Origin of the sequence: Arcticibacter sp. (genome assembly GCF_045629565.1) — a bacterium.
Classification (GTDB): Bacteria; Bacteroidota; Bacteroidia; order Sphingobacteriales; family Sphingobacteriaceae; genus Arcticibacter.
In genome coordinates this window covers 1-57671 of sequence record NZ_JAZQRL010000034.1, presented here as the reverse complement: position 1 = coordinate 57671, position 57671 = coordinate 1, and the positions used below count along the sequence as shown (strand labels likewise).

At 42.8% G+C, this 57671-nt stretch carries 49 protein-coding genes and 1 pseudogene (1 of these 50 running past the window's edge); 35 read left to right on the top strand and 15 right to left on the bottom strand.

Annotated features, from left to right (window positions below; all coding sequences use genetic code 11):
* Positions 1–179, bottom strand: partial view of a glutamate--tRNA ligase gene (gene gltX, locus ACKI5J_RS04610; RefSeq protein WP_407426986.1) — the 5' end (the start) only. It extends 1336 nt beyond the left edge of the window; the window shows 179 of its 1515 coding nt (coding positions 1–179); the start codon lies at positions 177–179; the stop codon falls past the left edge of the window.
* A 196-nt stretch (positions 180–375) separates the two neighbouring features.
* On the opposite strand from gltX, the gene ACKI5J_RS04605 reads away from it, so the two are divergent.
* The 10 genes from ACKI5J_RS04605 (at position 376) to ACKI5J_RS04560 (ending at position 13881) form a co-directional block, all read left to right on the top strand.
* Positions 376–1092 (top strand): phosphoadenylyl-sulfate reductase, encoded by a 717-nt coding sequence (locus ACKI5J_RS04605; RefSeq protein WP_407426984.1) that lies wholly within the window; start codon positions 376–378, stop codon positions 1090–1092.
* Between the two features lie 18 nt (positions 1093–1110).
* On the top strand, positions 1111–2019 hold the full coding sequence (cysD, locus tag ACKI5J_RS04600; RefSeq protein ID WP_407426982.1) for a sulfate adenylyltransferase subunit CysD: 909 nt from the start codon (positions 1111–1113) through the stop codon (positions 2017–2019).
* A gap of 94 nt (positions 2020–2113) precedes the next feature.
* Positions 2114–3355 carry a sulfate adenylyltransferase subunit 1 gene (locus tag ACKI5J_RS04595; RefSeq protein WP_407426980.1) on the top strand — a complete coding sequence of 414 codons (1242 nt, stop codon included), beginning with the start codon at positions 2114–2116 and terminating at the stop codon, positions 3353–3355.
* A gap of 46 nt (positions 3356–3401) precedes the next feature.
* Positions 3402–6734, top strand: a complete 3333-nt coding sequence (locus ACKI5J_RS04590) for a DUF4175 family protein (RefSeq protein WP_407426978.1) — start codon at positions 3402–3404, stop codon at positions 6732–6734.
* Positions 6735–6736: 2 nt separating this feature from the next.
* Positions 6737–7171 carry an ATP-binding protein gene (locus ACKI5J_RS04585; protein ID WP_407426976.1) on the top strand — a complete coding sequence of 145 codons (435 nt, stop codon included), beginning with the start codon at positions 6737–6739 and terminating at the stop codon, positions 7169–7171.
* Positions 7171–7602 carry an rRNA maturation RNase YbeY gene (gene ybeY / locus ACKI5J_RS04580; protein WP_407426974.1) on the top strand — a complete coding sequence of 144 codons (432 nt, stop codon included), beginning with the start codon at positions 7171–7173 and terminating at the stop codon, positions 7600–7602. The genes ACKI5J_RS04585 and ybeY overlap by 1 nt, the downstream gene beginning before the upstream one ends.
* A 76-nt stretch (positions 7603–7678) precedes the next feature.
* On the top strand, positions 7679–8332 hold the full coding sequence (locus tag ACKI5J_RS04575; protein WP_407426972.1) for an NAD(P)H-binding protein: 654 nt from the start codon (positions 7679–7681) through the stop codon (positions 8330–8332).
* A complete protein-coding gene (locus ACKI5J_RS04570) occupies positions 8329–10188 on the top strand; it encodes an ABC-F family ATP-binding cassette domain-containing protein (RefSeq protein WP_407426970.1) in 1860 nt (619 codons plus the stop codon). Before ACKI5J_RS04575 ends, ACKI5J_RS04570 begins: the two co-directional genes overlap by 4 nt.
* Before the next feature lie 65 nt (positions 10189–10253).
* Positions 10254–12113, top strand: a complete 1860-nt coding sequence (mnmG, locus tag ACKI5J_RS04565) for a tRNA uridine-5-carboxymethylaminomethyl(34) synthesis enzyme MnmG (protein WP_407426968.1) — start codon at positions 10254–10256, stop codon at positions 12111–12113.
* A 136-nt stretch (positions 12114–12249) separates the two neighbouring features.
* Entirely contained in the window at positions 12250–13881 is a 1632-nt protein-coding gene (locus ACKI5J_RS04560; protein WP_407426966.1) for an Ig-like domain-containing protein, read from the top strand.
* On the opposite strand, the gene ACKI5J_RS04555 is transcribed toward ACKI5J_RS04560, so the two are convergent.
* Both ACKI5J_RS04555 and nadB read right to left on the bottom strand, forming a co-directional pair.
* Complete coding sequence (locus ACKI5J_RS04555) at positions 13862–14383, bottom strand: gamma carbonic anhydrase family protein (RefSeq protein WP_407426964.1); 522 nt, start codon at positions 14381–14383, stop codon at positions 13862–13864. The two genes, ACKI5J_RS04560 and ACKI5J_RS04555, sit on opposite strands and share 20 nt — an antisense overlap.
* Positions 14384–14391: 8 nt before the next feature.
* Positions 14392–15978 carry an L-aspartate oxidase gene (gene nadB / locus ACKI5J_RS04550; protein ID WP_407426962.1) on the bottom strand — a complete coding sequence of 529 codons (1587 nt, stop codon included), beginning with the start codon at positions 15976–15978 and terminating at the stop codon, positions 14392–14394.
* Positions 15979–16698: 720 nt separating this feature from the next.
* On the opposite strand from nadB, the gene nadA reads away from it, so the two are divergent.
* Both nadA and thiL read left to right on the top strand, forming a co-directional pair.
* Complete coding sequence (nadA, locus tag ACKI5J_RS04545; protein WP_407426960.1) at positions 16699–17691, top strand: quinolinate synthase NadA; 993 nt, start codon at positions 16699–16701, stop codon at positions 17689–17691.
* 10 nt (positions 17692–17701) lie between these two features.
* Positions 17702–18739 carry a thiamine-phosphate kinase gene (gene thiL / locus ACKI5J_RS04540; protein WP_407426958.1) on the top strand — a complete coding sequence of 346 codons (1038 nt, stop codon included), beginning with the start codon at positions 17702–17704 and terminating at the stop codon, positions 18737–18739.
* Between the two features lie 18 nt (positions 18740–18757).
* Here the strand turns inward: thiL and rmuC are convergent, their stop codons facing one another.
* On the bottom strand, positions 18758–20116 hold the full coding sequence (gene rmuC / locus ACKI5J_RS04535) for a DNA recombination protein RmuC (RefSeq protein ID WP_407426956.1): 1359 nt from the start codon (positions 20114–20116) through the stop codon (positions 18758–18760).
* A 157-nt stretch (positions 20117–20273) separates the two neighbouring features.
* On the opposite strand from rmuC, the gene ACKI5J_RS04530 reads away from it, so the two are divergent.
* Positions 20274–20963 carry a zinc metallopeptidase gene (locus ACKI5J_RS04530; protein ID WP_407426954.1) on the top strand — a complete coding sequence of 230 codons (690 nt, stop codon included), beginning with the start codon at positions 20274–20276 and terminating at the stop codon, positions 20961–20963.
* A gap of 123 nt (positions 20964–21086) precedes the next feature.
* Here ACKI5J_RS04530 and ACKI5J_RS04525 read toward each other — a convergent pair whose 3' ends face one another.
* From ACKI5J_RS04525 to dusB, 3 genes are all read right to left on the bottom strand, one after another.
* Complete coding sequence (locus ACKI5J_RS04525) at positions 21087–22400, bottom strand: NCS2 family permease (protein ID WP_407426952.1); 1314 nt, start codon at positions 22398–22400, stop codon at positions 21087–21089.
* A 93-nt stretch (positions 22401–22493) separates the two neighbouring features.
* On the bottom strand, positions 22494–22880 hold the full coding sequence (apaG, locus tag ACKI5J_RS04520) for a Co2+/Mg2+ efflux protein ApaG (protein ID WP_407426950.1): 387 nt from the start codon (positions 22878–22880) through the stop codon (positions 22494–22496).
* A 46-nt stretch (positions 22881–22926) separates the two neighbouring features.
* On the bottom strand, positions 22927–23919 hold the full coding sequence (dusB, locus tag ACKI5J_RS04515; RefSeq protein WP_407426948.1) for a tRNA dihydrouridine synthase DusB: 993 nt from the start codon (positions 23917–23919) through the stop codon (positions 22927–22929).
* A 199-nt stretch (positions 23920–24118) separates the two neighbouring features.
* Here dusB and ACKI5J_RS04510 point away from each other — a divergent pair, with 199 nt between their 5' ends.
* Genes ACKI5J_RS04510 through ACKI5J_RS04495 form a run of 4 tightly spaced genes read left to right on the top strand, consistent with a single transcriptional unit; the run spans position 24119 to position 26904 of the window.
* Positions 24119–24895 carry a CPBP family intramembrane glutamic endopeptidase gene (locus tag ACKI5J_RS04510; protein ID WP_407426946.1) on the top strand — a complete coding sequence of 259 codons (777 nt, stop codon included), beginning with the start codon at positions 24119–24121 and terminating at the stop codon, positions 24893–24895.
* The gene (locus ACKI5J_RS04505; protein ID WP_407426944.1) at positions 24888–25091 is read left to right on the top strand and encodes a putative signal transducing protein; all 204 of its coding nucleotides are present in this window, start codon (positions 24888–24890) and stop codon (positions 25089–25091) included. The genes ACKI5J_RS04510 and ACKI5J_RS04505 overlap by 8 nt, the downstream gene beginning before the upstream one ends.
* Complete coding sequence (locus ACKI5J_RS04500; protein ID WP_407426942.1) at positions 25088–25888, top strand: phosphatidate cytidylyltransferase; 801 nt, start codon at positions 25088–25090, stop codon at positions 25886–25888. The genes ACKI5J_RS04505 and ACKI5J_RS04500 overlap by 4 nt, the downstream gene beginning before the upstream one ends.
* Before the next feature lie 5 nt (positions 25889–25893).
* Entirely contained in the window at positions 25894–26904 is a 1011-nt protein-coding gene (locus ACKI5J_RS04495; protein ID WP_407426940.1) for an energy transducer TonB, read from the top strand.
* 46 nt (positions 26905–26950) lie between these two features.
* On the opposite strand, the gene mfd is transcribed toward ACKI5J_RS04495, so the two are convergent.
* Positions 26951–30295, bottom strand: a complete 3345-nt coding sequence (gene mfd / locus ACKI5J_RS04490) for a transcription-repair coupling factor (RefSeq protein ID WP_407426938.1) — start codon at positions 30293–30295, stop codon at positions 26951–26953.
* Between the two features lie 184 nt (positions 30296–30479).
* Between mfd and ACKI5J_RS04485 the strand changes: the two genes are divergently transcribed.
* From ACKI5J_RS04485 to ACKI5J_RS04460, 6 genes are all read left to right on the top strand, one after another.
* Entirely contained in the window at positions 30480–30893 is a 414-nt protein-coding gene (locus ACKI5J_RS04485) for a DUF4199 domain-containing protein (RefSeq protein WP_407426936.1), read from the top strand.
* A 1-nt stretch (position 30894) separates the two neighbouring features.
* Positions 30895–31194, top strand: a complete 300-nt coding sequence (locus ACKI5J_RS04480; RefSeq protein ID WP_407426934.1) for a DUF2752 domain-containing protein — start codon at positions 30895–30897, stop codon at positions 31192–31194.
* Positions 31191–31556, top strand: coding sequence for a TM2 domain-containing protein (locus tag ACKI5J_RS04475; RefSeq protein ID WP_407426932.1), 366 nt, complete (start codon positions 31191–31193; stop codon positions 31554–31556). The genes ACKI5J_RS04480 and ACKI5J_RS04475 overlap by 4 nt, the downstream gene beginning before the upstream one ends.
* A gap of 71 nt (positions 31557–31627) precedes the next feature.
* Entirely contained in the window at positions 31628–32119 is a 492-nt protein-coding gene (locus ACKI5J_RS04470) for a hypothetical protein (RefSeq protein ID WP_407426930.1), read from the top strand.
* Complete coding sequence (locus ACKI5J_RS04465) at positions 32106–33203, top strand: Nif3-like dinuclear metal center hexameric protein (RefSeq protein ID WP_407426928.1); 1098 nt, start codon at positions 32106–32108, stop codon at positions 33201–33203. Before ACKI5J_RS04470 ends, ACKI5J_RS04465 begins: the two co-directional genes overlap by 14 nt.
* Complete coding sequence (locus ACKI5J_RS04460) at positions 33203–33955, top strand: zinc ribbon domain-containing protein (RefSeq protein ID WP_407426926.1); 753 nt, start codon at positions 33203–33205, stop codon at positions 33953–33955. The genes ACKI5J_RS04465 and ACKI5J_RS04460 overlap by 1 nt, the downstream gene beginning before the upstream one ends.
* An 89-nt stretch (positions 33956–34044) precedes the next feature.
* Here ACKI5J_RS04460 and ACKI5J_RS04455 read toward each other — a convergent pair whose 3' ends face one another.
* The gene (locus tag ACKI5J_RS04455; RefSeq protein ID WP_407426924.1) at positions 34045–35130 is read right to left on the bottom strand and encodes a PA0069 family radical SAM protein; all 1086 of its coding nucleotides are present in this window, start codon (positions 35128–35130) and stop codon (positions 34045–34047) included.
* 271 nt (positions 35131–35401) lie between these two features.
* Here ACKI5J_RS04455 and ACKI5J_RS04450 point away from each other — a divergent pair, with 271 nt between their 5' ends.
* Genes ACKI5J_RS04450 through ACKI5J_RS04440 form a run of 3 tightly spaced genes read left to right on the top strand, consistent with a single transcriptional unit; the run spans position 35402 to position 37934 of the window.
* The gene (locus ACKI5J_RS04450) at positions 35402–36184 is read left to right on the top strand and encodes an MlaE family ABC transporter permease (RefSeq protein WP_407426922.1); all 783 of its coding nucleotides are present in this window, start codon (positions 35402–35404) and stop codon (positions 36182–36184) included.
* The gene (locus ACKI5J_RS04445; protein ID WP_407426920.1) at positions 36184–36957 is read left to right on the top strand and encodes an ABC transporter ATP-binding protein; all 774 of its coding nucleotides are present in this window, start codon (positions 36184–36186) and stop codon (positions 36955–36957) included. The genes ACKI5J_RS04450 and ACKI5J_RS04445 overlap by 1 nt, the downstream gene beginning before the upstream one ends.
* Positions 36957–37934: an MlaD family protein gene (locus tag ACKI5J_RS04440; RefSeq protein ID WP_407426918.1), complete on the top strand. Its 978-nt coding sequence runs from the start codon at positions 36957–36959 to the stop codon at positions 37932–37934. Before ACKI5J_RS04445 ends, ACKI5J_RS04440 begins: the two co-directional genes overlap by 1 nt.
* A gap of 34 nt (positions 37935–37968) precedes the next feature.
* Here the strand turns inward: ACKI5J_RS04440 and rnc are convergent, their stop codons facing one another.
* From rnc to ACKI5J_RS04425, 3 genes are all read right to left on the bottom strand, one after another.
* On the bottom strand, positions 37969–38697 hold the full coding sequence (gene rnc, locus ACKI5J_RS04435) for a ribonuclease III (protein ID WP_407426916.1): 729 nt from the start codon (positions 38695–38697) through the stop codon (positions 37969–37971).
* 142 nt (positions 38698–38839) lie between these two features.
* On the bottom strand, positions 38840–40093 hold the full coding sequence (gene fabF, locus ACKI5J_RS04430; RefSeq protein WP_407426914.1) for a beta-ketoacyl-ACP synthase II: 1254 nt from the start codon (positions 40091–40093) through the stop codon (positions 38840–38842).
* A gap of 19 nt (positions 40094–40112) precedes the next feature.
* Complete coding sequence (locus tag ACKI5J_RS04425; RefSeq protein WP_016194153.1) at positions 40113–40349, bottom strand: acyl carrier protein; 237 nt, start codon at positions 40347–40349, stop codon at positions 40113–40115.
* Between the two features lie 129 nt (positions 40350–40478).
* On the opposite strand from ACKI5J_RS04425, the gene ACKI5J_RS04420 reads away from it, so the two are divergent.
* Both ACKI5J_RS04420 and pyk read left to right on the top strand, forming a co-directional pair.
* Positions 40479–40916 (top strand): IPExxxVDY family protein, encoded by a 438-nt coding sequence (locus ACKI5J_RS04420; RefSeq protein WP_407426912.1) that lies wholly within the window; start codon positions 40479–40481, stop codon positions 40914–40916.
* Positions 40917–40972: 56 nt separating this feature from the next.
* Complete coding sequence (gene pyk / locus ACKI5J_RS04415; RefSeq protein ID WP_407426910.1) at positions 40973–42403, top strand: pyruvate kinase; 1431 nt, start codon at positions 40973–40975, stop codon at positions 42401–42403.
* A gap of 376 nt (positions 42404–42779) precedes the next feature.
* Here the strand turns inward: pyk and ACKI5J_RS04410 are convergent, their stop codons facing one another.
* On the bottom strand, positions 42780–44357 hold the full coding sequence (locus ACKI5J_RS04410; protein ID WP_407426908.1) for a PspC domain-containing protein: 1578 nt from the start codon (positions 44355–44357) through the stop codon (positions 42780–42782).
* Between the two features lie 4 nt (positions 44358–44361).
* The gene (locus ACKI5J_RS04405; protein ID WP_407426906.1) at positions 44362–44721 is read right to left on the bottom strand and encodes a PadR family transcriptional regulator; all 360 of its coding nucleotides are present in this window, start codon (positions 44719–44721) and stop codon (positions 44362–44364) included.
* Positions 44722–44995: 274 nt separating this feature from the next.
* Between ACKI5J_RS04405 and ACKI5J_RS04400 the strand changes: the two genes are divergently transcribed.
* From ACKI5J_RS04400 to ACKI5J_RS04370, 7 genes are all read left to right on the top strand, one after another.
* Positions 44996–48205: a SusC/RagA family TonB-linked outer membrane protein gene (locus ACKI5J_RS04400; RefSeq protein WP_407426904.1), complete on the top strand. Its 3210-nt coding sequence runs from the start codon at positions 44996–44998 to the stop codon at positions 48203–48205.
* An 18-nt stretch (positions 48206–48223) separates the two neighbouring features.
* Complete coding sequence (locus ACKI5J_RS04395; protein WP_407426902.1) at positions 48224–49711, top strand: SusD/RagB family nutrient-binding outer membrane lipoprotein; 1488 nt, start codon at positions 48224–48226, stop codon at positions 49709–49711.
* Between the two features lie 20 nt (positions 49712–49731).
* Entirely contained in the window at positions 49732–50220 is a 489-nt protein-coding gene (locus tag ACKI5J_RS04390) for a lipid-binding protein (protein ID WP_407426900.1), read from the top strand.
* A gap of 190 nt (positions 50221–50410) precedes the next feature.
* Positions 50411–51133 (top strand): hypothetical protein, encoded by a 723-nt coding sequence (locus ACKI5J_RS04385; RefSeq protein WP_407426898.1) that lies wholly within the window; start codon positions 50411–50413, stop codon positions 51131–51133.
* A gap of 3 nt (positions 51134–51136) precedes the next feature.
* Positions 51137–53926, top strand: a complete 2790-nt coding sequence (locus ACKI5J_RS04380) for a carboxypeptidase-like regulatory domain-containing protein (RefSeq protein ID WP_407426896.1) — start codon at positions 51137–51139, stop codon at positions 53924–53926.
* Complete coding sequence (locus ACKI5J_RS04375; RefSeq protein ID WP_407426894.1) at positions 53926–55074, top strand: DUF4249 domain-containing protein; 1149 nt, start codon at positions 53926–53928, stop codon at positions 55072–55074. The genes ACKI5J_RS04380 and ACKI5J_RS04375 overlap by 1 nt, the downstream gene beginning before the upstream one ends.
* Positions 55075–55457: 383 nt before the next feature.
* Positions 55458–57455, top strand: a complete 1998-nt coding sequence (locus ACKI5J_RS04370; RefSeq protein WP_407426892.1) for a hypothetical protein — start codon at positions 55458–55460, stop codon at positions 57453–57455.
* 2 nt (positions 57456–57457) lie between these two features.
* Here ACKI5J_RS04370 and ACKI5J_RS04365 read toward each other — a convergent pair.
* A pseudogene (locus tag ACKI5J_RS04365) lies at positions 57458–57671 on the bottom strand (LD-carboxypeptidase); the annotation flags it as partial.

The window sequence follows — 57671 nt, the reverse complement described above, 5'->3', positions numbered from 1 at the left end:
GCGATGTATTGTTCGGCTCCTTCTACGTATCTGCTCTGGTCGGTATCTTCAATTCTCAGAATGAATTTACCGCCATACCTTTTAGCAAAAAGATAGTTAAATAAAACTGTACGTACACCTCCGAGGTGCAAACCTCCAGTTGGGCTGGGAGCAAAACGTACCCTTACGTTATCCGTCATAACTTATAAATGAAAGGTAAAGATACGCTTCCTTCGCTTCATTACAAACAGGACAAGCCCTGCACGGAGCCCACGGTCATGTAAGTGCCTTATTTTAAATTTCATGGTACTTTAATAAGCAAATGTTTCTATTTTTGCCTACCTTTTCTATAGATTTACCGATTGTTAGTAAATTGAAGAGGCAATAGAATAGAAAATGTCAGAGATTCTGGAAAATAAAGTACAAGAGCTAGCAGCGGTTGCATCAAAATTGTCGCCGCAGGAAGGCTTGGCTTTGCTAGCTAAACAGTTTGAGGGAAAGATCATTTTTTCTACCAGTTTCAGCTGGGAGGATCAGGCTATCGCTCATATGATCCTGAGCCAGTCGCTGCCTGTTAAGATATTTACACTGGACACGGGCCGCATGTTTAATGAGACCTACTATGTATGGAGCCGTACCAATGAGCAGTACAACACCAAGATTGAAGCATACTACCCTAATCAGGAAGCTATTCAAACCTTCGTAAGCCTGAAAGGTCCGAACTCTTTTTATGAATCGGTAGATAACCGGAAATCTTGCTGCTTTATCAGGAAGGTTGAACCCCTCAGAAGAGCTCTTGCGGGGCATTCGCTCTGGATTACAGGTTTGCGAGCCGAACATTCACCCGACCGTGGCGACCTCCCCGAAATAGAATGGGATGAGACCAATAAGATCATCAAGTACCACCCGTTGCTTCATTGGACAACAGATGAAGTCCGTGCTTTCATTAATCAGCACGGTATTCCCTATAATACTCTTCATGACAAAGGTTTTGTCAGCATTGGATGTGCTCCATGTACCCGGGCTATACAGCCTGGAGATGACTTTAGAGCTGGCAGATGGTGGTGGGAAGACAGAACGAATAAAGAATGCGGCCTTCATGCCCATTCATAATATAAAAATATAGTTTTTATGCCGCAACATACATTGGATTATCTTGACCTGCTGGAAGCGGAGTCTATACACATTATGCGCGAGGTAGCGGGTCAGTTTGAACGCCCTGCGCTTTTATTTTCTGGTGGTAAAGATTCTATTACCCTTGTACAATTAGCTCTTAAAGCTTTCAAGCCGGGCAAAATTCCTTTTCCGTTGGTTCACATAGACACGGGTCATAATTTCCCGGAAGCACTGGAATACCGTGACAGGATTGCGGAGCAATATGGAGCTAAGCTCATTGTGAGAAAAGTGGAAGATACGATCAAAGCAAGAGGTCTTAAAGAGCCTTCAGGCAAGTTCGCGTCCCGTAATGCACTGCAATCATACACCCTGCTGGATACCATCGAAGAGTTCGGCTTTGACGCCTGTATAGGCGGCGCACGCAGGGATGAAGAAAAAGCCCGGGCTAAGGAACGTATCTTTTCGGTAAGAGACGAATTCGGCCAGTGGGACCCTAAAAAACAGCGCCCTGAGTTATGGAACCTGTACAATGGTAAAATTGCACTTGGAGAGAACGTTCGGGTATTTCCGATCAGTAACTGGGTTGAGCTTGACGTTTGGAACTATATCAAGCGTGAAGGAATTGAGCTTCCCTCCATCTACTTTACGCATGAGCGCGAAGTGATTGTCCATAATGAGCATCTGGTTGCTATGTCTGATTTTATCCGTGTAGATGAAGGCGACGTGATTGTCAGGAAGAACGTCAGATATCGTACGGTCGGAGACATGACCTGTACAGCGGCTGTTGAATCAACGGCATCTACGATTGATGATATCATCGCCGAGATTCACCGCACTAATATTAGTGAGCGAGGCGAAACGCGGATCGATGATCAGGTGTCTGAGGCGGCGATGGAAGATCGCAAAAAGAACGGCTACTTCTAGATCGTTCTGAAACGAATGGCTCTTTTTGCTGAGCTTAACAATCACGATACGGTAAATGCCTGGCGCTTACCGGTTAAGAAAGAACAAAAACTAAATGGATTTACTGCGATTTATAACAGCTGGTAGCGTTGATGACGGAAAAAGTACCCTTATCGGGAGACTTTTATATGATACGGATTCGATAAAGGTTGACCAGCTTGAAACGATTCAGAAACAGAGTAAGAATAAGTCTGAAGGCGAAATTGACCTGGCTCTTTTTACAGACGGCTTGCGTGCTGAGAGAGAACAGGGTATTACTATCGATGTAGCATACAAGTATTTTAATACGGATAAGAGAAAGTTTATTATTGCGGACGCACCGGGCCATATCCAGTACACCCGAAATATGGTTACAGGGGCCTCTAACTCTGATCTGATCATTATACTGGTGGATGCCCGCCTGGGTGTGATCGAGCAGACTCGTCGGCATACCATTCTTGCCTCTCTCCTGCAGCTTCCACATGTGGTCGTGACCATCAATAAAATGGATATGGTAGACTTCTCTCAGGAAGTGTACGATTCCATAGTGACGGAATATTCAAAAATGGCTGAATCGCTGAACATCAAGGATGTGAAGTTCATTCCGATCAGCGCCCTGAATGGGGACAATATTGTCAACCCTTCGGCTAATACACCATGGTTTAAGGGCGAAACCCTGCTTCACCTGCTGGAGAATGTAAATGTAGCACAGGATATAAACTACGATGAATCGCGGTTCCCTGTCCAGTACGTAATTCGTCCTCAATCAGATGATCTGCACGATTATCGCGGTTATGCAGGAAAGGTTCTGAGCGGTACTTATAAAAAGGGCGATCGTGTGACGATTCTTCCTGATGGTATTGATTCGGTTATCGAAGCCGTGGAGGTCCATGGAGCGGAAGTTGAAGAAGCGTTTGCCCCGCAAAGTGCTGTTATCCGGCTTAAGGATGACATCGACATTAACCGTGGCGACCTGATTATCAAGCAATCGGATATTATCAAGGTATCTCAGGATATACAGGCGACGCTTTGCTGGATGGATAACAGACCGCTGGTGAAGGGTAATAAATACCTGCTGCAGGTTCAGAGCAAGCGTGTGAGATGTGTTATTAAAGAAATCAATTATAAAATTGATGTAAACACCCTTGAACGCCATGAGGATTTTGACCAGGTAGGCTTAAACGACGTGGTAAACGTCACCATTAAAACGGCATCTCCTATTGCTTATGACAGTTATAATACGCTTAGGGCTAACGGTGGAGCAATTCTTATCGACGAGACAGCTCATACTACCGTTGCAGGCTGTATGCTTCAATAGGCACCTTGAATACCATATTATTCGTTAGATTTATATAGCGAATAATATGGATACCGCAGAGAGGAATTATGCCGGGCTGATCGCTAAGATCGATGAGTTTATACGTAAATACTATTTGAATAAAATAGTGCGTGGATCGCTATATCTGGCGGCTGCTCTTTCAACCGGCTATATATTCATTACTGTTTCAGAATATTTTGGAAACTTCAGCCCGTTTACGCGGGCTGTTTTCTTTTATAGCTTCATACTGCTGCAGGCTGGCGTATTCCTGAGGTTTCTTCTGATGCCGCTTTTGGGATATTTCAGGCTGGGTAAGCGGATAGACCATCACCAGGCATCTTTCATTATTGGCAGACACTTCCCCCATGTGAAGGATAAGCTGGTTAATGCACTCCAGTTGAAGGAGCTGGCCGGGACATCCCTTGAATCGAATACCATCATAGAATCGGCTATCAACCAAAAGATCGCTGATCTTAAACCAGTTCCTTTTAAGTCGGCCATACGCATCGCCGAAAACCGAAAATATCTTCCCTATGCGCTGCCTCCGCTCCTGGTAATTTTTTTATTGGCTCTGACAGCACCGTATATCCTGAGTGAGGGAACCGAAAGGATTATTCATTACAAAAAGCCTTATGAGAAGAAGGCTCCTTTCCGCTTCGTTGTGCTTAATAAAGATCGGACAGCCTTGCGGGGCGAGGACTTTGATGTTTATCTTAAATTGGTAGGAAATGAGGTACCGGATGCGGTCTACGTGGAAGACGGACCTCATACTTTTAAGATTGGAAAAGAGAACACGGTCAGCTTTAAGCACACCTTTAAAAACCTCCAGAAGACGAAGATCATACGCTTTAAGGGAGGTGAGTTCTTTTCAGAGCCTTTTGTTATTGAGGTGCTGCAGCGTCCTTCTTTAACTGACGCCGAAGTTGACCTGATCTACCCAAAATACCTGAACAGGAAGAACGACAGGAAAAATAGCTTGAGCGATCTGACAGTACCTGCCGGTACCCGCGTCGTCTACAACATTGTTGCTGATCATACGTCACACCTCAGCGTATCCGGAGAGGAGGGCAAGCAGCAGCGTTTGGAGAGGAAAAATGGTAAGACGTATCAGTATTCCTTAACGGCAACAAAATCTACAAGTCTTAAGTTTCTGGCGAAAAGTACCGTTGGACAAGATACGGAGCTTGTCAATTTCCGGATAAACGTTGTTCCTGATGATGTTCCGTCCATTCAGATCGTGGAGCGAAAAGACTCGCTTGATAACCAGATGTCGTTTTTTATAGGACAGATTAACGACGATCATGGCTTTAAGGATTTGCGGTTGATGTACAGGATCAGGGAAGGCGATAAAACGTTGCCGCTTCGATCTAAACCTATCGCTCTGGACCGCCTGTCGGTGCAGCAATCTTTCTTTCAGAGTGTTACTGCCACTGATTTTAAGCTTGAGCCGGGACAGGATCTTGAATTCTACTTCGAAGTACGCGATAATGATGCTGCGGGAGGCTACAAGCGTTCAAGAACAGAGACGATGCGGGTGGCCCGCCCGTCTCTCAGCGCAACCGCGAAACAGGTGGAGCAGTCGCAACGAATCACAGAAGCGAAGCTACAGCAGGCGATCACGGGGGCTGCAGCTATTGAGTCGGAAGCTAAACGGTTGAACAGAGATTTGATCAATGAAAAAGAGCTGTCGTTTTCGCAGAAAAAGCAGGTAGCGGATCTGCTTCAGAAGCGAAAGGATCTGGAGCAACTGATCAGGGAGACGAAGGAAGAAAGTGAGAAAAGCCGCATGAATCAGAAGGACTTGTATGCCAACGCAGATGCGATGATGGAAAAGCAACAGCAACTGGAGAAGCTTTTGGACCAGGTACTTGATGACAAAACCCGCGGCCTTTTGAGGGAAATTGAAAAAATGCTTCAGGAAAATCAAAAGGCAGGAACGCAGCACGAGATCAGTAAGATGCAAACGGGGAGTAAGGAGCTTCAGAAAGAGCTTGATCGCATCCTGGAGCTCTACAAGCAACTGGAGTTTGAACAGAAGCTCACGCGCACGCTTCATGAGCTAGAAACAACAGCGGCTGAGCAGAAGCAGCTGGCCCTTACTATTGCTGGTGACGCCGGGAGTCAAAGGGAAACGCTTCGGCACCAACAGGGCCTGTCGGAAAAGTTTAAGACTATCAGGAAAGATCTGGCTTCTCTGGAAGAGAAAAGCCGGAAGCTGGAACGGAGCCGTCCTCTTGTGCAGTCTGCCGAAAAACAGCAAGCTATAGTGAAGGCCCAGGTTCAAAGTGAGAAGGCTATCTCCAATGCTGATATGACCAGGGCCCAGAAAGATATGAATGCTGCGGCGACCGAAATGGCAGCTCTCTCTTCTGAGCTGGAAAAGGCCAAAAATAATAGTCAGACAGCAGAAAATAAGGTAAAGATGGCGACACTTAACCAGATCTTGGACAACCTGCTAAAGTCGTCGTTTGATCAGGAAAAGCTGCTGCAGGCGATTAAGGCCAGCCAGTCTGCTGATCCTCACTTGGCTGCATATACCCAGACGCAACTGCAGATTAAGGATAATATGAAAACGATCGGCGACAGCCTTTATGCTTTAAGTCGCATTCTGCCCCAGATAGAGTCGACAGTAAACATGGAAGTTGGGAATATCGGTGCCTATATTAATTCTTCCTTAGAGGGCATGGCAGAGCGCAGATTAAGTGACGTTACGAGGTTTCAACAACGGTCTATGACCTCGATGAATAACCTGGCTTTGCTTATTGCTGAAGTCAGGGAACAGCTTGATCGCGCTATGAAAAACGCATCGGGGCAGGGTCAGGGTCAACAGAAGAGCCTTTCTCAACTGATACAGCAACAGGATGAGCTCAATAAGAATATGCAAAAAGCCAGGGAGCAGCTCAAACAAAACGGCCAGCTGAATGGTAAAGATATGGGGAGCTATAAGCTGTCTGAAAAAATGGCCAGAATGGCCAGAGAACAAAATTTGATAAAACGAGCATTGGAGGATTTCACCAAAGCATTGATGACACAAGGGGTGAGAGAATTGGGAAATCTGCAGAAATTAGCAAAAGATATGGAACAAAGCGAGACGGAGCTCGTAAACAAGAAAATTCAGTTGGAGACAATGAACAGGCAAAGGGATATTTTGGCCCGACTGTTGCAAGCTGACAAGTCTGATAGGGAGCGCGAACTGGATGACAAACGTGAAAGCAGGCAAGGTACGCACTTTTCACCGGGCGCTATTCCACTATTACAGCAATTGAAAGAGATTAAAGCTAGAGAAATAGATTATCTTAGGAGTGTTCCTCCTGGCCTCAATTCTTTTTATCAACTGAAAGTTGGTGATTATTTTAGATCTTTAACATCAAAACAGTGAATATGACAACTAATTGGGTAGATAATTCGGATAATTCCGTTCTTTATACTTTGCAGTTGCCCTCAAAGTTGGAAAGCATTACTATTCTCGAAAACTTTATTGACACTATTCAAGAGGAGAATAGCATCCCCGAAAGTGTTTATGCCAATATGCTGACTTGTTTAAATGAGGTTGTGATCAATTCAATCATCCACGGCAACAAACAAGACGAGTCTAAGAAAGTGTACATTAACCTGGAAATAATCGGCAAGAAGGTACTTCAATACACGATTACCGACGAAGGCGAAGGATTTGATTATAATAATCTTCCGGACCCGACCGCTCCTGATAACCTGGAGAACCTTTCGGGCCGGGGCATCTTCATCGTTAAACATCTGGCGGATCAATGCATCTTTAATATGACAGGAAACCAAATAGAATTACATTTTAAGATCTGATGGCCAAAGAGCGTATCCTTTTTCATTCAGAGGGAATTCCCTTTGTGCTTAAACAAAAAGGCGAGATCCGTAAGTGGATTAAAGCCACAATTGCCAACGAAAACCAGCGTTGCGGAGACCTGTCATTTATTTTCTGTAGTGATGACTATCTTCTGGATATGAATATCCGGTATCTGAATCATGATACGCTTACTGATATTATTACCTTCGACAACAGTGAACAAGAAGGCTTGATTGAGGGGGATATTTTCATCAGTATCGATCGCATTAAAGATAATGCTTCCAGCTTCAACACGTCTGAACGGGATGAGCTCCATCGCGTCATTATACACGGTATTCTTCACCTGTTAGGATACCAGGATAAAGGCAAAGAGCATAAAGCTAATATGACTGCGAAAGAGAACCAATACCTGAGGGCCCGAACGTTCTAAGTCCTTTCATTTACTGACCTTTCTGTTATAGAAAAGCCTGTTTTATTTGCTTATTTTTGCAAATTAAACGTCGACTTTGAAAAAAGCTATTGTTATAGGAGCTAGTGGCCTGATAGGGTCAAGCCTGATTCGTTTGCTGTTGTCAGACAATGGCTTCAAAGAGGTTGTCGCCCTGGTGCGCAAGCCCCTTTCGATACAACATAAAAAGCTTAGTCAATACATCATTGACTTTGATAAGGAAGGATCCTATTCGAAGCACGTATACGGCGATGTGATCTATTGCTGTCTGGGGACGACTAAGGCGAAGACCCCTGACCCGGCTGATTACAGAAGAGTTGACTTTGAATATCCTCTGAATTTTGGGAGGGTTGCGCGGACACAGGGCGTAAGCCAATATCATCTTGTTTCTGCATTAGGCGCTGATAGTCAGTCGGTTATACCCTACAACAAATTAAAGGGTGAACTAGAAGATGCATTGAAGCTGTTGAAATTCAGTTGCTTATGCATATACCAGCCGTCCCTACTGGATGGTTCCAGAGCGGAGTCAAGACCCGCTGAAAAGGCTGGCATAATGCTGATGCGCGGACTGAATGTGCTGCTTGTTGGACCACTAAAGAAATACAGAAGTATTAAAGCTAGTACGGTAGCGAAAGCTATGGTAATTAATACACATAAGAATCTTAATGGAGTACATGTTTATACTTCAGACAAGATCAAAGAAATAATATGAGCATTTTATCAGGAGAACAGTTAAGCCATGTATTTAATGATACCTGGTTATTTAAGGATTTGACGTTTGGGATCGCAAAAGGACAGAGGGTATCGTTGGTTGGCATCAACGGTTCCGGAAAATCAACGCTTTTGAAAATCCTTGCGGAAAAGATAGCACCGAAAGAAGGAAAGGTTGTAAAAGAAAGAGGCTTGCATATTGGGTACCTGGAACAGGATCCTGATTTCACCGGACAAAATACCATATCTGACTACATATACAGTATGGATAATGTGCAGCAGCAAGTCATCAGGCAGTATGAGAAGCTTATCGAAGATGAGCATCCTGACCCAAAGGAGCTCGAGCGATTGATCGACCAGCTGAGCGAACTTGATGCCTGGGAATATGAACATCAGATTAAAACGATTTTACAACGCTTGTCTATAGAGGACCACCAGCAGGAAATAAAAAGTCTTTCCGGGGGACAGCGTAAGCGACTGGCATTGGCAAAGCTGCTGATCGATAATCCGGATGTGTATATATTGGACGAGCCTACCAACCATTTAGATATTGAAATGATCGAATGGCTGGAGAGTTTCCTGACGACTGGCAATAAGACGGTATTGATGGTAACACACGACAGGTATTTTCTTGACAATGTATGTAATCAGATCATTGAACTGGACAAGCAGAAGCTTTTCAACTATAATGGCAAGTACAGTTATTACCTGGAGAAGAAGTCGGAGCGCGAGGCGGAAGATGCTTCATCTTTACAAAAGAACCGTAATCTCTTGAAGAAGGAGCTGGAGTGGATGAGACGGATGCCTCAGGCGAGGGCTACTAAATCAAAGGCTCGTATTGACGCTTTCTATGACCTGGAGGCGAAGACCAAAACTACCCAAAGCCAAAAAGTGGAACTTAGCACATCAGTTTCCCGTCAAGGCAATAAGATAATTGAAATACATAATGTAAAGAAAGGCTTCAAAGACAAAGTTCTTATTGAAGATTTCAGCTATACTTTCAAAAAAGGCGATAAGATAGGCATTGCCGGGCGCAATGGAACAGGCAAGTCAACCTTGCTTAACTTGCTGACGGGTGTAAGCCAGCCTGACTCTGGTACCATCTCTATTGGCGAGACGACCGTTTTTGGCTACTATAAACAGGCCGGTTTAGAACTGAATAACGACGAACGAGTAATTGATGTGGTCAAGAATGTGGCGGAATATATTTTGATGGCCGATGGCAAGACGCTTACTGCCTCCCAATTACTGACGCACTTTCTCTTCCCTCCTGCTAAGCAACACAACATGGTGAGCAAGCTTAGCGGTGGAGAAAAAAAGCGATTGCAGCTAATGCGCGTACTGATGAAGAATCCAAATGTGTTGATATTGGATGAGCCAACAAACGATCTGGATATTGATACCCTTAATATACTTGAAGAGTTCCTTGAACGTTATTCTGGTGTACTCTTACTGGTATCGCATGACCGTTATCTGATGGACAGGCTGACAGAACAGTTGTTCATTCTGGAAGGGAATAAAAAAGTAAGAGTCTATTCTGGCAATTATACCGATTACAGACTGGAGAAAGATAATGAGTCGAAAGTCAGGGAAGAAGTAAAGACCACCACAAAGAACACGACTGACAGCAATAAAAAGAATAAGCTTTCATATAAAGAAGAACGGGAACTGGAAGAAATTGATAGTACCATTCCCGAAACAGAGAAGAAGATCGAAGAACTGAGCAACAAACTAAATCAGGGTTTAACAGACCATGAAGAGCTTTCCAAGTTGGCTTTGGAGATACAGCATCTCAAAGATAGACTGGACGAAATGAGTTCGAGATGGCTGGAGTTAATGGAAATTAAAGAGGTGTAATCACATATGGTTCCACGTGGAACCATATAAAGCGATATAAACGTTCCACGTGGAACAGACACAAAATGTTTAGAAAATACGATATAATTGTTGTAGGGGCAGGACATGCAGGCTGTGAGGCTGCTGCAGCAGCCGCTAATTTAGGATCATCGGTACTTTTGATAACCATGAATATGGGAACCATTGCACAGATGAGTTGCAATCCTGCGATGGGTGGTGTAGCGAAAGGACAGATTGTTCGGGAGATAGATGCCATGGGTGGATACTCGGGAATCGTCTCGGATAAGTCTACTATCCAGTTCCGGATGCTAAACCTGTCAAAGGGACCCGCTATGTGGAGTCCAAGGACGCAGAATGACCGCATGCGTTTTGCGGAGGAATGGAGACTCATGCTGGAGCGAACTCCAAACGTAGACTTCTGGCAGGATACTGTTAAAGAAATACTCGTTACGGGCGACAGAGTCACAGGGGTGAAAACTTCACTTGGCATAGACATTCGCAGTGACGCCGTGGTATTGACTAACGGAACATTTCTAAATGGCATCATTCACATAGGAGAGAAACGATTCGGTGGCGGGAGGACTGCTGAAAAGTCGGCTACCGGACTAACTGAACAATTAGTGGAGCTAGGCTTTGAGTCGGGAAGAATGAAAACTGGAACCCCCCCTCGCGTTGATGGCCGGAGCCTGAACTATTCCTTGATGGAAGAACAGTGGGGAGACCAAAATGCTGGCCGCTTTTCGTACACGGACGTCGATATCCCAACGGAGCAACGTTGCTGCTGGATAACCTACACCAACTCCTCCGTACACGAAACGCTTAAGGAAGGCTTTGAAAAGTCGCCCATGTTTACCGGAAGAATCAAGGGACTTGGACCGCGTTATTGCCCGTCTATTGAAGATAAGATCAACCGTTTTGCTGAGCGGGACCGCCATCAGATCTTCGTAGAACCTGAGGGCATGAACACCGTAGAAATTTACGTGAACGGATTTTCAACTTCGCTTCCGGAAGATATCCAATATAAAGCGCTGACTAAAATACCAGGCTTCGAGAACGTGAAAATGTTTAGACCGGGATATGCCATAGAATACGACTTCTTCCCTCCTACCCAACTGAGCCTGACATTGGAAACCAAATTAATTAATAACCTCTTTTTTGCGGGCCAGATTAATGGAACTACAGGATATGAAGAAGCGGCGAGTCAGGGATTTATTGCCGGCATTAACGCTCACCAAAAAATTAACGATCTTCATGAGCTGATCATGAAAAGATCTGAATCCTATATCGGAGTACTTATTGACGACCTGGTCACGAAAGGAACTGAGGAGCCATACCGTATGTTTACTTCGCGCGCAGAGCACCGATTGCTTTTACGTCAGGATAATGCCGATATCAGGTTGAGTCCTATAGGCCACAAACTGGGACTCATTAATGATGAACGATTAAAGAAGGTGGAGGATAAAATCAGCCATTCTGATAACATTGTGAAATATCTGAAAGCCACTTCCATTGAACCCTCACAGGTAAATGGACTGCTGGAGGAACTGGGCACGGCACCAATACCACAAAATTTCAAACTGTTTCAACTCTTGACGCGTCCCCAGGTAGCACTCTCTGATTTGAGACGAGCGAGCGGAGGCTTGGAAGACCTCTTATCCGGATTTGATAAGGAGACTGTAGAGCAGGCTGAAATCAAAGTTAAGTATGAGAGCTATTTCGAAAAGGAACTGGAGATCGTGGGAAAGATGAAGCGGATGGAAGATCAGGAAATCAACCCGGATTTTGATTACTCCTCCATGGGATCTTTGTCGAAAGAGGCCAGGGAAAAGTTAAGAAAGATCCGTCCAAGGACTCTAGGTCAGGCCTCGAGAATATCGGGCGTATCTCCTTCAGATATTTCCGTAATTATGGTGCATTTAAAGTAATATAGCCCTAAATAATTGATTTACAACAAGTTAACATATTTAAACTGCGACGCATTTTAATGCGATCTGCGGCGTTAAAAAACACCAAGCGAGATAACACTCCATATTGAGATAAATATCGTTAAACAGCTTATAAATGCGTAATACACAGCTCTCTGTTTTTTTTGCCATTTTCGTGTCCAGTATGATGATACTCTTCTTTCCGGGATGCGCAAGTATACAAACTCCAACTGGTGGCCCCAGGGATAGCATTGCACCAAAGGTATTGAAAGAGACCCCGGCTAATTTTACGACCGGGTTTCGCTCAGATGAGATTAACATCCAGCTCGATGAGTATTTCAAAATAAGCAATGAATCTAAAGAATTCAGCATATCTCCATCAATGGATAAAAATCCGTTTTTTAAGGTGAGGAAAAAAGTGCTGAATATTCAGCTTCAGGATACCCTCGCACCTAACACTACGTACACGATAAACTTTGGAAGAGGCCTGGTTGATTACAACGAGGGCAACGTCTTAAAAAACTATATGTATGTTTTTTCTACTGGAGATAAGATTGATTCATTGACCATTAGTGGAACAGTCACGAACACGCTAACGAAACAACCCGTACTTGATGCTACTGTATTCATCATTCCCCTGAGCCAGGATTCGATATTCGGCAAAAGACGAGCTAACATCTTTACCACTACCGACTCTTCAGGAAACTTCAGCCTGAAATACCTGAGGGCTAATACGTATCGGGTATATGCATTGAAAGAAGAAGGTGGAGACAGAGTCTACAATTCGCCGAACGAGGAAATCGCCTTCCTTAGTGAACCCCTGGTGTTCAGTAAAGACACAGCTGGAATTAAGTTGGAACTATTCAAACAAGAGGCCGGAAATTTCAGGATAGTGGACAGAAAGATCGAGAAAGATGGAAAGATCGTATACATGTTCAATCAGAAACTGAGCCGGCCGGGAATCCGTATATTGCAACCGCAACAACTCGATCAGTCAAAAATCGTAGAATTTAGTCGGACCAACGATACCTTATCTATGTGGACTGAAAAAATGGACTTCGATTCGATACAGGTCGCGATTATGAATGAAGGCAAAGACATCGATACTTCAGTGATCAGAAGAAATAAACGGGACGAGTACAACCGCGAGCTCAAGATTACGGATAATACCCCCAGTTCAAGAATTAAGCCGGGATCGGATTTGGTATTGACTTTCTCCGCACCTGTCGGCGATAAAATTGACCCTTCCAAGATAACTTTCCTTCAGGATTCGGTATCAGTAAGCGGCCTTCGAATTTTCAGAGATACCCTTTCGACCAGAAAATATATATTCAAATACCCCTGGAGGATAGAGCGAAGTTATATCCTCAAGCTTGATGAAAATGCCTTTTCGGGACGCTTTGGGGGGGCAAATAAACCGTTTGAAAAAGTTTTCTCCCGGGATGAAGAACTCAACTACGGAAATCTGGCCCTGAGTGTTAGTGTCCCTGACACCTCGCAGCAATACATTGTTCAACTTCTTAATGAGAAGGACGAACTATTAAAGGAAACTATAATCAATAAAAATAGCGTGATCCAATACAATATGTATTCGGTTGGAAAGTACCGCTTCAGGGTAGTCTATGATTCTAACAGAAATGCGAAATGGGACACGGGAGATGTATACCTTAAAAAGCAACCGGAGAAGGTTTGGAATGCTAACGTTGAAATCACGTTAAGAGCGAACTGGGAGCTGGAGGAAAAGCTAACTATTCCTCCGGAGACATAAACCAGTCTGAGTACATGATATAATTTTTAGGCAGCTGGATTAATAATTCACGCTGGGCATCGGAAATTGCCTTAACCCGCTTTGCAGGCGTGCCCGCATAGATATAGCCCGACTCGCAACGCGTATTTTCGAGTACTACTGAGCCAGCGGCAATAATGGTAAAAGGCTCAACCACAACGTTATCCATTACAATAGCGCCCATTCCAATAAGCACATTATTCTCAAGGGAACAACCATGAACAAGTGCGTTATGCCCTATTGAAACATTGTCGGCAATACTTGTTGCTGCTCGTAAATAAGTGCAATGAATGACAGCACCATCCTGGATATTGACATTATTGCCTATTCGGATAGCATTTACGTCTCCGCGGACAACCGCGTTGAACCAAACCGAGCAGTTATCCCCCATTGTCACGTCGCCTACAATAGTGCTATTTGGAGCTAAAAAACAATCAGCCCCAAAAGTTGGCTCTACTCCTTTAACTGGTAATATTAATGGCATATGATTCTTTATAAAATAGTGTCTTCCGGAGTTTCCTGATGAACAGGATAATCCGTAGTGTAGTGCAAACCACGACTTTCCTTTCTTTTTAACGCAGATTTGATAACAAGATAAGCACATTGAATAACATTGCGAAGTTCACATAGCTTAACGGAGAGTTTGGTCATCTTGTAAAACTCCTCCGTTTCAGAATGCAACAGTCCCAGTCGTCTGAGTGCTCTTTCCAGACGAAAGTCTGAGCGAACGATGCCGACGTAATCACTCATAATTTTTTGAGTTTCTCTCAAGTTATGAGTAACCAAAATATCTTCGTTAGACAACACGGTATTGGTTTCATCCCATTCCGGGATCTGCTCAGGGATAATATTCGATTGGTATTGCTTCAAAGCATCTACGTATATTCGGTGCGCAAAAACGGTAGCCTCAAGTAAGGAATTGGAAGCCAAGCGATTCGCTCCATGCAGCCCGGTTGAGGAACACTCCCCACAGGCGTAAAGCCGATGTATGGAAGATCTTCCGTACTCATCCACCATGATTCCTCCACACATATAGTGACATGCAGGCGTTACCGGGATATAGTCACGACACATGTCGATACCTATACTGAGGCATTTAGCATATATATTCGGAAAATGGCGCAGGATATCTTCTTTAGAGCGATGTGTTATATCCAGGTAAACAAACTCATCCCCCGACTTCTTCATCTCGGAATCTATAGCACGTGCGACGATATCTCTCGACGCAAGAGAAAGCCGCGGATCATATAGGTGCATAAACTCCTTGCCATCTTTGGTGCGCAGCACTCCTCCAAACCCACGAACAGCCTCGGATATCAGAAAAGAAGGATATTCCCCGGGATTATAAAGTGCAGTTGGATGGAATTGTATGAACTCCATGTTTCTTACCTTTCCCTTAGCACGGTAGACCATAGCGATTCCATCGCCTGTAGCTATGGTCGGGTTAGTTGTATTTGAATAGATATGACCTGCCCCGCCCGAAGCCATGACAGTAACCCTGGAGAGGAACTTCACGACCCGACCAGTCGTACTGTCCAGCGCATAGATACCATAACATTCAATGTCATCAGAACGCTTATCCACGAGTTTTCCACAATGATGTTGCGTGATCAGCTCGACAGCTATAAAATGGGTGAGAATTTCGATGTTCGGATTAGTATGGACCTGCTCCAACAACGCCCTTTCAATCTCGAACCCGGTAACATCCTTATAATGAAGCACTCGGTGTTCCGAATGACCACCTTCCTTAGCCAGGTCATAGATACCTTGCGTATTTTTGTCGAAACGCGTACCATAGTCTATGATCTCCTGAATACGCTCAGGCCCCTCATTAACTACTATATCAACAATTTTCTTATTACAAAGCCCGTCACCGGCAATCAAGGTATCTTCGACGTGTTTGTCGAAAGAATCTTGTTTATCCACAACTACAGCCACACCACCCTGGGCATACTTCGTGTTTGATTCATCTTCATTTGCTTTCGTAACTATCAGTACTCTACCATGTTTTGCCGCCTTTAGTGCAAAACTTAATCCGGCGATCCCAGAACCAACAACTAAGAAATCAACATCTCTCATGGATAACTATTCTAAAAATTAAAATCCTCTATCGGTTATGTGGATAACCTACGTAAAGATGTTAATTTTGAACCTAACAAGGCTAATAATTTTTAATAACTAATCGATTACCGCAGAACGCGGGGAAAATTTTTGTTTTTTGATAAAGTTATCAGCCCGAATGAGCAGAGTTATCAACGTTTTCCACACACCAAGAAATGAACAGGAAAAATTTTCTTCCAAAAATTTGTTTTCTCTAGAGTTCTACATTTTAAGCAATTAGATCTATAATAGTGTTAATAAAATGTTAATAAAAGCTTAATAAGCCGAACTTACAACGAAATTTCATTGACTTTACAAACATTACCAACACACTAATAACCTATAAGATTCTTTACTTAAGTAATTAATTGTAATTATTGAGATGTTGGAAATAGCTACTTTTGAAGAACCAAATAGAAGAACTCTTGGGAAAAGGAGAGTCTCTTGTAAGTTATGCGCTCATCATCAAATGATATGCTGTTGTAGAAAGAGCTGGAATATTAAGATTTTTTATAAGTATCTTAGTATCAGATTTTTATGGGTTAAAAGCTATTTTAAGCAACATATTGGTATGGGATGGAAAGACGTTATTACAATGCGATTCTTATTTTTTGCCGGGGATGCTGGCACAATATGGTAGATGAAAAATGGAGTTAATCTGCTCCTTATTAGAAACTTATATGTAATGCTATTTTTGAGATGGATGTTCTTGAAGAATTGAATATGAAGGGGTTCATAGATGAACCTGTTGATCCGACTCTAGATTTATATCATGAGATCGAAGTATTAAAGAAGGAAAAAAATGCGGTTATTCTGGCTCATTACTATCAGGAGCCGGATATTCAGGATATAGCAGACTATATCGGCGACAGCCTGGGGCTTTCTCAACAAGCGGCCAGGACGGACGCATCGATGATAGTATTCGCCGGGGTTCATTTTATGGCTGAAACAGCAAAGATCTTGTCACCTGAGAAGAAGGTGTTGCTTCCGGATCTTAAAGCCGGTTGTTCGCTATCGGACAGCTGCCCGCCAGTGCTATTTTCTAAATTTAAAGAAAAGTACCCGGATCATATCGTTATTACCTATGTGAATTGCTCGGCTGAGCTCAAAGCTTTAAGCGATATCGTTTGTACGTCTTCAAATGCGGTTCAGATTGTCGATAGTCTCCCCAAGGATCAAAAAATAATTTTCGGTCCGGATAAGAATCTTGGAAAATACGTTTCTAAAAAGACCGGGAGAGATATGGTACTTTGGAATGGCGCCTGTATGGTCCATGAAATCTTTTCCATGCAGCGGATCACCAAATTAAAAGAAAGACATCCAAATGCCAAGTTTATTGCGCATCCTGAATGTGAAGATGTCATACTACAAATGGCAGATTACGCCGGATCAACGACGGGACTGTTAAAATATACCATGAATAGTCCTGCTACGGAGTTTATCGTCGCGACGGAAAGCGGTATACTGCACCAGATGCAAAAGGAGAATCCACACAAAACTTTTATCCCTGCACCTCCTGATAATAGCTGCGCTTGCAATGACTGTCCGCATATGAAACGCAATACCCTCGAAAAGCTTTATCTTTGCCTGAAAAACGAAATGCCTGAGGTAACTATTCCTGCGAATATTATAGAGAGGGCAAGACTTCCCATTGAAAGAATGCTCGATATATCGGCACGTTTGGGACTTTAATTAGACAAGTATGTTTGAAAATAAAGAAAGAAGTGATATTGATAATCTCGGCGAATTTGGCCTTATAGACCATCTCACTAAAAATATAGAGCTAACGCAACCTACGACGACCAAGGGGGTTGGCGATGATGCAGCTGTTCTGGATTTCTCTGGAAAGAAAACGCTTATATCAACCGATCTTCTATTGGAGGGGATCCACTTTGACCTTGCTTATACGCCTCTTAAGCATTTGGGTTTTAAGGCTATACAAGTCAATCTGAGTGATATATATGCGATGAACGGTACTGCAAGTCAGGTAACAGTGTCATTAGGATTATCGAGTAAATTTCCTATTGAGGCCGTTGAGGAACTTTACGAGGGCATGCTTCTGGCCTGCAAACAGTATAATGTTGACATTGTAGGGGGCGATACTTCTGCGTCCAAGCAGGGACTTGTCATCAGTGTAACCAGCATTGGCTATGCTGATGAAGAGGATATCACTTACCGGCATACCGCGCAAGAGGGCGACCTCATATGCGTTTCCGGAGACCTGGGAGCTGCTTATGTTGGTTTGCAATTACTCGAACGTGAAAAGCAGATATTCCTTGAAAATCCGCAAATCCAACCAGACCTGGAAGGGAAGGATTATATCATTGAAAGACAGCTTAAACCTGAAGCGAGACAAGACATCATTTTCTTATTGAAAGAGTTGGGTATTAAGCCAACCGCCATGATTGATGTGTCGGACGGGTTATCTTCAGAATTGATCCATATATGCACCAAATCAAACAAAGGTTGTAATTTATACGAGGAGAAAATTCCTTTGGATCCCATGACTTACGATACAGCCAGGTCATTTAATCTGGATCCTGCGGTTTGTGCGCTTAGCGGCGGAGAAGATTACGAGCTGCTTTTTACGATAAAGCAGGATGACTACGATAAAATAAAGGGTAATCCGGATGTAACGGTTATCGGACATATAACGGAGCCGGAAGCCGGAATGAACTTGATATCACGTTCGGGTAACGTCCATGCTTTAAAGGCACAGGGTTGGAATGCATTCAAATAATTTATGCTGGAAGAGAGTCTATTCTTCTTCCACCATAAACTTAGGGTCAAGCCTCTTTGAGGCTTTTGCTCCCAGCTTTTTTAACGTTTCTACGCGCCCCACGAGATTTCCACTTCCCGAAGATAACTTCCCGAATGCATCTGCGTAAGCGCTTTTCGCATCGTCCAGCTTATCTCCGATTTTTCTGAGGTCATTGGTGAAGCCAACAAACTTATCATAGAGTGCACCCGCTTTGGTGGCTATATCGATGGCATTTCTGGTCTGCTGTTCTTGCTTCCACACAGAAGAGATGGTCTTGAGCGTAGCCAATAATGTGGATGGTGTTACAATTACCACCCGCCTGCTCCATGCATATTCGAACAATTCCAGGTCGTGTTTAACGGCAACAGCGAAAGAAGATTCGATCGGTACGAAGAGCAAAACGAAGTCTGGAGAATTGATTCCGTATAGATCACAGTAGTTTTTGCTGCATAGATTTTTAATATGTGCTTTTATAGATGTGATGTGATCGTTGAGAAAACCAGCCCGCTCTATGTCCGTTTCACAATTTACCAGCCGGTCATAAGCAATAAGTGAAACCTTCGAATCGATAATCATGTGTTTATTATCCGGGAGAGTGACCACTACGTCTGGTTGAAGTCTGTTTCCGTCTTCGTCAGTAAAGCTGGTTTGCTTGACATAACTCTCGCCCAGGATAAGGCCTGAAGCTTCCAGAATTCTATCGAGAATGACCTCACCCCAGTTTCCTTGCTTTTTAGTATCCGCTTTGAGAGCTCTGGTCAGGTTGCTGGCTTCCTCACTGATTTGTTTGTTAAGTTCCATTAACTTGGATATCTCACCCTTCAGAACATTTCTTTCATCTGATTCGGATTTGTAAACACGATCGACCTTTTGTTCGAATAGCTTGATGTTTTCTTTAAGGGGACTGAGCAATGCATCAATATTGAAGCGGTTTACTTCGGTGAATTTAAGCGACTTTTCCTCCAGTATCTTATTAGCAATCAGTTCAAAATCCTTATTGAACTTGGTTTGAAGTAATGCCATCTCTTCTTTTTGCTCGGCTATCTTTTCTTGCTGTGCCTGCAGGTACGCTTTACTGCTTTCATAGAGGTGGGACAAATCGGTTACCCGCTGTCGCTCTGCCTGCAATTCATCGAAGATTCGTTCCTGTTCCTGTCGGAGTATATGGGTCAACGTTTCCTTCTCCTGCTTCGCATAAAGGTATCTTTCTTCGTATCGGGCCAGTTCAGTGGTTAACTGATCTGCCTTAAGTTTTAAATCTGTTACCGAAGAAACGTTAGAACGTTGCCTGTATAAAAGGTAAACATTAAAAAATAATGATAATAAAAATAGTATAAGAAGCGTTAAATTATCCATAATGCTAATAAAATTATCACGAAAATAATAAAATATCTGAATTTATGTCATGTCATCAAGCAGGCTATATCTATATATTACCGTGCTATGTAAAAAAGAAGTGATAATGAAGAGAGGGAATACTTTTTGTTGTTAGCTTAGAATAAATTAGAGATAAATGGGAATTATAATTTTTGTAGCTGTAGCGATAGTAAGTTTTATCGTACAGGCACGATTTAAAAATAAGTTTAAGAAGTATTCAGAAACACCGCTATCTACTGGGATGACCGGACGGGACATCGCTGAAAAGATGCTTCATGACAATGGGATTTATGATGTTCGAATACTTTCATCACAGGGATCCTTGTCTGATCACTATAACCCTGCTGACCGCACAGTGAACTTAAGTCCTGAAGTGTATAGCGGACGAAGTATTGCTGCTGCTGCCGTTGCCGCTCATGAATGTGGCCACGCTGTTCAGCATGCCAAGGCTTACTCATGGCTGCAAGCCCGTTCGGCGATGGTACCTATCGTTAATATATCGTCAAACTTATTGCAGTATGTGTTTATGCTTGGTTTGATTATGTATGCGTCAAACTTTGGCTATACCCTGCTTTTGATCGCCTTTTGTGCGATGGTGGTAGTGACACTGTTTAGCGTAGTGACGCTTCCTGTAGAGTTTGATGCCAGTAAAAGGGCATTGGTATGGTTAGAAAGCAACAGAGGTGTGATGCAAACCAGTGTAGAACATACGCAAGCAAAAGATGCCTTATGGTGGGCGGCTATGACTTATGTAGTGGCCGCATTGGGTTCTTTGGCACAGCTTCTTTATCTGGCCATGATGCTGTTTGGCGGAAGAAGAGATTAATATTAATAATCTTTAATGTACAAAAGGGATCGCAGGTTAACTGCGATCCCTTTTTCTTTATCCTGACATTTTTTCTTTCGAGGCATATTAGTTAATGAAGTGATAATAGGGTTATCACTTCAACTACTTTTCAACGAAAAGCGCAAGTAGGACAAATACATCAATAATTAATAAGGAAGGTGTGATTTCGTTCCGTTTACCGACACAAAACTTAAGAACGGTCCAGCTTAAAAATCCCCAGATGATACCATGTGTTATAGAGTGCGTGAAGGGTATAAGGACCAGCGCAAGAAATGCGGGAATTGCTTCGTCTAAAGATCCCCAGTTTATTTTGACCACAGGACGTATCATGAAAACACCTACGAGTACTAAAGCGGGCGCCGTTGCAATAGCTGGAATCGTAGATAGCAAGGGTGAAAGAAATACAAACGGAAGAAAGAAGAGCGAGGCAACCACTGCAGTCAAACCTGTTCTTCCTCCTGCTTCCACCCCAACAGCAGACTCTACATAGGCTGTTCCGGGACTGGATCCGGCCAATCCGGCGAATGTTGTGGCAAACGCATCTGTCAGTAGCGAGCGCTTAATGTTCTTTGGTTCGCCGTGCTCATCAAGCAGATTGGCAGCTTCTGCAATGCCAACGAAAGTTGACAGGCTGTCGAACATATCTGTGAATACAAATGCGAAAACAACGGGTACCACAGCTAGTGTTAGTGAATTAACCAGGTCAAGTTTGAAGAAAAGGCTGAAATCAGGTGCAGCAAAAACTCCGTTGAAATGGATAAGTGGTGCTACACCTTCAGTAACCCCCCACCACCTTCCTAAGGGATATGATATTAAAGTAGTAAAAAGTATTCCGAATAAAATCGCACCCTTGACGTTTCTCGCTACCATAACCGCTGTAACAAGCAGTCCAATGATAAAGGTTATCAGGGTAGCGTCTAAAGTATTCCCGGTGATGATGGTAGCTGGGTCTGGCACGACAAATTTGGCATTAGAAAAGCCGATAAGCGTAATGAAGAGACCTATTCCGGCGGAAACAGCATATCGCAGGGGGCGGGGGATTGCCTGAATAATATAAGTACGGATATTAAAAACGGAAAGAAGGAAGAATACAATGCCTGACCAGAATACAGCACCCAGGGCTACCTCGTATCTTATATCCATGCCGATGACAACAGAATAAGTGAAGAAGGCGTTCAGGCCCATACCCGGAGCTACCAGTATAGGGTTCTTGGCGTAAAAACCCATCATCAGGCTGCTAAAGAAACATACCAGAACCGTCGCGGTCAGAACAGCTGGAAAAGGTAGACCGGCTTGACTTAAGACGCTCGGATTAACGACGATTATGTAAGATGTAGCGAGAAAAGAGGAAATTCCTGCTATAACTTCTGTTGATACGGAGGTATTATTTTTCTTGAGTTCAAAGAATTTTTCCATTTAAGTCGGATTGGCTGCGCAATTAAAACTGCCAATTTCGTGTTTAAATAAGAATTCCACTGTACGCTGACCCAGTTTAATATATGATATGGATCAGTTTAGCCTGTAAGGAGCTATTAATTGAAATGCGGGAATCTCTACCTCAAATCGCTCCCCATCCAGGAGAGAATACATAAAATAGCTGCCTTTCATGGTTCCCATATCCGTTTTCAGGTGGCATCCTGATACGTATTGATGATAAGTTCCAGGCTCAATAACAGGTTGAAGACCAACAACACCTTCTCCTTCAACATCATGATGAGATCCGTTTGAATCAAAGATATGCCAGTGCCGACTCATTAGCTGAATGCTCGAATCAGTGAGATTTTCGATGGAAATCTTATAGGCAAACATAAAATGATCATTTTCCGGGTGTGAAAATTCCGGCTGATAAGTAGTATCTACTGATATTTTTATTCCACGAGTAATTTGTGTTACCATTGGTATTTTGTTAAAGTGATAGAAGCTGAGAATCCTAGCTCAAATATCAAGCCATCTCTGCTTCATATCTGTCCTTTATCTCTGCAAGTACCTCAGTTATACGCTCCTGAGACTCAAGAGTTACGAGTTTCATTCTAAACTCCTTAAAGTCAGGTATACCTTTAAAATAGTTGGAATAGTGCCTTCGCATTTCAAAAATGCCGGTTTTCCCGCCTTTCCATTCGATAGATTTTTGAAGATGAGTGTAACAATTTTCTACTCTTTCAGAAATTGTCGGACCCGGTAAAATTTCTCCTGTATTGAAAAAATGTTTTATTTCCCGAAATATCCAGGGGTAACCGATAGCTGCGCGACCGATCATTATACCATCCACTTCATATTCCAAACGCCAGTTCGCAGCCTTTTCTACAGAGTCAACATCACCATTTCCGAAAATTGGAATCTCAATATTAGGATTTCTCTTGATATCGCGTATCATGGTCCAGTCGGCTTGTCCTTTGTACATCTGAGCACGTGTGCGGCCATGAATAGTTAAAGCCTTGATGCCCACCTCTTGCAGGCGCTCTGCTACTTCGTATACATTCTTTGTATTATCATCCCATCCTAATCTCGTTTTAACTGTAACAGGAAGGTGGGTAGACTCTACTACCGCCCTGGTCATTTCCACCATGCGATCAATATCCTGCAACAGACTTGCGCCTGCACCCCGACAAGCTACGTTCTTGACAGGACATCCGTAGTTAATATCAATGAGATCAGGACCAGCTTTTGAAGCGATAACAGTCGCCTCTCTCATGGACTGAATGTTACTTCCGAATATCTGGATACCGATAGGGCGCTCATATTCAAAGATATCCAGCTTTTGTACGCTCTTTGCAGCATCTCTGATCAAGCCTTCAGATGATATAAATTCCGTATACATCAAATCAGCACCATTCTGCTTACATACATAGCGAAAAGGCGGATCACTCACATCTTCCATCGGTGCTAACAACAAGGGGAATGCACCTAAATCTATATTTCCAATCTTAACAGGCATCAGCTTCGCTCAATACAATTATCTTTGTCGATGATTATCAATTACAAAAGTACAAAATTATCGCATCATGCCTGAATATGGGTCAGTCCAACGTCATCCTTTGATGTCACTCTTTTATCTGGTGATCTTTATAATTACAGGATATGCGTTATCTTCCCTGCTCGCGGTTGCAGTACTCTTTATGATAAACGGGGGATCAATGGCATCACCCGCTGATATGAGTGCTAAGGGATCGTTGTTGCTTATGCAGTCCATCGTTTCAGTAGGATCATTCATTGCGCCTCCCCTGGCACTACATCTGTTTGAAAGAAAGTCCGGTGCAGACTACCTCAAGTTGAATGGGAAAATATCCGGTAAAGTAGTCATCCTGACCATCGTATTAATGTTCTGCATAGCCCCTTTCATAGATTGGACGGTTAAGGTTAATCAGATGATGGATCTTCCCGCTTTCATGGAAGGTCTTGAAAAGTGGATGCGGGATAAGGAAAAGGAGCTTGCTGAGTTAACTAAACATCTTCTAACGATGAAAACCCCTACAGAATTGATGATCAATATTGTCGTTGTAGCGGTTATACCCGCGATAGGAGAAGAGTTTCTTTTCCGCGGATGTTTTCAAACCATCATCACAAAAATAACCCGGAATCAACATCTGGGGATATGGCTTGCAGCGGGGATTTTCAGTGCCATACATGTCCAGTTCCTGGGATTTTTCCCTAGAATGTTTCTCGGAGTCTTATTTGGTTATATCTTCGTATGGAGCGGTAGCATTTGGCCGGCAGTTCTGGCGCATTTCGTCAATAACGCAACAGCTGTAGTTAGTGCCTACATCATGCAATCAAAGGGTAAATCGCTTGACAGTTTAGATCATCCTTCTACATCACTGCCAGAGGCAACTATTAGTCTTTCTGTTGCTTTATTTATATGCTATATAATTTTCAAAATGACTAAAGAAACAAGGGAAGTATTGAATGATTAAAGGCTGGGTAAAAATTTACAGTTCATTTGACTTTTTTAAGTCTGAAATTGTCAGACAAGTGCTTATAGACCACGAGATAGAAGCTGTAATCTTAGATAAACAAGGCTTTCCATACAAATTAGGTGATGTGGAAGTATACATACACGAAGCCAATTTTCAAAAGGCTATCGAGATCATTATTAGTAACGAACTATGAAAACCAGAGCAATAACAGGCTTTTTCTTCATCTTAATTATGCTTGGGTCAGTTCTCTCAGGAGAAAAAACCTTCGCTGTATTCTTCCTTATTTTAAGCTTATTGTGCCTGGATGAGTTCTATAGGTTGGTGAAAACAGATGTGCTTAGTCCTCAGCGAATAGGAGGCGGACTTCTTGGCCTCAGCGTTGTATCGTCAGTACTGTACACGTTAGTAAATGATGATCCCCGTTATCTGCTGCTGATTGTACCCTTAACTGCAGCAGTCTTCATCTGTGAACTCTACCGCAAGACCAATAACCCCTTTCAAAATATTGCATTCACATTTACCGGTGTCATCTTCACCGTGGTTCCCTTTTGCTTTTACGCAGGAATCGGGTTCATTGAAGGCATTTACAATTTCCATTATTCGCTGGGGTTCCTGATACTATTATGGTCTAGCGATACCGGAGCCTATCTTTTTGGAAGAAGCTTAGGTAAGAACAAGCTTTTTGAAAGACATTCTCCCAAAAAAACCTGGGAAGGCTTCTTCGGAGGCATGATTGTGAGCTTACTTGCAGCCTTCATACTCAGCACACAGTTTACCGGAATATCCTATATTCATTGGGCGGCCGTATCCCTCATTATTGTCATTGGAGGCACGCTAGGAGATCTCTGTGAATCTATGCTAAAGCGCAGCTTCCATGTAAAAGACTCCGGAAACTTACTGCCCGGGCATGGGGGAGTTCTTGATCGCTTTGATGGGTTATTTATAGCAGCACCGCTGGTTTACGTATATTTGGCAATTTTTACAACATAAACTACATGGACCTGACACCAGAAAATAACAACGAAGAGAATAAAAAAGATCCTGTAAGATCAGATCGCTCGTTATGGTATATGGCGATTGGTTTGGGCGTGGTTATTCTAATCATGGGCTATCTGACGCTGTTTGTAGACGATCCATGGAGCATATTTTCAAAAGAAAAGACACCGGTAACGGTAATTGATGATAATTCATTACTGGATCAGAGTGCATCTATGAGTGACGAACAGGTGCGATCTTCGCTTGTCAAATTTATAGAAGCTTTTTACCACGACCAGCGCAGGGGCTATTTCGATCCACCCAGTTATTTCGCGCCTCTGACAGAGACCTTCTATAATTATCATAATCTGGATTATACCCGGTTAAAAGATATCTATTGGAAGCGTATGTCTCAGATGAGTGGCTTTAATAGAAATTGGGTGGTATCATCACTGGAATTCTCACGTACAGACTCCAAGATTACCGCTACTTATTGGGCTACGGAGCGCTATTTTCGTCCGGCAGTAAGACAACAGTATTCTGCCGACCTGAAGTATGAGATGAGGATCAATGAGGAGGGTAAAATTGAATCCCTGACCGTGATAGAAACGAAGAACGAATCCATCGTCCAGCTTGCCCCTGATACCGTGTCGACCCCTCCTGATGAAGAATTCATTCCAGATATTGCAGCAGAGGCTCCTGCCGAAAACAAAATATACGATATGGCGCAGGTTGAAGTGGCGCCTGAATTTGATGGAGGACAGAAAGAATTGTCAAAATATATCGCTTCAAACCTGAAATATCCTGCAGTGGCCCGGCAAAACAACGTTCAGGGCAAGGTTTATCTTAGCTTCATTGTCGAAAAAGACGGCTCTATAGGAGACGTAAAGGTACGCCAGGGAATAGGAAGTGGCTGCGATGAGGAGGCGGTCCGTATTTTGCAGAACTCGCCGGCCTGGAAACCAGGGTCAATCAAGGGTGCTTTCGTCAGAACGTACTGTATCTTGCCCCTTACCTTTCAGTTGCAGTAAGCAATCACTTAACTTATCATACTTTGGATAATGCTTAAACCAGCCATTATCCAAAGTATATTTGTTCAAGTACTTCTATCGCCTCATCCAGGTTGCGCACTTCCTCCACAGCCAATCTTAAAGTCTTTTTAACCTCACGAAGGTTACACTTACGTCCGTTGGCTTTAACAAACTGTAGCACATTGCCGAATTGCGCACTTTCAAAATAAGGAGACTGCTGATTAGATACGAAATACCCTTTCAGCGTGTTTTTCTTCAAAGACACCTTTTCAAACCCTATTTCTTTTCCCAGCCACTGAAGCTTAAGTGTCTTAAGCAACTCCTTAACCTGGCGGGGCACCGGACCAAACCTGTCTGCCAGTTGCTTTTCAAATTCCGCCAGCTGCTCATCACTTTCCAGCTTAGATATTTCGGTATAGAGATTATAGCGCTCCGTAATATTCGTTACATAGCTATCAGGGATAAGCACTTCCAAATCCGTATCGATCTGTGTGAATGAAATAAGGGGCCTTGGCTTTTCATCTTTAAAAAGGTCTTTAAACTCCTCGTCTTTCAACTCCACAATAGCCTCATCAAGGATCTTGTGATACATATCAAAGCCAATCTCGGCAATAAAACCACTTTGCTCAGCACCCAGCAAATTGCCGCTGCCTCTGATGTCCAGGTCTCGCATGGCCACATTGAATCCGCTGCCCAGATCAGAGAACTCCTCAATCGCACTTAAACGCTTCCTGGCTTCTGAGGTGAGCGTAGAGAGAGGCGGACTAAGCAAATAACAGAACGCTTTTTTATTAGACCGACCCACTCTTCCCCGCATCTGGTGCAGGTCACTTAAGCCGAACATGTGAGCATGGTTGATAAGAATGGTGTTGGCATTCGGAATATCCAGTCCCGCTTCGATGATGGTAGTAGCAACCAGAATATCATAGTCCCCGTTGATAAACTTAAGCATGACATCTTCCAGGGCATCCCCTTCGAGCTGGCCGTGTGCAATGCCTATGCGCGCCCCGGGCACCAGCTTTTTAATCAGAGCTCCCAGTTGCGGCAGATCGTTCACCCTGTTATGAATAAAGAACACCTGTCCGTTTCTTTCCAGTTCGAACTCAACGGCTTCCTTAATCAGCGTATCATTAAAGATATGCAGTTCAGTAACCACTGGCTGTCTGTTCGGAGGAGGAGTAGCTATAATAGAAAGGTCCCTGGCTCCCATCAGCGAAAAGTGAAGTGTCCGGGGAATAGGCGTGGCCGTTAGCGTCAACGTGTCCACGTTCGCCCGAAGCTGCTTGAGCTTCTCCTTTACCCCAACCCCAAACTTCTGTTCTTCATCAATGATCAGTAAGCCCAGGTCTTTAAATTTAACGTCCTTACTAACCAACCTGTGAGTACCGATCAGTATATCGATCTTCCCTTCCGCAACCTTCTGCAAAGATTCTTTTACTTGCTTACTCGTTTTAAACCGGTTGATATAATCAATATTGCACGGAAAATCATCCAGACGCGCTTTAAACGTCTTATAATGCTGATGGGCAAGGATAGTTGTGGGAACCAAAATAGCCACCTGCTTACTATCAGCAACAGCCTTAAAAGCCGCTCTTACAGCAATTTCGGTCTTGCCGAATCCTACGTCACCACAGATTAATCGATCCATCGGATGTGGAGATTCCATGTCCCGTTTAACGTCGGCAGTAGCCTTTTCCTGATCGGGAGTATCCTCATATATAAACGAGGCTTCCAACTCGGTTTGAAGATAAGTATCCGGCGGGAACGCGGTGCCATTCTGAGCCTTCCGCAGTGCGTACAGCTTAATCAGGTCCCTGGCAATGTCTTTAACTTTTTTTTTAGTAGTTTTCTTAAGCTTCTCCCAGGTATCGGTACCCAGCTTATTCATGCGGGGCTGCGTACCCTCCTTTCCTGAATACTTCGATATCCGGTTCAGGGAGTTGATGTTGACATATAAGAGGTCATTATCTGCGTACACCAAACGGATCATCTCCTGCGTCTTTCCATTGACCTCCACCTTTTCCAACCCTGCATATTTCCCGATACCGTGGTCAATATGGGTGATAAAATCTCCGGACTTCAGGTCTTTAAGCTCCTTAAGTGTGATCGCCTGCGACTTGGTATACCCTTTCTTAAGCTTGTATTTATAATAGCGGTCAAATATCTGATGGTCTGTATAGCAGGCAATCTTTTGCTCGTAATCCAGAAAACCTTCCCTGATGGATATATGAATCGGTGTAAAGGTCACTGTACGGTCTATATCACTAAAAATCGTATAGAGACGCTCAACCTGTTTAGAAGAATCCGTAAATATATAGTTCGTTAATTTCTGGGCCTCATTCTGCCTGATGTTATGAATGAGAAGGTTGAAGTCCTTATTAAAGGAGGGTTGAGGCTTCGTATCAAATTCAATAACCTTTCCAGCCGGATAAAAGAACTGCTTCCCAAACTCAACGATCGCAAAATCCCTCAGCTGATCTGCCAGAAGCTTATCCTCCGTAAAGTTGTACTTAGGATCTATCCACTCCTGATTCTGTTGCTTATCCGCCAGGCTCAAACCTTTCCATAACTCGGCAGCCTTCTTATATCCCGTTTTCAGGATATCGAGCGTAAATTGAACATCCTTAAACCAAACAGTGGTATTCGGATCAATGTATTCCAATAAAGAGATATTATGTTCGGTCAAAAACTTCGACTGGACATTCGGTACGATAGTAATGCTTTTAACATGCTCTTCGGAAAGCTGATCTTCGATTTGAAACGTCCTGATGCTCTCAATAAAGTCTCCGAAAAACTCGATACGATATGGGAGGTCATGAGAAAAGGAGAATATATCAACGATACCGCCGCGTATAGAAAACTGACCTGGCTCATAGACGAAATCTACACGCTCAAAGTCGTATTCGATAAGAAACTCGTTAATAAATTCTATACTCAGCTTGTTAGATACAGCAATCTCGAGCGTGTTTTTCTCTAAAGAGTCGCGATTAATCACCCTTTCAGCCAGAGCTTCAGGATACGTTACGATTACCTTACCATATTCGGTAGAATGAATGAGCTCATTGAGAACCTCGGCCCGGAGCAGTACGTTTCCGCTATCAGGCTGGGTAAATTCAAAAGGTTTCCGGTAGGAAGATGGAAAAATCAGCACTTCTTTCTCCAAAAGACTTTCCAGGTCACTCTGAAAATATGCAGCTTCATCTCTGTCAGGTAATACAAAGAGCATATTGGTGTGCCGGATAAAGTAAGTTGCAGTAGCAACCATAGCATCACTTGAACCCACAAGTCCCTTTACATGCACCCGCGGGTTCTTTGACGAATTCAACACGGAGGCGAGACTTTCTACCCTTGCGTCTTTTTTATATTGATCTAATATGTTCCTAATATTCACGTTTCTAAATCTTCACAAATATACATTTTCATGCATGTATACAACAATGCCGCATCCAACGGCCCCTAAATGGCGTTCACACTAATATAAACGCAATTTGTCGGGAAAATATGTTAAGCATAAGGAACAATTCTTGACGACCGTATGTTAAGCATATCAATACATTTACTAAACAGTTTTAAATATGAAAAACGCAGTCAAATACGGAGTGATAATAGGTCTTTTAAGCGGTGTATGGATATTCTTCCTGCATCTTATGGGTGTCTACGAAGAGCAGTATCCTAAAAATGACAAAGCTTCATGGCTGGAGTATATTTCAGTCTTCATACCCCTGATCGGCCTGTATCTCGGAATTAAAAGCTTCAGAAATAACTATAACGGAGGACGTATGGAATTCTTCGAGGGTATCTTTGAAGGATTTAAGATCATGTTGGTCGGAGGCGTTATCGCGGCATTTTTTGTGGTAGTTTACGTACAGTTTGTTAATAATGAACTAGGCGCTGATATCATGGGCCGCGTGGGTGCAGCGGGATTTATTGGCGTGTTGTTTACATTATCTATTTCATTACTTTTAATGAATAAACAACGGAACCTATAAAGTGAAAATAAACGGTCTGCTAATCGAGCTCTCTTTCTGGTTAACAGTGATCTGTCTTTTTGGTACGGCCGATTTGGATTCAGCCCCGCATATCTCCCTATGCCCTTTATCTAACTCAGGTTGGCACTGGTGCCCGGGATGTGGCTTCGGCAGATCCCTGATAGCCATCCTTCATGGCGATTTCGTCCGGTCGTTTGATTATCACTGGTTTGGTCTTCCGGGAATCTTTATTTTATTTCAGCGAATTGTTTCTCTATCGCAAAAAATAAAAGTAACTTTCCTGTCTAAATCAGTTGTATGAGTTTGCAAAACCTTCTTTACGGTATTAGAGGAATTACACCTGAAGAATTTCAGTTCCTTAACCAAATTACCACTGGAATGAACGATGGGCAAGCACAACGTTTTGTCATGCTTTATTCGGGTAAGCGATTCAGCACAGATACCATGCTGCTATTTACCCTGTTGGGTTTCATCGGGATTGCCGGTGTTCAGCGTTTTGCTACCCGCCAGATCGGAATGGGCATACTCTATTTTTTCACTGCAGGCCTTTGTTTTATCGGTACCATTGTGGATCTGATCAATTACAGGAGCATGGCCAATGACTTTAACCAAACCGTAGCCGTTGAATGTGCCCAGATGATCAAGATGGCGTATAACGGCTAAAAATCATATCCATTAGCATCTCTTGCTAAATGCGTACTTTTGTCTGCTCAAGACATTATTAATACAGAACTATGGCTCCACTATTTATAGCCGCTTTCATTAGCCTTTTAATGACAGGCTTTTTTTGCTATACCATCACGAAGACCCTTTCTCATGTAGCCCACGAAAATCGTGACCTTAAACCAAATAATGTATGGCTGCTTCTGATTCCCGGCTTTAACTGGATCTGGAACTTCGTTGTTGCAACCAAGTTAAGCTCATCATTAAAAAAAGAGTTGGTGTCCCGCGACTTTGACGTAACGCAACGACCCACTTTTATGCAGGGAATGCTGTATGCAACGATCTCTCTGATTTCGGTCATCCCGTCCGTCCTGATCAGAATGTCTGCCAAGACCCCTGAAGAGATGATCAACGCCCCTAAAGGAATTCCCGACAATGTAGCCATGGCTATTGAGATCATCGGCATCCTGCAGATTATCCTTTTCCTGACCTATTGGTCTAAGATAAGCTGGTACAAAAACGTTCTCGAAAAAGACGAACAGAAGGAATATGAAGATAAGTGATATAAGCAGCTACCTGGAGAGCATAGCTCCCCTCTCTTTGCAGGAAGATTACGATAATTCCGGTCTTATAGTCGGGGAGCCGGATACCCTGATACACGCCGCCCTGATCAGCCTGGATTGTACGGAAGACATCGTCGACGAAGCGATTAGTAAGGGCTGCAATCTCATTATATCCCACCACCCTATCGTATTTAAAGGGCTGAAGAAATTCAATAATAAGAATTACGTTGAGCGCGCAGTAATGAAGGCCATTAAGCACGATATCGCGCTCTACGCCATTCATACCAATCTTGATCATATAAGCGGAGGTGTCAATGCCAAGATTTGTGAGAAATTAGGCTTGCAAAACGTGCAGATCTTGTCGCCAAAGAAAAACCTGCTTAAAAAGCTTGTTACTTTCGTTCCCCTGTGCCACGTGGAACGGGTTAGAAACGCAGTATTGGAGGCCGGCGCAGGACATATTGGTAACTACTCAGATTGCAGCTTTAATGTAACCGGTACCGGTACCTTTAAGGCAGGTGAAAATGCCGACCCGTTCGTCGGAAAGGTGAATGAAGTGCACCAGGAAGAGGAGGTAAGGGTTGAAACCATCTATCCTGATTATCTGGAACGCAAGGTGCTGGTTGCACTCCTGGAAGCCCACCCCTATGAAGAAGTAGCCTATGACCTTTATCCTCTTTCCAACTCATTTTATCAGGCGGGAGCAGGCATGGTCGGGACTCTGCAGACGGCAACAGACGAAATGCAATTCTTGCAGTTTGCCAAATCAGCTCTCGGTGCCAGGGTCGTCAGACATACCGCGCTCAGAGGGAAGCCGGTCAGGCGTGTAGCCGTATGCGGAGGCTCAGGAAGTTTCCTCTTAAAGGCGGCAATTGCAGCCGGAGCGGATGCATTTGTAACCGCAGATTTCAAGTATCATGAGTTTTTCGATGCGGAGGGAAAAATCATCATTTCAGACATGGGACATTTTGAAAGTGAGCAATTTACGCAGGAGCTGTTATTTGATATTATTAAGAAAAAATTTCCTAACTTTGCAATCCATTTAACAGCAATAGATACAAACCCCATAAATTACTTAATTTAATGGAACAAACCGTAGAACAGAAGCTTAAGGCTTTATACGAACTGCAAACAATTCACACCAAAGTTGATAAAATCAGACAGGTAAGAGGTGAACTTCCAATGGAGGTTTCCGATCTTGAAGATGAAGTTGCCGGTCTTGAAACTCGTATACAAAAAATAAAAGCTGATCTTGATGATCTGGAGGACTCAATCGTTACCCGGAAAAACATGATTAAGGATGCTCTTGCCAATACAAAGAGATACGAAGCACAGCTTAACGAAGTAAAAAACAACCGTGAGTACGATGCTATCTCTAAGGAGATCGAAATTCAGGGTCTTGATATTCAGGTTAGCGAAAAGAAAATAAAAGAATTTAATTTCGAAATCGCTAACAAAACCCAGGTTTACGAAAGAGCTCTTCTCGATCTTGAAGAACGTAAAAAAGATCTTGAACTTAAAAAGTCTGAGTTGGAAAATATTACTTCCGAAACTCAGAAAGAGGAGCAGGAGCTTTCTGCTAAAGCTGCCGAAGCGGAACTGAAAATCGACGAAAGACTCCTTACCGCTTACAACCGCCTGCGCGGAAATGCGAAGAACGGACTGGCTGTTGTAACTATTCAGCGTGATTCCTGCGCAGGATGTTTCAATCAGATCCCTCCTCAGCGTCAGCTGGATATCCGTCAGCATAAGAAGATTATCGTATGCGAACATTGCGGAAGAATCCTTGTAGATGAAGCGTTAAGTGGCGAGCACACCGAAGAAGGTGTTTTTTAAAGTAATATAGTCGGATTTTTATTCGGTTAATACATAGATAAACAAGAGAGGCTATACCCGTTAAACGGTATAGCCTCTCTTGTTTTATATCAAAACAACGAAGTCTGCCTTCCCCCGGCTGGAAGGAAATGACTGAGATCGAAGTCCGGAAGCTGGTTGTCAGGCATATATTTCTTCAAGGCAATAGAAAACAGCGAATGGATACTTTCCGCTATTTTACCATCGCCCTTCATACGCGTTCCCCATCTCGAGTCATTGAGCTTTCCTTCGTGGCAGGATGCAATCATATTCAGCACCTTATTTGCCCGGTCAGGATAGGCCTTATGAAGCCAATCAGTAAAAACTTCCGAAATGATCCCGTTTAGCCGAACCAGAGTGAATGAAGCCGCCTTCGCACCCTCATTTGCCGCCGCGCGTATTAGTGCGGGGATTTCATCACTGTTCAGTCCCGGAACAATAGGCGCGATCATAAGGTGTACCGGTACGCCTGCTCCATTTAATGCCCTTATAACTTTTAAGCGGCTATTCGCTGTCACTGTCCTTGGTTCCATCTTCTGTCTTAAACTCTCATTCAATGAGTTGATCGTTATTGATACCTGAACAAGGTTTAATCCGGCCAGCGGTTCCAGAATATCGAGATCCCGCAGGATAAGGTTATTTTTACTGATAATGCTCACAGGATGCTTATACTTCAAAAAGAGCTTCAGGAGTTCCCTCGTAATACCTAATTTTCGCTCCACGGGCTGATAGCAGTCGGTGTTTCCCGATAACATGATGGGATGAGGCGAGTATCCGGGTTTGTTAAAGAAAGCTTCAAGCAGTTCCGGCGCATTGCGCTTTACGAGGATCTTACGCTCAAAATCCAGTCCGGCACTATATCCCCAGTATTCGTGTGAATTCCGGGCGTAGCAATATAAGCAACCGTGTTCGCATCCCTGATAAGGATTAACAGAGTACATAAACCTAAGATCCGGACTTTCAGATTTGCTAACTATGCTTTTCGGATAGGTATCGATGAGCTGCGTAGCGGTATTCTCATAGAGCTCTTCATCGATCCCTTCCATGTGCTCTTTCACGTACCTGACACTCGAAAACTTGCTGTGCGTGTTTACCTGGGCTCCCCTACCCTTAAAGTATTCACTGTTATTTTCATATGTATTCCCTATATTTTTCATTGGTGATGAAGGTAATTTGCCCGAAATGGCCCCCAAAGGCAGATGCAAAAATACTAAAAATATTAGTATACCTAAACTTCGTTTCTCACGTATTCATTTTATCTGAAACAAATAGGCATGAATTTTTATCTTATTACAAGCAATTACATTAATATGAGAATAATCATATGTGATATATTATATTTTCAAGTAAGTTTGCGCCACGTATGAATTTTTTGAACAAAAGACAAAAAAAGTCAGGAGCTCTCAGCAGTACCTTACACATTCATTTATGAAGAAATCAGGTAAATACGTTATTTCCAAAAAGATAGACGGGCTTTTCATGACCCTGAACGATGTGTACAAGTTCTTGCTAAGATTCTTCAAAGAAGTGCTTTTCCCGCCGTACGAATTTAAAGAGCTGGTAAAACAGTGTTACGATATCGGGTATAAGTCATTGCCCTTGATTACGCTGACAGGTTTTATAACCGGACTGGTATTCACCAAGCAGTCGCGGCCCTCTCTCGCGGAGTTCGGTGCCGCTTCGTGGCTCCCCAGTCTTGTATCCATCGCCATTATCAGAGCACTGGCACCCCTCGTTACAGCACTTATAGCAGCTGGAAAGGTTGGATCGCAGATCGGGGCAGAACTGGGATCTATGAAAGTAACCGAACAGATCGATGCCATGGAAGTCTCCGGAACTAATCCGTTTAAATTCCTGGTGGTGACACGTATCATCGCGACCACTTTTATGATTCCCATCCTGGCGGTTTACACGGGTGTGGTAAGTCTTGCAGGATCGTTTATCAATGTGGCCCAGAATGAGCAAACCAGCTTTTCTTCGTTTGTAGAAAGCGCCTTACAAAACATCTCCTTTCTCGATCTGTTTTCTTCCATTATAAAGGCGATACTATTCGGCTTCACGATTGGAGCCGTGGGATGCTATCAGGGATATAACTCATCAAAGGGCACGGAGGGCGTAGGAAAGGCGGCCAATTCAGCTGTAGTGGTTTCAATGTTCCTCATATTTATTGAAGAGATCTTAGTGGTCCAGGTAGTTAACGCAATACGCTAATGAGAAAGCCATTTACACCAATCGACGCCAGCACACATCCTATATCTATTAAAGGATTGAAGAAATCCTTTGGGGATCATCATGTATTGCGCGACATCGATCTGGAACTTTACAAAGGCGAAAATCTGGTGGTGCTCGGACGTTCCGGAACCGGAAAATCAGTGTTAATTAAGATCGTCTCCGGCTTGCTTACACAAGACTCTGGCACGGTAAACGTACTCGGGCAGGAAGTAGAAAAGTTAACCACAAAAGAGCTTCAGCAACTACGGCTAAAAATCGGTTTCTCGTTTCAGAACAGCGCCTTATACGATAGTATGACGGTAAAAGAGAACCTGGAGTTTCCCCTGGTCCGGAATACTCCGCACGTTACAAGAAAAGAGATCAATTACGCCATTGAAGAAGTGCTCGAAGGAGTCGGGCTGCTGCAGGCGTTAAATCAGATGCCTTCTGAGTTATCAGGCGGACAGCGTAAACGTATCGGCATTGCCCGAACGTTGATTATGCGGCCGGAAATCATGCTCTACGACGAACCCACAGCGGGGCTTGATCCCATCACTTGCATAGACATCAATAACCTCATCAATGAGGTTCAGGAAAAATACAATACGTCGTCCATCATTATCACCCATGACCTGACTTGCGCTAAATCAACCGGTGATCGAATCATGATGCTCCTCGATGGCCGATTCGAAAGAACCGGCACATTTGAAGAAGTCTTCAACACAGATGATGAGCGGATTCAAACTTTTTATAATTATAATTTTACATCTTGATGGAAACTTCAGAAAATAAACGCTCCGTAATAGTTGGCATTTTTGTGTTCCTCGGTATCGTCCTGTTCGTAGCAGGTATCTTTACCCTCGCCGGACAACAGAAGCGCTTTGTTAAGAGCATCGAGCTGAACGCTATATTTGATAACGTAGCGGGCCTTAAAGTAGGAAACAACGTATGGTTTTCCGGTGTAAAGATAGGCACGGTAAAGAAGATCGACTTTTACGGTACCTCACAGGTCAAAATCAAAATGAATGTAGAGCAGGAAGCGCAGAAGTACATACACAAGAATGCTACCGCTCAGATCAGCTCAGAAGGATTCATCGGCAATAGGATTATCGTGATCGAAGGAGGAAGCATCAACTTGCCTGTAGTAGAATCAGGCGATCGTTTGCACGTTAAAAAAGCCTTAAGCACCGACGCTATGCTGGAAGACTTGCAGGCTAACAACCGGAACCTGATCGAAATTACAGGCAACCTGAAGGTTATCAGCGGTAAACTGGCAAATGGAGAAGGCGCTATTGGAGCGTTGCTCACCGATTCGCTTATGGCCGGAAATCTGAAGAATACCATGGCGGGCTTAAACAGCGCTTCGCAGAACATTAACCGCACAGCTGTGTCACTTTCTGCCTTTTCAAATAAGCTGAACACGAAAGGTGGTCTGGTAGACGAACTGCTTACCGATACCGGAGTTTTTTCTCAACTGGAAGGATCGGTAGAAAACATCCGGAAGCTCTCCGTTGCTGCTGCCTCCCTATCCGAAGACCTGAGCACGGCCGGACAAAAGCTTAACAACAAGGATAACGCCATTGGGGTATTATTAAATGATCAGGAATCAGCAGAAAGCCTGAAAAAGACCTTAACTAATCTGGAAACCAGCTCCCAGAAACTCGACGAGAATCTAGAAGCCTTACAGCATAACTTCTTACTTCGCGGATTCTTCAGGAAGAAGGCAAAAGAAGAAGAAAAGAATAAATAATTAGAAGATGGTGCGGGTAGAACACCCGTGCCATTTAAATTCCCAGACCCTCGCAGGCTTTCTCTGCAGCCAGCTTTTCCGCATTCTTTTTATTGTAATCACGTCCTACGCCCTTGTTTTCGCCATCTACCAGTGCATTCACTGTAAATAACTTCATGCTCTCACCTTCACCGTTAGGAACGATCTCAAAGAGAATATCCTTACCCTGACGTTGGCACCACTCGATAAGCTTGCTTTTGAAGTTCGTTTCCGTGTTCTCAAGTGTAAGGATGTCAATATGCGGCTTGATGATCCGCATCAAAAGGAAATTATGCGTGAATTCATACCCTTTATCCAGGTATATAGCACCGATCAGGGCCTCAAAAGCATCACCAAGCAATGAACTTTGCTTCGTAGGGAAGTTTACAATCCGATTGTCGTATTCAATCAGCTCGTCAAGCCCAAGCTTCTTAGCCAGCTGGTTCAGGTTAACCCGGCTAACAATCTTGGAGCGCATTTCAGTAAGAAAGCCTTCTGTTTTGTAGGGATAGCGCTTGAAAAGCTCGTCAGCAATGACCGCACCCAGCACCGCATCACCAAGAAACTCCAGTCTCTCGTTACTGTTTTTAGTGCCGTTTTTTAGGATGATCGCAACAGAACGGTGTCTGAAAGCCATCCGGTAAAGCTTAATATTACCCGGTACGAAGCCAAGCAAGTTCCTCATCAAGGATATGTACTTGCGTTGAGGAGAAAAATAAAGCTTATAAATAGAGGATATTGGCATTCGCGTGTTTGATCCATTTACCAAATGTCAAAAGCCCGAAGTCGGTAATTAAGGCATTTAACATAAATCCATCTTCTGTGATAAATTTATTCTAAATGCAGATCAGACAGACCCGGGCCTTATGGCAGTTAATAAATCCAGTTTAATCTTCGTACTTTCTAAAGATTACGGAAGCGTTATGACCACCGAAGCCGAAAGTGTTGCTTTGTGCAGCACGTACAAGCCTCTTCTGAGCTGTATTGAAAGTTAAGTTCAGTCGTGGATCAATCTCCGGATCATCAGTAAAGTGATTGATTGTTGGAGGTATAATGTCATTTTTAACAGCAAGGATGGCAGCGATACTTTCAACGGCGCCAGCGGCTCCAAGTAAGTGGCCTGTCATCGACTTGGTCGAACTGATATTCAAGCGGTAAGCATCTTCGCCGTAAAGGGCTACGATGGCTTTAGACTCACTCTTATCACCCAGCCCGGTCGAAGTACCATGAACATTGATGTAATCTACATCAGCAGTCGTCAGTCTCGCATCTTTCAACGCGTTAGACATCACCAGCTTCGCACCTAATCCTTCCGGATGCGGCGCCGTGATGTGATTGGCATCAGCACTCATGCCTCCACCGATAAGCTCAGCATAAATCTTCGCGCCACGGGCAAGTGCATGGTCAAGTTCTTCGAGGATGATGGTTCCTGATCCTTCTCCTGCAACAAAACCGTCTCTGTCCTTATCGAACGGACGTGATGCAGTGGCCGGGTCGTCATTTCTTGTAGAAAGCGCATGCATGGCATTAAAGCCACCCATTCCCGCTTCATTAATAATGGATTCAGAACCACCTGAAATGATCACATCAGCCATACCCAGGCGGATGTAGTTAAAAGCATCAATCAACGCATTGGTTGATGATGCACAAGCAGAAACAGTAGAAAAGTTAGGACCTCTTAAACCATATTTAATAGAAATATGACCCGGCGCGATATCCAGAATCATCTTGGGGATGAAGAAAGGATTAAATCGCGGAGTTCCGTCACCAAGTGCAAAGCTCGTTACCTCGTCCTGAAACGTCTTCAGACCTCCGATCCCCGATCCCCAGATTACTCCGATGCGATGGGTGTCAAGGTTCTCAAAGTCCAGGCCGGCGTCTGCAACGGCTTCATCAGTAGAAACAAGTGCATACTGTACAAATGGGTCTAACTTTCTTGCTTCTTTACGATCAAGAAAATCTTCAGGTTTGAAATTTTTAACTTCGCAGGCAAACTTCGTTTTAAATAAACTTGCGTCAAACCTCGTAATCGGAGCAGCGCCACTCACCCCATTGACCAGACCATTCCAGTATTCCGGAACGGTATTTCCAATTGGGGTAAGTGCACCAAGTCCTGTTACTACAACTCTTTTTAGCTCCATTTATGTTTTGGCAGCGTGATTACTTTACGTTTTTTTCTAAGTAGGCGATAGCCTGACCTACAGTACCGATTGTTTCAGCCTGGTCATCAGGAATAGCTACATTGAACTCTTTTTCGAACTCCATGATCAGCTCAACGGTGTCCAGTGAGTCAGCACCTAAATCGTTCGTAAATGATGCTTCAGGATTCACCTCACTCTCATCCACTCCTAATTTTTCCACGATAATTGCTTTTACTCTTGAAGCGATATCAGACATAGTTTCTATTTTTTATATGGTTATTAATTATCTGCAAAGAAAAATAAAATCTGATAAATATCAAACCTTTTTGTTTTTGGTTAAAAATGATCAACATCACATACCCAATGGCTATTGTTTTGTACCTTCGTGGCGGTTTCAGCAATCATTTTGAACAGATTTACTCTAAAATACGAATTAGATCTCGATTTTGTTTTAATAGCGATAACATCTTCACTAAAAGATTATATGCTAGCCTTCAAGATCAATCGGCAAATATCACATGATTTTGCCCGTATGGATGATTTATCTATTCCCCATGCCAGCGCCGGTCACTCTTTCTTCTCCAGGTATTTTTATCAACTACCTGAGTCTGAGACGGATCTCTTTTTGCTGGCAAACAAAGGTACGGAGGGTTATTTGATACCCGAAATGAAAAACGTAGATTACTTTATTTTGATAAGGAATTTTATCGATCAGGAAGACATCGACCACCTGCTCGGAGGGCTTAATCGCATACCCGAAGTCGTCGTAGCAGCAGAAGTTGATCCCGGAAAATTAAAATCTAAAGAAAATCTGATATTTTAGTAAATAATTAATGGTGTATAATGTACACCTTTACAAACATAATAGTTTAGGTTAAGATGAGACAAGTTCACAAAAGGACAAAGATAGTTGCCACCCTCGGGCCGGCTTCCTCCAGCAAAGAGACTTTGCTGGCCATGATCAAGGCAGGAGTAAACGTATGCCGTTTGAATTTTTCTCACGGAAGTCAGGAAGATCACCAGAAGGTGATTGACGTTATCCGCGAGATCAACCATCAGTACAAGCTGCACGTGGGAATCCTGGCCGATTTACAGGGGCCGAAGATCCGTATCGGAATGGTTCAGGACGGCGGTATTAAGCTTGTAAACGGCAGCCAGATCGAAATAACAACGGAAGAGATGGTCGGCAACGATCAGCAGATCTATATTACCTACTCTAGCTTTCCAAGAGACGTTCGTGCGGGCGAAATCATCCTTTTGGATGACGGAAAGCTTCAAATGCGCGTAGTCGATACCAATAATAAAGATAAGGTTATTTGTGAGGTGGTACACGGAGGCATTCTTACTTCACGTAAAGGTGTAAACCTTCCTAATACCAAAATTTCCATTCCAAGTTTAACAGAAGACGACTTGCATAACCTGGAATTTGCGCTTAAGAATGACGTGGAGTGGATCGGTTTATCTTTTGTACGTACAGGCGAAGACATCATCGACCTGAAACGCATCATTAACAGGAGCGGAAAGACGGCGCGGGTAATCGCGAAGATCGAGAAGCCTGAGGCTATTGAGAATATCGATGCAATCATTGCGGCTACAGATGGTGTGATGGTTGCCCGTGGTGACCTGGGTGTTGAGATGCCTATGGAGCAAGTGCCGGTATTGCAAAAGATGATTGCACGCAAATGCCTGCAGGCGTCTAAGCCGGTTATCGTAGCAACTCAGATGCTGGAAAGTATGATCACTACGCCTCGCCCTACCCGTGCAGAGGTAAACGACGTAGCAAACTCTGTTCTTGATGGAGCTGATGCAGTGATGCTAAGCGGCGAAACTTCAGTAGGTGAGTTCCCGGTTATCGTTATTGAGACCATGAGCAAGATCATCAAGAACATTGAAGAAACAGCTTATCCTTACCAGACACCTAAAAAATTAGACGAGAGCTCACCTCGTTATATGTCAAACGCAGTTTGCGGTTCGGCGGTGTACCTGTCTGCAAAGACAAACGCAAGAGGTATCGTGGCGATGACCTCTTCCGGTTATACCGCTTTTGAAATATCCAGTCACCGCCCTAAGGCCGGAACTTATATTTTCACTAATAATAAGGGTCTTCTGAATACACTTAGCCTGCTCTGGGGAGTAAGAGGTTTTTACTACGATAAAGCAGAGTCTACTGATCGTTCGATCAGCGATGTAAATCGTATATTAAAAGAAGAAAAAATGATTATGCCAGGTGATGTGATCATCAATACAGCTGCAATGCCGATCGAAAAGAAGGGTAAAACCAACATGATCCGCGTGACAACTGTTGACTAGTATTTATCACTCTATAGAGAAACGGCTACCAGATTCTGGTAGCCGTTTTTTTTTGTCGCTGCTTTTATGCCCGGTATAGTCTTGTTTTTGGCAATAATGAGGCACGCGAAAGATTATCTTCAAATCAACAGCCTATGTAGTAGTAACAAAGTGGTGTCCAGCCAGGGATCAGGTAGTGACCAGCTAGTGGGTGCAGCCACACTTTAGCCAGGATCTAGCCACGTTGTAGCCACGTTTTTCCAGTAAAACGTGGCTACAACGTGGCTGCACTGTGGTTACAAGGCGGCTGTACCCACCAGCTGCCCACCAGCTGCCCACCAGCTGGCTTTAGCGTTATGCGAACCGGAATACCGAGAAGGCTTAGCCGTGATAGATTCTAATCCTCCGATGGCTTTCTCGCCATCGATTCGTCGGCGCATTTAAGGCCTGTTGTTGTCATGATCCACGTGGAGGGAGTTTCCCATTCACTATCTTCAGGCAGGCAATCGCGCAGATTGATGTCGCGTATGATCGAATTCATTTCCCCGTCAAAGATCAACCGGGTATTCAACGGAACTTTCAAAGTAACCTTCACTTCCTGGTCCCGATAAGCTTGTTTAGGGGGAAAGTGGAGATATTTATCAAGGGTAATGATAGAATCGGCTTGAATGAATTCGTAACCACTCTTCTGAGCGTTTCTCAGGGCAGACTCGAAATCCCGGCCCCGGGCCGAAAAGTCTTTGATGATAAAAGCCGTGCTATCATCACTTCTTTCTACATACAGCTGTATTTCGCCGATGTCGTTGGCAATTTTTACCTTACCCTGTCTGCCGTTAAACGTTACGTTATAGTTCAGACTGTCGTCCTTGGAGAAGAACCGCTGTTTGTTGAGCTTTATATGGTAGGTTGGAAAAGGTTTGACAAGTGACTGCTGCTCGTATCTGGCCTCAGATTTGAATTCAGATCCCAGCTTGGCACCATAGAAAACCGCCATCCCTAGACCGGTGATCCAGATGATCAGTAGTGCGAATGAAGTCGTTTTTCCGGTAATTTTTCTGTTAAACAGAACGCGTAGGGCAAACAAAATAAGCGCGATTAACGGAATGATGATCAATATCGCTGCGCTGAAATAGATGGCCGACTGGTATTCGGGGTTAATTATGTTGAATGGAAAGGTGTCCAGCTCATGTCCGTCGAAAAATCCCATGATAAACAGCAGCCCCAGCAAGCAGCTGAATAGCAAGCTGCAGCAAACGAATATTACAAAAGCACCAACAATCTTAAACATGATTCCAAGGACCCGGGTGAGGAAAGTTCCTGTTCTGTCGCCAGCTTCTCTCAGGAAATCCTCGGTAGCATTTAAGCCGGGTTTTAATTGTGATCCGGCCTGGTTAAGATTCTGCTGAAGCGCATCAATCTCTTCGTCCAGGTTCCGTTTGAAGTTTTGCAGGTTGATGGGTTCGCCCTTCATAGCCATCCTGTCGGCCCGGGTTTTAGCTCTCGGAGTAACCATCCACAAAATGAGATAAACAATCAGTCCTGTTCCCCATAAGATGGTAGCAAGCACGGCGATAAGCCTTACCCATTTTGCCTCGATATCGAAGTAGTGCCCCAGACCGGAACATACCCCACCGATCATGCGGTCTTCCGGATCGCGGAAAAGAGAGCGGTGTGCGGTACGCATTCCACCAAAGTGTTCATCGTCAAACTCCACATCGAAATCGTTCACATTGCCCATTCTCGCAGTGATATCGACGACGTCCTGTTGAACAATCACCTGCTTACTTTGCTCTGTAAGGCGTTCGGTAAACATTTCGGCCAGTCGGTTTTCAATGTCCTGAACAATTTCTTCGTTGTCGCTTGAGTAAGCAAAATGGCGTTTTACCTCGGTCATGTATGACCGGAGAATTTCGTAGGCATCTTCCTCTATATGGAAAACGATACCGTTTATATTGATAATGATGGTCTTATTCATGTGATTAGGCGTTTGGGGTTTCGTTATTCTGATTTGGTCGTCCCTGCATGGACACGTGTACTGCATATCGTAGTTCTTCCCATGTGATATCCAGCTTGCTTAATACGTCCCGGCCGGCTTCGGTAAGCTGGTAGTATTTTCTGGGAGGGCCGGAAGTCGACTCGATCCAGTTATAGCTCAGGAGCCCGTTGTTTTTCAGTCGGGTCAGCAGTGGATATAGAGTTCCTTCTACAACCAGCATTTTCGCTTGCTTAAGCTCGTTTATTATATCAGAGGCGTAAATCTCGCCCCGGGATATAATAGAGAGGATGCAGTATTCCAGGATACCCTTCCTCATCTGCGTTTGCGTATTCTCTACTATCATATCACAAAGATATATGTTTTATATACTACTATGCAATACATAGTAGTATATTTTTTGAAAGTTTTATTCTTTCATTGTCTTCGCTAAATATCAGCGTGTAGTAGAGAAAGTGAGCTTTTGTCAATTTTTAGTGCCATTTCGAAGCTAAAAATTGATGAATGTCAGATTTTGGCTCTTTTTTATTGCGGATTTAAGAAAATATTACATTTTTTAGTTTGATAAATGAAATAAACTAACGATTTTTATACTTTAATCATTAATTTAAAAAGAACATATGAAGCAAATTCTATCAAGTTTGTTCATCTTGTTACTGTTATGCACTAGTGTAATAGCGCAAGATCGTACCGTAACAGGTACAATCAAAGGAAAGGATGACGGTCTTCCTCTTCCGGGAGTTAGTGTTAGATTGAAGGGCACGACAGTTGGTACTCAGACTGGCGCGAACGGACAATTTACAATTAGGGTTTCAGGAAGCTCTCCTGTTTTGGTTTTAACTTACATCGGCTACACAACACAAGAAGTTGCTGTTGGATCCAGATCTACCCTGGATGTTAGCTTAGCAAGCGATGCAACGCAACTTGGTGAAGTGGTAGTTACTGCTTTAGGTCTTTCAAGACAGGAAAAAACGATTGGTTATGCAGCATCGACCGTAAAGGCCGAGGAAATAACTGCAGCAAGGAATGCCAATGTAATGACCGGACTTCAAGGGAAAGTTGCAGGGGTTAATATTTCAAATGCTGGTGCTCCTGGAGCATCGACGAAGGTTGTAATACGTGGTGTTTCATCGTTTTCAGGAGGTAATAATCCTTTATATGTAATTGATGGTGTTCCGTCAAATAACACTACAATGAACAATGCATTTACCGGAAGTACAGAGTCCCAATTCTCGAGGTCTGTGGATTTTGGTAATCAGGGAAATGATTTTAACCCTGAGGATGTTGAGTCGGTAACAATACTTAAAGGAGCTTCTGCTACTGCCTTATATGGATCACGCGCAGCGCATGGTGTTATCATGATTACTACTAAGCGTGCAAAGCAAAACCAGAAATTAAATGTAACCTATACAGGTTCTGCTAATTTCAGCAATGTACTACGCGTTCCTCAAACTCAGAACGTTTTTGGACAAGGCTGGCCTTACTATGATGCAATTGAGAACGGATCATGGGGACCTAAGTTGGATGGAGTAGTGAGAGAATGGGGAACTGAAATCGATGGTGTTGCTCAGACAAAACCGTTTGCTTATGTCGAAAACAACATACGGGACTTTTACGACACTGGATACGACGTTCAGAACGCTATCACCTTATCTGGAGGTGGTGAAAACAACTCTTTGTTTTTCTCGTACTCAAACTCAGCCCAAGACGGAGTTGTTCCAACAAGTGCTGACAAGTTTTCTAGGAATAACTTCTCCCTTAGAGGAACTTCTACTTATGGAAAATTTAAAGCGGATTATAGTCTAAACTATATTCGTAGGGATATGAAAGCAGTTTTTGCCGGTCAGGGAACAAGTGATGGAGGTGCAACTCTTTATCAGGAGCTTATACAGATCCCTGTAGATATTCCAATCAGTGGATTTAAGGACTATAAAAGCGCTTACAATAACGTTGATAATTATTTTACCCCTTACGCAGATAACCCATATTTTACAATTAATGAGAATGGAACAAGCCTTCAGGACGATAGAGTCTTTGGTAAGTTAGAGCTATCTTACGAAGTTCTTCAAAACACTCGTTTAATTGGAAGACTGGGTGGAGATTTTAACAACACAAAGATACAAGATCGCGGTGCGGTTGTTAGGTATACTCCAGGTTCGTTTTCTGACATACATGGGAAGGCACCTATTGTTGGTCGTTATGGCGAGAACTTCAGGAAAGATGGTCAAATAGATGCCAACATTCTTTTGCAGGGCGATTATAAGCTAAACGAGGATATCAGATTAGGTGGTGTTGCAGGTTTTAACTATAATCAGAGAAGATACGATCTTTTAAATTCTTATCTATCCGGATTAAGTATTCCGAACTGGTATAGTCTTCAGAACAAAAGCACATCAGAGCCTATATCTGAATCGATTTTAAATCTTAGACGTCTGATGGCTGTCTATGGAAACATTGACTTTGGGTTTAGAGACTATTGGTTTGTAAATGTTTCTTTAAGAAACGACTGGTCCTCAACCTTGCCGCAAAACAACAGAAGTTATTTCTACTGGGGCGCTAATACCGCTTTAGTTTTAACTGACATGATTAAGGATTGGCAGTCAGAAAACTTCAATTACTTAAAGCTTAGGGCTGCTTGGGGTCAGACAGGTAACGATGCGGCACCTTATAGAATAGGTACTTCTTTCATCCCTTCAAGACCACCACTTGGTTTTGGCGACATTTATGCGCCATTGAATGGTGTTCCTGCATTGACAGAAAGTAACAATAAAGGAAATAACAACCTGAAGCCTGAAATCACCACTGAATGGGAGCTTGGTTTGGATTCGAGATTCTTGAATAACAGAATCGGTTTGGATGTTTCTTATTACAATAGGAAAACAAAAGATCAAATCATCCGGGCTTCAGTGGCTCCGGAAGCTGGTTATACAACGCAGACTCTTAATATAGGGAATATTCAGAATAAGGGTATTGAAGCGAGATTGACATTAGTTCCAGTAAAAAGTGAGAACTTCCAATGGGATTTAGCAACAACTTTTACTAAAAACGAGAGTGAAGTCTTGAAGCTTTACGGTGATGCTCAGGAGTTGTTAATTGAGAATGCTTATTCTGTTGATTATGTTGCTCGTGTCGGTGCCCCATTGGGTATTTTCAGAGTACCAAAGATTAGAAGAGTTGAAGAGGGTGAACATGCTGGAAAGATTATTGTTGGAGCAAATGGTTACGAAGCGATCGATCCAAATGGTAAAGAAGACTATGGAACTTCAAATCCTGATTTTATCTTAGGATTTAACAATACGTTCAGATACAAGAACTTTTCATTAAGTGCAGTAATTGATTGGAGAAAGGGAGGACAGTTCTATTCCTATACAAAACAACTGAATGCTTTTGTTGGGAACACGATGCAGACAACATACAATGATCGTCAGCCATTTGTTGTACCTAACTCTGTTAAAGCAGTAGTCACCAACGGAGTGACCACATATGTCGAAAATAACATTCCTATTCCTACAACCAGCATGTATTCTTACTGGTATGGTAACACAAACCAGGCACGTTATAGAGATTATGTATTAGACAGAGATTTTGTCAAATTAAGAGAGCTAGTATTCACCTACTCTGTTCCTAAACCATTTGTTTCTAAACTGAAGCTTGCATCCGTCGATCTAAGTTTGATTGGTAGAAACCTTCTGATGTTCACCCCTAAGTCGAATACTTTTGTCGATCCGGAGGGTACCAATTACGGTAACGATATAGCTTCTGAATTCGGTGAGTTCGCTGCGGGACCGACAATGAGAAGCATCGGCGCAAGCATAAGAGTTGGTTTCTAATAGATAATAAAAATAGTTATGAAAAAAATATATAGTATAGCTTTATTGCTGCTGTTCGTTCTTACGCAAACGGCTTGCAAGAAGACTTTAGATATAAACGACGCCGATCCCAACTATGTTGGAGACGCCGATCCTAAGTATTTACTTCCTTCCGGGATAACTTTCTCTGCTTCGAAGATTGGTGGAGACTTACAATTAGTTGGAAGCTTTTGGTCTCAACATTATACCCAGAACAATAATTCCAGTCAATACAGAACACTCGATTCTTATAACCTGACAATTTCCAGTTACAATTCGACCTGGAACAATCTGTTCGGTGGCGCTTTGAAAGATCTTAAGCTAACTATGCAGAAAAGTGAGGCTCAGGGGCTTTGGAATTATTATGTTGCCGCGGAAGTGATGTCTGCATTCGACTATCATATTCTAAACGATTTCTATGGTGCTGTTCCGATTAAAGCGGGACTTGACTACGATAACAACCCTCAACCTGTCTATGATGACAGCAAAGAGGCAAACGTACAAATCTTAGCAATGTTAGATGATGCTATATCGAAAGTTCCTCAAGCTGCAGCCTTACCAGCGATGGGAAATGAAGACTTTTTGTTTACTGGAGATATGGACAACTGGCGTAAATTCGCCAAATCTCTAAAGCTTAAAATCTTAATGCGTGACTTTGCTGCTAACTCTGCTCAGATTCAAACACTGTTAACCGAAAATGATTTGTTAGAAACCGATGCCAAAATGGATGTATTTGTGGATTCTGAAAACAAATCAAACCCATTGTTTGAGCAGGATCGACGTAAGTTGAATACCGCTGCGAATATGAGGGCAAGTAACACGCTTTTAACGTTTCTATTAGAAAATAACGACCCAAGGGTAGCAGCCTTTTATGAAGAAACTGTAGAAAGTCAATCAGAAGGTTCTACATGGCCAAAGTATGCTGGTATTGAGCAAGGGAATTATGGATTGACACAATCTGCTACCCAATCATCAAGAGCCGTCGTATTGCCAACTGACGCAGTATTTTTTATGAGCGCGGCTGAGGTGTCGTTTTTGAAAGCAGAAGCTTATGCACGTTTGAATGAAGCGGGCAGTGCAAAAAGCAACTATGATAACGGTGTTATTTTGGCTTTCGAAAGATGGAATTCAGCAACTTCGCCAATGAGTGCTGCTTCATTCATAGCACCTGGAGGAGAATACGCATTTAACGGAGGTTCCGTAGACGCGATGGTTGAGCAGATAATTCAGCAGAAATGGGTTGCGGCAGCGCGGTCGCAAGCATGGGATTCTTTCTTTGATCAGAATAGAACAGGTTATCCGAGGGTCAGCTCAGTTCCTACCACTGATCCGACTTATGTTCCGGGAAGATATACAATCTCCGTAACCTCCGTGATTGCTGCTGGCCAGTTACCGAGAAGGTTATTATTTCCAAAGAGTTCAAGTGATTATAATCCGAATGCACCAAAAGTTGTTCCGATTACAGAAAAAATGTACTGGCATAAATAGTTGAATTTTAAATTGGTTATATGAAAAATATAAGATATATATTACTAGCACTAATAGTGAGTGTTTTATACAGTTGTGAAACTTACTCCGATCAAGAGCAGGAGCACACAGCTATTGGAAAGATGTCAGGAGAATGGTTGTCAAATGTTTACGAAGACGATGATAGCACTTTGGCTGTTAACGGCCTGTTCGCCCTAAGAACATACAACACTACCTCGAATGACGTTAATAAAGCTTGGATGAAACTTGGTTCGACTCAAATTGTTGCATTGCTTGGAAAAGTTGATGTTGATGTCGCACAGAGGACTTTCAGTGGAACGACCATCGCTAATGAAGCCAAGGCTGGAAATACGTTTACGATACTTGAAGCGAAAGTAATGTTAGATGCTGCTACTACTGAAACCGGAATAAAAGCGGATAGCATTTACGTTAGGTATACTACTTCGGTTAATAACAAAACGTATATTGTGAGAGGACATCGTACAACCCAATGGACTCAATTTGAGTAAGGAACTTTTAAATGGGCAAATAAAATTGTATTTATTTGTTGAATGCGAAAGAGGCCGCCATTTGTGAGCGGTCTCTTTTGCGTTTAAGACAGATTATCTATTAAAAGAATTTGGGCTGAATTCTGGTTTCTATATATTATTTCAACAATTTTATTTTGTACGTTTATGAGATCATTTGTAAAACATCAAAGTGCCTAAACTAATCGCTTTTCTCACATTTGGATATCTCCTATCCAATACTGCGGTACACTCTCAGGTGGCACTTCCGGATTCAATATATTATAGACTTGCTACAACCTACCTAGAAGATAAGGGTTCTGTTTCCACCAGATCATTGATCTACAATGGAGTTGAACATGTGGGGTATTTCAGAGGCATTAAGGGAACTGCTTACTTGGAAACAGACCAGATGGTATCAGCGTCTGTGAAATACGATCAATTATGGTATAAGCTCCCTATGCTATACGATCTTTTAACGGATCAGGTTATAATTAAGCATTTCGACGGGCTATACAACGTTGCTTTGATAAATGATAAGATAGATCAGTTCTTTTTTAATGGCCGGTCCTTTCGAAATTTTAGGCTTGATCCGTTTGATGAAAAATTGATAAGCGGTTATCATGAAGAATTGTATTCGGGAAATGCAATATCTGTTTTCGTTAAAAGGAAAAAGATATTGAAAGAGCAATCAACGGCGCATGGAATGGAGCGGGAGTTTATTAGCATCAACCGGTTTTATCTGCTTATAGATAGCGTTTTTCATCCAGTGAAGTCCAAATCAGATCTGCTTGCATTGATGGGCGATAAAAAGAAAGCCATTGCCTCATATATAAGAAAGAATAAACTGAAATTCAGCAATGGGCGGGAACTTTCTATACTTATGGCTTCCAAGAAATATGATGAAATACCGTAAATCATGCGCTTAGCTCTATTAGTCTATATCTGCCTTTTATCCTTGACCTGGAGCACCTTATTTGCGCAGAATAATAGAGAAGAACTTTTTAATGGGCGGTTTGAAAACGCCAGGATTGAACAGGTCGTTGCCTTAATAGAAGAAAGTTCAAGGTATAAAGTTTTCTATGAGCCTAACCAGCTGGATAGCATCCGGATCAGCCTTGATGTTCAAGGGAAACCAATACGATGGATCCTAGATCAAATCTTTCAAAATACCCATTTAAAGTACTCTATAGATTTCCAGAACAACATTTTTATTACTTATGACGAGGAACTACTCGTGGCCTTGCCGAGACAAAATGGAATGAGGGATACGGAAGGTCTCTCACCAGGTAAATTACTCATTGAGTCGCGAGTTAAGGATTTTTTGACGGACGTGGGAAATGATGTAAGTGCCGCTAGTGCCAATAATAGGATTTTCGATATTGGAGACCGAGCGGTTGGCTTCAAAAAGGGTAATGTCACGCTAGCTGGATTTGTACGGGTTGCTCAGAGTGGGGAGCCGGTGATAGGCGCAAGTGTTTTTACTTCCAGTCCGAGAATAGGCACGAGTACTGATCAGTCGGGTTTTTATTCTATTAGTTTGCCTTCCGGAAGACATCTTCTGAATATCCGTTTTATTGGAATGCGAGATGCTGTTCGGACGATAAACCTATATTCCGATGGTAAGTTGGATATTGAATTGATTGAGCGGGTACGATCATTAAAGGAGGTTGATATCTCCGCGGAAAAAATAGCGAATATCCGTAGCACTCAGATGGGTGTTGAGAAGCTTACGATGGCTACAATAAAACAGATCCCGACAGTATTTGGAGAGCCTGATATCTTAAGGGTAATACTTACCTTACCAGGCGTTAAATCAGTTGGCGAGGCAAGCACCGGATTCAATGTGAGAGGAGGTGGGACGGATCAAAATCTTATTTTGTATAACGATGCTACGATTTATAACCCTTCCCATTTATTCGGCTTCTTTTCTGCTTTCAACTCAGACGCTGTAAAGGATATTGAGCTTTATAAGGGTAGTATTCCCGCTAAGTTTGGAGGTAGAATCTCCTCTGTTCTAGATGTTCATAGTAGGGAAGGTAATAATAAGAAGTTTACGGGATCAGCCGGAATTGGCCTGTTAACAAGCCGATTAAACATAGAAGGGCCGATTATAAAAGATCGGGCTTCATTTATGCTTGGTGGTCGGACAACGTATTCAGATTGGCTACTTAAAGAGTTACCACAAAAGTCTGGATACAGGGATAGTAGAGCGGCGTTTTCTGACATTGACTTTCACCTGAATCATAAATTCAATGAAAAGAATACTATCTCGTTTACTGGTTACTTAAGCAATGACCGATTTAATTTGAATAGTGACACCATTTATAGGTATTCAAACCAAAATATGTCTCTTAAGTGGAAATACATATTTAACAACAAGTTAAGTATGAGCGTCATAGGTGGATTAGATAAGTACGATTATCAGGTTAAGAGCGAAGAGAATCCAATTAACGCTTATCATATGGGCTTTGATATTACCCAGTCCAAGCTTAAGACAGACTTCACTTATTATCTTGACGGAAAGCATACCCTCGACTTTGGAGCAAGCAGCTTACTGTACAAGATACATCCTGGGGAATTTATACCGTATGGTCCAGAATCACTCGTCAGCAAAAATGTATTGCAATCAGAGCAGGCAATCGAAAGCGCAGTTTATCTGGCAGACAAATTCGAGGTAAGTCCTTCTCTTTCATTGAACATGGGTGTAAGATTTTCTTTGTACAACTACTTAGGTCCTCAGTCTACATATGCTTATGCGGAAAATCTGCCAAAAACGGAGTTCAACGTGATAGACAGTCTGAATTACAATAAAGGTGATATGATCAAGTCATACGGAGGTCCCGAATATAGATTTGCTGCCCGTTACGCTATCGATGGCGACCTGTCTGTCAAGTTAGCCTTCAATTCACTAAGGCAGTATATCCACATGCTTTCTAACACTACTGCAATCGCGCCGACAGACATTTGGAAGCTTAGTGATTTAAATATTAAACCCCAAACAGGGCGACAGGTGTCTTTAGGTGTTTTTAAAAACTTCAGGTCCAATACAATAGAAACGTCCGCAGAAGTTTATTATAAGTGGTTAGATAATTACCTTGATTATAGAAGTGGGGCAACGCTCGTTCTAAATCACCATATTGAGCAGGATGTAATCAATACAAGGGGAAAGGCGTATGGAGCCGAGTTTCAGATCAAGAAGACGGCAGGAAAATTGAATGGTTGGGTCAGTTATACATATTCCCGCACGTTTTTGAAAATGGATGATCCAACAGTAGTGCAACTGATCAACAATGGCGAGTATTATCCGGCAAACTACGATAAGCCTCATGATTTTACAGTTGTTGGCAATTTCAAGGCTTCTCACCGGTTCAGTGTATCGGCAAATGTTACCTACAGTACAGGAAGGCCTATTACGCTTCCTGTTGGGACTTTTTATTATGGCGGAGCAGAAAGGGTTCTTTACTCGGATAGAAATCAATACCGGATTCCAGATTATTTCAGGACTGATCTGTCTGTGAATATTGATGGAAACCATAAAATCCATCAGTGGATTCATAGCTCATGGACGATAGGAGTGTACAATTTAACAGGAAGACATAATCCATATTCCACTTATTTTACTACAGAAAATGGATCTGTTAAAGGGTATAAACTGTCGATATTTGCTACACCTATCCCATTTATAAACTATAACTTGAGATTTTGATGAGAAAGTATATATCGCATATAGCATTTTCATTAGCGCTACTGACGTTCGCTTGTAAAGAGACTTATGAACCTGAAGTAAACTTTTCGGCGACTAACCTTTTGGTTGTGGAAGGGCTTCTAAACGGAAATGGAGTGACAACGATAAGGCTTTCGCGTACCAGTAATAATTCTTCAAATAACAGTGTTACAGAGGCAGGTGCAAATGTTGAAGTTGAAGACGAACAAAAAAATACCTATTCTTTATCAGAAGCTTCTCGAGGAGTATATACCACAAAACATGCATTTGTTGCAGGACACAGATACCGCTTACTAATAAAAACAGCAAATGGAAGCCAATATGCTTCGGAATACGTAACATTGCTTAGTACTCCGGAAATAGATAGCTTACCATGGAAGCGAGTAAGACAAGGTGTTCAGATCTATGCTAGTACCCATGATCAAAGCAACAAAACCCGCTACTACAGATGGGAATATGAGGAAACATGGATAATTGTACCTAGTTATCATTCTCGTTACGAAATTGAGTTTAATGAGAATGCAGATCCCGTTGATAAGTTCCCCTATAGAATCTTCCCACGACGCCCAGAAAATGCTTTTCCTGATTCATGCTGGCAGACTGAGACATCAAAGAGCATCAATCTGGGCTCATCCAGCCGGCTCAAAGATGATGTGATCAGCCTTGCTCCTGTCTCATATATACCACAAGCCTCCTGGAAGCTGGATACACGTTATAGTATCCTCGTTAAACAATACGCATTGAGTGCCGCAGGATTTGAATATTGGGAAAATATGAAAAAGAACACCGAAGGTTTAGGTAGCATATTTGATCCGCAACCTTCTGAGATAAGAGGAAACATCACTTGTGTCAGCGATCCGAAGGAACAGGTTGTAGGCTTCTTTGACGCTTCGACGACAGCAGTAAAAAGACTATTTATATCCAATAGAGAGGTGTCAAATTGGAATTACAACAGTGGTTGTATTGAGGTTAGCGCCTTAGAAATCCCCGACAGCCTTGTAACAATATTTCCGCAAAATACTCCTTTGAATAAGGAGACAAGAACTACGGGCCAGTACGTTACCGGGGTTGCCCCAGCCTGTGTAGACTGTCGGCTAAAAGGTGTTCCGGTTAAACCTGATTTTTGGTAAGTGGTATGTATCATAAAATAATTTTCTTTTGTTTCTTGCTGATCTCGGTCAGATCTGCGGGGCAGATAACCGGTACAGACAGTTTAATGGCTGCGTTTGACCGCTACCGAACCGCAAATCTTCAAGAAAAAATATTTGTTCATACCGATAGAAGCAACTATTTATCCGGAGAACTAATGTGGTTTAAGGTTTATGATGTGGATGCATCATTTCATAAGCCTTCTGTGGTGAGTTCTGTCGCATATGTGGAACTATTGGATAAGGATAATAAACCAGTTTTGCAGACAAAGGTTGGAATGAAGGATGGGAAAGGGAATGGCTCATTGTACCTACCTGTTTCTTTAGGGTCTGGAAATTATCGTTTGAGAACCTACACACGTTGGATGAGAAACTTTGCTGCTGAGTTTTATTTTGAAAAAGATATTAGGGTTCTAAATACTGTGAAAGAACAATATCCTGAAGTCGAAAGATCTGTTGGTGGATATGATGTCCAATTTTTTCCAGAGGGCGGTAATCTGATTAAAGGGATGGAGAGTAAGATCGCCTTTCGAGTTACGGATCAAACCGGTAAAGGTATTGCTTTCAATGGTAAAATAATGGATGAAGGAGGGAGGAATATTATATCTTTCAAGCCACTAAGGTTTGGAATAGGCAGCTTTGTTTTCACTCCTCATCGTGGAGTAAGATATACTGCTCTCCTCGAATTTGCGGACGGACGCAAGGTTGAGCAGCCTTTGCCGGGGGCCTTGGATCAAGGATATGTGATGTCGTTAAAGGATGAGGGTGATAAGTTGATTTTAGAAGTGTCTTCAAATATTCCTAACGTAGGTGAAGCGTTTTTATTTGTTCATGCGGGACACAAGATCGAGTTTGGTTCGAAAGTGTTGTTGAATAATGGACATGGGTATGTGTCTATTCAAAAAGAAAAGCTGCATGAAGGAATTTCTCATTTCACGCTTTTCGATAATGACTTACAACCTGTATGCGAAAGGTTGTATTTTAATAAGGCTTGGAGAAGCCGACTAGCTATATCTTCGCAATTAAATGCTAAGGACTATGCCACCCGGAAGAAGGTGACTATTGATATAAAAACTAGACTTTTTGATTCAACGCCTACCACTGCAGATTTGTCTGTGTCAGTATATAAGACAGATTCTCTTCAGAAATTGAATTCTCCTGATATTTTGAGTTACCTTTTACTGAGTTCAGAGTTGAAAGGCGGTATTGAAGAACCAGAATTCTATTTTTCGGATACTAGCGAAGATGTATCTTTTGCATTGGATAATTTAATGTTGAGTCATGGATGGCGCCGTTTTAAATGGAGAGAAATATTAAGGAACGACGTTCCTGAGCCCAAATATATTCCAGAGAGAAGGTATCATATTGTGTCTGCACGGGTGTTTGATAGGGATAACAAGCTTCCTGCTGGGCAAATCTCGACTAATTTAGCTGTTTTGGGAGATCTGACACACTATGTTAACGGTCGAACTAATCCGGAGGGTAGGGTGGATCTTTTTACAAAGGATTTGTTCGGAGTTAGGTCACTTGTCTTGCAAACAAACACTGGAGAGAAGGCTTATACCATAGATATTTTGACTCCGTTTTCAGACACTTACTCAAGTCGGGTTTTACCTCAATTTGTTTCTGAAGTTAGCACTTCGCAGACGCTTCTACTAAATAGCATTAATATGCAAGCTTGGAATATTTATAATAAGCAAAGGCTGAATAAATTTGCGGAGCCAGGCAGAGACAGTATTCCGTTTTATGGTTCCTTAAAGGAGCGCTATTTGCTAGACAATTATGTTCGTTTTCCTACAATTGAAGAAGTTTTACGCGAATATGTCTTAAGCGTTGGTGTTCGCAGAAAAGAAGGGAAGCTAGCGATGCAAGTTTACAGCGGTGTCGTGAATCAGAGTTTTTTTGAGGAGCGACCACTGGTTTTTTTGGATGGAGTGCCAATGTTAAAGCCTGAAAAGTTCTTTGAATATGATCCTCTCAAAATAAAGAGTATAGAAGTACTTCCTAAGAAGTACTTTTTTGGACCAGATGTGTATGGTGGAATCATCCTCTTTAGTACATACAAAAATAACCTTGAGGGAATGGAGCTTGATCGAAATGCCGTAGTTATCGACTACGAGGCGCTGCAGTTAACCAGAGAATTTTATTCTCCCCGGTATGATACACCTCAGCAGCTTAAGAGTCGTTTGCCGGATTTCAGAAACCTGTGTTTTTGGGCGCCTGAGGTCGTTACAGACAAAGAGGGAAATGCAAAGCTTGATTTCTACACACCAGACCGTCCGGGAATTTACGTGGTAGATATACAGGGTTTAACGCCAGAAGGAAAGGCCGGAAGCTTTAAATTCAACTTTAACGTCCAATAAAATTATTTATAACGAACGCTGGCGAAGGCATTATTAGTATTGAGTTCTATTTCCCTACCGAAAACCAACGCATGATTATCGGGAATGTGACCTGCCGGGAAATCAAATGCTACTGGGTAGTCGTATTCCTTTACATGGTTCATAACCATCTCTTGTACGCTTTCTCCAAAAGGAACGGCATTGTCTTTCATATCGGTAAAGCCACCGATGATAAGG

What these genes read in the sequence shown, in the direction of transcription:
- ACKI5J_RS04440 (WP_407426918.1), top strand. Translation starts at nt 36,957, where the DNA reads ATGGAAACTTCAGAAAATAAACGCTCCGTAATAGTTGGCATTTTTGTG.
- ACKI5J_RS04500 (WP_407426942.1), top strand. Translation starts at nt 25,088, where the DNA reads ATGAAAACCAGAGCAATAACAGGCTTTTTCTTCATCTTAATTATGCTT.
- rnc (WP_407426916.1), bottom strand. Translation starts at nt 38,697, where the DNA reads ATGCCAATATCCTCTATTTATAAGCTTTATTTTTCTCCTCAACGCAAG.
- ACKI5J_RS04570 (WP_407426970.1), top strand. Translation starts at nt 8,329, where the DNA reads ATGAGCATTTTATCAGGAGAACAGTTAAGCCATGTATTTAATGATACC.
- ACKI5J_RS04460 (WP_407426926.1), top strand. Translation starts at nt 33,203, where the DNA reads ATGGAACAAACCGTAGAACAGAAGCTTAAGGCTTTATACGAACTGCAA.
- ACKI5J_RS04380 (WP_407426896.1), top strand. Translation starts at nt 51,137, where the DNA reads ATGCGCTTAGCTCTATTAGTCTATATCTGCCTTTTATCCTTGACCTGG.
- ACKI5J_RS04375 (WP_407426894.1), top strand. Translation starts at nt 53,926, where the DNA reads ATGAGAAAGTATATATCGCATATAGCATTTTCATTAGCGCTACTGACG.
- ACKI5J_RS04560 (WP_407426966.1), top strand. Translation starts at nt 12,250, where the DNA reads ATGCGTAATACACAGCTCTCTGTTTTTTTTGCCATTTTCGTGTCCAGT.
- ACKI5J_RS04485 (WP_407426936.1), top strand. Translation starts at nt 30,480, where the DNA reads ATGAAAAACGCAGTCAAATACGGAGTGATAATAGGTCTTTTAAGCGGT.
- ACKI5J_RS04410 (WP_407426908.1), bottom strand. Translation starts at nt 44,357, where the DNA reads ATGAATAAGACCATCATTATCAATATAAACGGTATCGTTTTCCATATA.
- nadB (WP_407426962.1), bottom strand. Translation starts at nt 15,978, where the DNA reads ATGAGAGATGTTGATTTCTTAGTTGTTGGTTCTGGGATCGCCGGATTA.
- ACKI5J_RS04455 (WP_407426924.1), bottom strand. Translation starts at nt 35,130, where the DNA reads ATGAAAAATATAGGGAATACATATGAAAATAACAGTGAATACTTTAAG.
- ACKI5J_RS04530 (WP_407426954.1), top strand. Translation starts at nt 20,274, where the DNA reads ATGGGAATTATAATTTTTGTAGCTGTAGCGATAGTAAGTTTTATCGTA.
- ACKI5J_RS04390 (WP_407426900.1), top strand. Translation starts at nt 49,732, where the DNA reads ATGAAAAATATAAGATATATATTACTAGCACTAATAGTGAGTGTTTTA.
- ACKI5J_RS04395 (WP_407426902.1), top strand. Translation starts at nt 48,224, where the DNA reads ATGAAAAAAATATATAGTATAGCTTTATTGCTGCTGTTCGTTCTTACG.
- ACKI5J_RS04405 (WP_407426906.1), bottom strand. Translation starts at nt 44,721, where the DNA reads ATGATAGTAGAGAATACGCAAACGCAGATGAGGAAGGGTATCCTGGAA.
- pyk (WP_407426910.1), top strand. Translation starts at nt 40,973, where the DNA reads ATGAGACAAGTTCACAAAAGGACAAAGATAGTTGCCACCCTCGGGCCG.
- ACKI5J_RS04605 (WP_407426984.1), top strand. Translation starts at nt 376, where the DNA reads ATGTCAGAGATTCTGGAAAATAAAGTACAAGAGCTAGCAGCGGTTGCA.
- ACKI5J_RS04590 (WP_407426978.1), top strand. Translation starts at nt 3,402, where the DNA reads ATGGATACCGCAGAGAGGAATTATGCCGGGCTGATCGCTAAGATCGAT.
- ACKI5J_RS04525 (WP_407426952.1), bottom strand. Translation starts at nt 22,400, where the DNA reads ATGGAAAAATTCTTTGAACTCAAGAAAAATAATACCTCCGTATCAACA.
- ACKI5J_RS04445 (WP_407426920.1), top strand. Translation starts at nt 36,184, where the DNA reads ATGAGAAAGCCATTTACACCAATCGACGCCAGCACACATCCTATATCT.
- thiL (WP_407426958.1), top strand. Translation starts at nt 17,702, where the DNA reads ATGTTTGAAAATAAAGAAAGAAGTGATATTGATAATCTCGGCGAATTT.
- nadA (WP_407426960.1), top strand. Translation starts at nt 16,699, where the DNA reads ATGGATGTTCTTGAAGAATTGAATATGAAGGGGTTCATAGATGAACCT.
- ACKI5J_RS04495 (WP_407426940.1), top strand. Translation starts at nt 25,894, where the DNA reads ATGGACCTGACACCAGAAAATAACAACGAAGAGAATAAAAAAGATCCT.
- ACKI5J_RS04425 (WP_016194153.1), bottom strand. Translation starts at nt 40,349, where the DNA reads ATGTCTGATATCGCTTCAAGAGTAAAAGCAATTATCGTGGAAAAATTA.
- ACKI5J_RS04465 (WP_407426928.1), top strand. Translation starts at nt 32,106, where the DNA reads ATGAAGATAAGTGATATAAGCAGCTACCTGGAGAGCATAGCTCCCCTC.
- mnmG (WP_407426968.1), top strand. Translation starts at nt 10,254, where the DNA reads ATGTTTAGAAAATACGATATAATTGTTGTAGGGGCAGGACATGCAGGC.
- apaG (WP_407426950.1), bottom strand. Translation starts at nt 22,880, where the DNA reads ATGGTAACACAAATTACTCGTGGAATAAAAATATCAGTAGATACTACT.
- rmuC (WP_407426956.1), bottom strand. Translation starts at nt 20,116, where the DNA reads ATGGATAATTTAACGCTTCTTATACTATTTTTATTATCATTATTTTTT.
- ybeY (WP_407426974.1), top strand. Translation starts at nt 7,171, where the DNA reads ATGGCCAAAGAGCGTATCCTTTTTCATTCAGAGGGAATTCCCTTTGTG.
- ACKI5J_RS04505 (WP_407426944.1), top strand. Translation starts at nt 24,888, where the DNA reads ATGATTAAAGGCTGGGTAAAAATTTACAGTTCATTTGACTTTTTTAAG.
- cysD (WP_407426982.1), top strand. Translation starts at nt 1,111, where the DNA reads ATGCCGCAACATACATTGGATTATCTTGACCTGCTGGAAGCGGAGTCT.
- ACKI5J_RS04470 (WP_407426930.1), top strand. Translation starts at nt 31,628, where the DNA reads ATGGCTCCACTATTTATAGCCGCTTTCATTAGCCTTTTAATGACAGGC.
- ACKI5J_RS04585 (WP_407426976.1), top strand. Translation starts at nt 6,737, where the DNA reads ATGACAACTAATTGGGTAGATAATTCGGATAATTCCGTTCTTTATACT.
- ACKI5J_RS04510 (WP_407426946.1), top strand. Translation starts at nt 24,119, where the DNA reads ATGGCATCACCCGCTGATATGAGTGCTAAGGGATCGTTGTTGCTTATG.
- ACKI5J_RS04475 (WP_407426932.1), top strand. Translation starts at nt 31,191, where the DNA reads ATGAGTTTGCAAAACCTTCTTTACGGTATTAGAGGAATTACACCTGAA.
- ACKI5J_RS04555 (WP_407426964.1), bottom strand. Translation starts at nt 14,383, where the DNA reads ATGCCATTAATATTACCAGTTAAAGGAGTAGAGCCAACTTTTGGGGCT.
- ACKI5J_RS04400 (WP_407426904.1), top strand. Translation starts at nt 44,996, where the DNA reads ATGAAGCAAATTCTATCAAGTTTGTTCATCTTGTTACTGTTATGCACT.
- ACKI5J_RS04370 (WP_407426892.1), top strand. Translation starts at nt 55,458, where the DNA reads ATGAGAAACTTTGCTGCTGAGTTTTATTTTGAAAAAGATATTAGGGTT.
- dusB (WP_407426948.1), bottom strand. Translation starts at nt 23,919, where the DNA reads ATGCCTGTTAAGATTGGAAATATAGATTTAGGTGCATTCCCCTTGTTG.
- ACKI5J_RS04450 (WP_407426922.1), top strand. Translation starts at nt 35,402, where the DNA reads ATGAAGAAATCAGGTAAATACGTTATTTCCAAAAAGATAGACGGGCTT.
- ACKI5J_RS04595 (WP_407426980.1), top strand. Translation starts at nt 2,114, where the DNA reads ATGGATTTACTGCGATTTATAACAGCTGGTAGCGTTGATGACGGAAAA.
- fabF (WP_407426914.1), bottom strand. Translation starts at nt 40,093, where the DNA reads ATGGAGCTAAAAAGAGTTGTAGTAACAGGACTTGGTGCACTTACCCCA.